We start from the raw sequence: 55,800 nt of genomic DNA, 5'->3' as shown, positions 1-55,800 counted from the left end.
GCGCCTGTTCCAGCTCGTCGTGCTGTTCCAGTGACTCCGCCACGATCACCCACGGCGCCGGGTCCCTCGGGGCCGCCGCGCGGACCCCGGCGATGATCGCGCGGGCCTCCGCCTCGTGCCCGTACTCCCAGAGGTTCGACGCCTTCAGGGCGCGGATCAGGAGCGGGGCGGCAGCGGGCCGCGGGGCGGTGGGCGACAGCAGGCGGTCGTAGAGCGTGGTCGCCTCGTCGCGGGCGCCGGCCAGTTCGAGGTGGGCCGCGGCCTGGATGAGGAGGTGCTCGGTGTCCTCCGGGTACATGCCGGCCGTGCGCTCCAGGCGCGCGGCTTCGGCGATGTGGTCGGTGTCGACGTGGTCGGCGGCAGCAGGCTTCTCGGGGCGCATACGGGACACGGTACTGCCGAGCGGGCCTCTTGCAGGAGGGCCCTGCGGGTTCGGCCTGCACGCGGGCAGGCGGGCGGGGGGGCGGGTTCTGGCCGCAGGCCCGCCCGGGGCGCGCCCCGCCCACCGCCCCACGACCACCCACCCCGATAGGCTCGGCTTCCGTGATCGTCAGACGTTCCCCCCGCCGCCCCCACCTCCTGTGGCTGCTCGTCCCCTTCGTGCTGTATCTGGGCGTGCTCCCGCTCGTCAATCGTGTGCGGCCGGTCGTGTTCGGGGTGCCGTTCCTCTTCTTCTGGCTGCTCGTGGCCACGCTGCTCACGCCCCTGTGCGTCTGGCTCGCCCACCGCGGTGACCGGCGGATCGAGGGTGGGCGGCCGGGGAGCCGGTCATGAGTGACGGAGCCGTCGCCACCACCATCTTCGCCGTCTTCATGGCCGGCGCCGTCGCCCTCGGGCTCGCCGCCGTCCGCGGGCGCGGCAAGCAGGGCGGGCTCGCCGAGTGGTCCGTGGGCGGGCGCAGCCTCGGGGCCGTGTTCATCTGGGTGCTGATGGCGGGGGAGGGGTACACCAGCTTCAGCTATCTGGGGGCCGCGGGCTGGGGGTACAACTACGGGGCGCCCGTGCTGTACGTCGTCGCGTACATGAGTTGCGGGTACGCCGTCGGCTACGTCGTCGGGCCCATGCTGTGGGCCTACGCCAGGCGGCACGGGCTCGTCAGCATCTCGGACATGGTCGCCCACCGGTACGGGCGGCCGTGGCTCGGCGCCGGTGTCGCGCTGCTGGTCACGGTCTTCCTGCTGCCCTACATCCAGCTGCAGATCACCGGCATGGGCGTCGTCGTCTCCACCATCTCCTACGGCGCCATCAGCCTGAACTGGGCCTACTTCATCGGCTTCGCCGTCACCACCGGTTTCGTGGTGGTGAGCGGGCTGCGCGGGAGCGCCTGGGTCTCCGTCCTCAAGGACGTACTCGTCATCGGGACCCTCGCCTTCCTCGTCGTCTACGTGCCCCTCCACTACTTCGACGGCTACGGGGACTTCCTCGACCGGGTGGTTCGGGAGAAGAGCGACTGGCTGACGCTGCCGGGGAGCGGCGGCAGCCGGTACGGGGAGGCGTGGTTCGCCACGACCTCGCTGCTCAACGCCCTGACGGTCGTCATCTTCCCCACCACCGTCGCCGGGTACCTGGGCGCCCGCAGCGCCGACGGGCTGCGGCGCAACGCCATCTGGCTGCCCGCCTACAACGTGCTCCTCTTCGTCCCCATGCTCCTCGGCATGGCCGCGCTCTTCGTCGTTCCGGGGCTCGTCGGCGCGGAGTCCAACCTCGCGCTGTTCAAGCTGGTCGTCGACTCGCTGCCCGCGTGGGGCGTCGGCGTCATCGGGGTCGCCGCCGCGCTCTCCTCCATCGTGCCGATGGCGGTGTTCATGCTGGTCATCGGGACGATGTGGGGGAGCAGCGTGCTGTCCCTGCTGCCCCGGTGGCGCGGGCCGCGGCGGCAGAAGCTGGCCTCGCAGGCCGTGGTCGTCGTCGCGGGCGCGCTCGCCCTCGTCCTCACCTACGCGGCGCCCAACACCCTCGTGCGGCTCTCCCTCATCTCCTACGAGGGCATGGCCCAGCTCGTCCCCATGCTGCTCATCGGCCTCGTCTGGCGGAAGCTGACCCTCGCGGGGGCGGTGAGCGGGCTCGTCGTGGGCGTCGGGATCGTCTGCGCGCTGGTCTTCAGCGACCACGATCCCGTGTTCGGTGTGAACGCCGGGATCGTCGCGCTCGCCGTGAACCTGGCCGTGGCCCTCGGGGTGTCGTACGCGGGACCCGCCGGGCGGCGTGACGAGCGGCCCGACGCCGAGGTCCTCGCGCGTGATCCGCTGGGGGCGGAGGGCGAGGACGGCGCGGATGGTGCGGACGGTGAGGGCGAGCGGGGCGTGCGGGCAGCCGCCGGGCCCTGACCTGACGGAGCCCGCCACCTGCCGCCCGCCGGTTCGTCGGCCCCGGTCGGCTCCTCGGCCCCCCGGTCGGTCCCTCGGCCCCCGGCCAGCTCCTTCAGGCCGGTGACGTCCATCCTGTATAACGGCAGTACGACACAACGGCAGTACGCATATAAGACTGCCGCACGGCCCAGCGGCCGTGCGGCGGAGACAGAGACGGAGAGGGGGGAAGTGACGATGCGCGAGCTGTTCCGCGGTGTGAGAGCCGCCCTGCGCCCCGCCCTGCTTCTCCTGTTCCTCCTCGTCGAGGTCGTCCTCGTCGACACCGGCAGCCTCACGGCCGCCGTCGCGCTCGCCGCGACCGCCGCCGCCGGCGCCGCGCTCGCGGTCTGCTCCGTGATCGCCGCGCGCTGCGCGCCCGCCGTGCCCCGCACCAGGGTGCGCACGGCCATCAGGGACCGGGAGCGGCGTACCGCGTTCCTGCCCCAGCGCGACCCCGACGCCAGGGGCCGCAGGCGCCCCCGAGCACCCGGCCGTCCCCTCCTGACGGCCGCGTAGGGGAACGCCACCTCCCGTAGAGCGCCAGCCCCTCGCGGGTCGTCATGCCGAGCTGATCACCACTCAGCCGATCGCCACTCAGCCGATCGCCACTCAGGCGATCGACACTCCCGGCACGACGAGATCCCCGGAGGGCTTCTCCATGTCCGACCTCTTCTCCTCTTTCATGTCCGTGTTCGCCGAGCTGGTCGAGCACATCGCCGACGCCGTCGAACCGCTCTTCCACGGCTCGGCGACCGCCGCCGCGATCGTGCTCTTCACCGCCTGCGTACGGCTCCTCGTACACCCGTTGTCGCGTGCGGCGGCCCGTGGCCAGAAGGCGCGCGCCAAGCTCTCGCCGCAGATCGCGGAGTTGCGCGAGAAGCACGCCAAGAACCCGGACCGGATGCAGAAGGCCATCCTCGAACTGCACGCGAAGGAGAAGGTCTCGCCGCTGTCCGGGTGCCTGCCGAGCCTCCTCCAGCTGCCGGCGTTCTTCCTGCTCTACCACCTCTTCTCCAGTTCGAGCATCGGCGGCGAGGCGAACGCGCTGCTCGGCCACACCCTCTTCGCCGCGCCGCTGGGCGACCGGTGGACCGACGCGCTGGGCGAGGGCGGGGTCCTCGGGGCGCAGGGGCTCGTGTACCTCGCCCTGTTCGCGGTCGTCGCGGCCGTGGCGACCTTCAACTACCGGCGAACCAAGCAGCAGATGGCGGCCACGCCGCAGGCCGGGGGGAACGGGGACCCGCAGGTGCCGGGCATGGGGGCCATGATGAAGGTGATGCCGCTGATGTCGTTCATGACACTGATCACCGTGGCCGTGGTGCCGCTGGCCGCCGCCCTGTACGTGGTGACGAGCACGACCTGGAGCGCGGTGGAGCGGGCGTTCCTGTACCGCGACGTTCCCGCGGGCGCGGCGGCCCTGGCCACGGGTGTCTGAGCGCTCCCGGGCCGCTGCGTGAGCCGCCGTCCGGACCGCCGCCCGAGCCGCCGTCCTGGTCGTGGCTACCGAGCCGCCGTCCGGACCGTGGCTACCGGGCCGTAAAGGTCCAGTACGTGAACGGGGTATTGCGGAGCGGACGCCGACCTTGGACGATCGACCAAACCTCCGATGGCCGCACCCCATCGGCCTGGCCACGTGATCACGTAGGTCACGCTCGACCAAGGGAGTCAGACGATGAAGCTGCTGCGAGTCGGCACGGCCGGAGCGGAGCGCCCCGCGCTGCTCGACGCCGAAGGAACCCTGCGGGACCTGTCGGGGGTCGTCGCCGACATCGACGGGGGCGTGCTCGCCGACACGGCGGCGCTGGACCGGATCAGGGCCGCCGCCGACGCCGGTGACCTGCCGGTTCTCGATGCGCAGGGGCTCCGGGTCGGGCCGCCGGTGGCGCGCGTGGGCAAGGTCGTGTGCATCGGCCTGAACTACCACGACCACGCCCGTGAGACCGGCGCCGAGCCGCCCGCCGAGCCCGTCGTCTTCTTCAAGGCGGCGGATACGGTGGTCGGCCCTGACGACACGGTGCTGGTGCCGCGCCGCTCGGAGAAGACCGACTGGGAGGTCGAACTGGCCGTGGTCATCGGACGTACGGCCCGCTATCTGGAGTCGCACGAGGCCGCGCTGGCCCACGTGGCGGGGTACGCGGTGGCGCACGACGTGTCGGAGCGGGAGTTCCAGATCGAGCGCGGCGGCACCTGGGACAAGGGCAAGAACTGCGAGACGTTCAATCCGCTGGGCCCCTGGCTGGTCACCGCCGACGAGGTCCCCGACCCGCAGGCGCTGTCGCTGAAACTCTGGGTCAACGGCGACCTGAAGCAGGACGGCACGACCGCCGACCAGATCTTCCCGGTGGCGGAGGTCGTGCGCTACGTCAGCCAGTTCATGACCCTGTATCCCGGTGACGTCATCAACACCGGCACGCCCGCGGGCGTCGCGATGGGCCGCCCCGAGCCGAAGCCGTACCTGCGGGCGGGCGACGTGGTGGAGCTGGAGATCGAGGGTCTTGGGCGGCAGCGGCAGGAGCTGAAGGACGCGTAGTCCCGCCGGGGCGGCGGGCGGCTCGCCGCCGCCCGCCGCGCTCACCGGCCGGATCCACCCGGCCCCGGCACCCGCCATCCGCCCCGGCGGCCCGGCTCACGCGGTGCGGAACCGCTCCAGCGCCTCGACTACCAGCGCGTGGTCCTCCACCTGCGGCAGCCCCGAGACCGCCACGACGCCGATCACGCCCGCGCCGTCCACCGCGACGGGGAACGCGCCGCCGTGGGCCGCGTACACGTCGGGGTCCAGGCGGGAGGAGGCCTCGAACGTCGTGCCCTTGGCGCGGAAGCGGGAGCCGACCAGGTACGACGAGCAGCCGTAGCGCTCGACGACGCGGCGCTTGCGGGCGAGCCACGCGTCGTTGTCCGGGGTCGAGCCGGGGAGCGCCGCGTGGAAGAGCTGCTGGCCGCCGCGGGTGATGTCGATCGCCACCGGGGCGGCGCGCTCGCGGGCCAGTTCCACCAGGAGCGAGCCGAGGGCCCACGCGTCGTCGTGCGTGAAGCGGGGGAGGACCAGGCGGGCCTCCTGGGCCTCCAGCTCACCGATCAGCGCGTCGTTCGAGGAGGGCGTGGTCACAGCGTCACCGTCACACCGTCGCGGGCCGAGCGGCGGGCCGCCTCCAGGACGTCGAGGGCGGCGGCGGCCTCGTGCGCGGTCACCGGGTTCTCGCCGGCGCCGCGCAGGGCGGCGGCGACCGCCGCGTAGTACGCGGGGTAGTCGCCGGGCAGCGTCGGCAGCGGGCGTCCGCCGCCGGTCGCCGGGGACTCGCCGGAGCCGACCGTGCCCCACATCGACTCGGGCTCGACGCCCCAGGGGGCTCCCGGGGCCGGGCGGCGGCCCTCGCGCAGGGCGGCCTCCTGCGGGTCGAGGCCGTACTTCACGTAGCCGGCCCGGGAGCCGAGGACGCGGAAGCGCGGGCCGAGCTGGGCCGTGGTGGCGCTCACGTACAGGTGGGAGCGGACGCCGCCGGCGTGCGTCACCGCGATGAACGTGTCGTCGTCCGCCTCGGCGCCGGGGCGGCGCACGTCCGCCTCGGCGTACACGCTCACCGCCGGGCCGAACAGCGTCAGGGCCTGGTCCACGACGTGGCTGCCCAGGTCGTAGAGGAGACCGCCGATCTCCTCCGGGTCGCCGGACTCGCGCCAGCCGCCCTTGGGGCGCGGGCGCCAGCGCTCGAAGCGGGACTCGAAGCGCCATACGTCGCCGAGGGCGGCGTCGGCGAGCAGTTCGCGCAGCGTACGGAAGTCGTTGTCCCAGCGGCGGTTCTGGAAGACGGACAGGAGCAGTCCGCGCTCGTCGGCGAGGGAGGCCAGCTCGCGTGCCTCGGCGGCCGTGCCCGCGAGCGGCTTGTCGACGACGACCGGCAGGCCGGCCTTGAGGGCGGCGGTGGCGAGCGCCACGTGCGTCTTGTTCGGCGACGCCACGACGATCAGGTCGAGCCGGTCCGCGCGGTCCCACAGCTCGTCGGGCGAGGCCGCGAGGCGCAGGTCGTCGCCGAACTCGGCGCGGGCCTGCGCCTGCCGGTCGGGGTTCGACGTCACGACCGTGTCGAGCGCGAGGCCCTCGGTGGCGGCGATCAGCGGGGCGTGGAAGACGGAGCCCGCGAGGCCGTACCCGATGAGGCCGACGCGGAGGGCGCCCTCGGGGCCCGGGCCGGGCGGTCCGCTCGCGGGGGTTTCGGAGCCTGTGCCGGTCATAGCACCTGTGCCAGTCATGTCCTCCACTTAAGCAACGGTGTTGCCAAAGTGCAAGCGCGCGGGACAATGGCCTCGTGACGTCGTACGGGAACGGAAACGGGCGCGGGAACGAGCGCGGAAAGGGGGACGGGAACGTGGGCGGGGTGAACCTGCCGGCGCTGCGTGGCCACAACGCCGCGCTCGTGCTCGACCTGCTGCGCTCGGCGGGGGAGGCGGGCATCAGCCGCCTCGAACTCGCCGAACGCACGGGGCTCACCCCGCAGGCGGTCAGCAAGATCACCGCGCGGCTGCGGGCCGAGGGGCTGGCCGCGGAGGCGGGGCGGCGCGCCTCGACGGGCGGCAAGCCGCGCACCGTGCTGCGCCTGGTGCCGGAGGCCGGCCACGCGGTCGGCCTGCACCTGGACCGCGACGCGCTGACGGCGGTCCTCGTCGACCTCACCGGGGCGGTGGTGGCCGAACGCCGTGCCCCGCTGGCCTTCGCCGAGGGCGCGGACGCCGTGGTCGACGCGGCGGCGGGGGCGGTGCGGGGGCTGCTGGGGGCCGGGCCGCGGGGCATGGTCCCGCCGGGGGTCGGGGTCGCGCTGCCCGGTCCGCTCGACCATGCCCGCGGGGTGCTGCGGCGGGTGACGGGGTTCCCGGCGTGGGACGGGTTCCCGCTGCGGGACGCGCTCGCGGCGCGGCTCGGGCTGCCGGTGGCCGTGGACAAGGACACCAACGCCGCCGCGCTCGGGATGGCCCTGGCGGGCGCGGCGGAATCGTTCGCGTATCTGCATCTGGGCACCGGGCTCGGCGCGGGACTCGTGCTCGGCGGCTCCCTGCACCGGGGGGCCCGTACCGGGGCGGGGGAGTTCGGCCACCAGGTGCTGCGGCTCGACGGGCCGCCCTGCGCGTGCGGGGACCGGGGCTGCGTCGAGGCGCTCTGCCTCGCGGCCGTCGCGGCGGGCGACCTCGCCGAGGCCGCGCGGGTGCTCGGCACGGCCGCGGGGAACCTGGTCGGGCTGCTCGACATCGACCGCGTCCTGCTCGGCGGACGCACGGTGTTCGCCGCGGGGGACCTCTTCGTACGGGGGGTGGGCGCCGTCGTGGCCGAGCGGGTCCGGCGCGGCGGCGGAGCGGAGGTCTCCGTCGCGCCGGCCCCCGGCGGCGAACGCGCGGTGGCGGAGGGCGCGGCCCAACTGATCCTCGCCCCTCTCTTCGGCCGAGCGCCGCAGCCGTTCGGCACACTCGGCGACTGAGGGGCGCGGCTCCGGAGCGGCTTCGGCGGCTACGCCTGGCTTCGGCTGCCAGGCCTGGCTCCGGCAGCCCTGCCTGGCTTCGGCGGCCCCCTGGCTCCGGCAGCTCCGCCTGGCTCCGGCGGGCAAGCCCGGCTCCGGCGGCACGCCCAGCTCCGGCGGTACGCCCGGCTTCGGCGGCCAAGCCTGACTCCCCCCAGCCCCGCCTGGCTTCGGCTGCCAAGCCCAGCTCCGGCGGCCCTGCCGGGCTCCGGCCACCCTGCCCGGGCCGCCTTGCCTTTGCAGCCCAGCCCTGGGAGTCGCCCCTCCCCGGGGTCACCCCACCCGGCCCCGCCACCCCGCGGTCACCCGCCCCCCATTCCTGCGGTCGGGCGGCGGCCGATCGGGGGCAAAGCGATGGGCGGGCGCGGCGCGGGGGGCCCGGCGGGGCATGTTCCGGGAGGGGGGCACCCCCGTCACCGCAAGGCCCCGGCCGTGTCCCGCCGGGTCGGCGGTGGCCCGTACGAACGTCGTCCGCGGTGCCGTTTTCCGTACATCCGACGGGATGCGCTCGGCGGTCCGTCCCGCAAAGGTCACACATGCGCCTGTGCACTTCCCCCGCCTCCGGCGTGGCCACCGCCGTCGCCCTCGCCCTCGCCCTCAGCCTCGCCGTCGCCGTCCTCGGCGCGCCCGCCCGAGCGGGGGAGAGCACGGTCGTGGCCCCGGCGCCCGCGCGCCCCGGCCCGCTCGCCGGGTACGAACCCAGCTGCGCCCCGGCCGACCGCGCGGACTTCCCCATCGACGCCCGCATCCCCGAGGGCCCCCGCACCTACCGGCCGGGCGGCGGCGAACAGGAGTGGTCGGTCGCCCTCACCAACGCCACCGGCGAGCCCTGCGACCGCGTCCACCCCCTCGTCGTCCTGGTCGGCGAGGAGCGTTCGCTGCGCCCCGAGCACATCCGGCTCGAATTCCACGACGGCTCCCGCTGGCACCCCGTGGCGTTCCACAGGACCGACCAGAGAGAGAACGTCGGCGTCTTCGACCACGGGTTCGGCGGCTTCACGGTCAAGTCCGGCGAGACCGTCACGGCCAAGGTGCGCATGGGCTTCACCGGCGACGCCCCCGCCGGGGGCGTCACGGCCACCGCCGCCCTCGTCCAGCGCAAGAAGAACGACGGCGACTGGGTCGGCGAGTCCAACCCGTACACCTTCGACATCGAGCCCGACGCCCCCGCGATCCTCTCCGCCGACCAGCTCGCGCAGACCGGCGAGCGGTTCCTGATCGCCCTCGGCGGCGCCGCCGGCATCCTCGTCCTGGGCGGCGCCGCCCTCATCGCGGGCGCCCGCCGCCACCGCGGCGGGACGGCCGGCGGAAACCGCTGACCCGCTGTTCACGTACGTCTGCGAACATCCCCGGGTGGATCAACTGAACCCCGCCCACCCGCTCGGCCACGCGCCGGGCGCGCCCATCCGCTCCGGCATCCCCGAGCACGGGCGCATCCCGAAGTACTACGCCGTCAAGGCCAGGATCTCCGCCCTCGTGGACGAGTTGGGCGAGGGCCAGGCGCTGCCCGCCGAGCGGGATCTGGCCCTGCGGTACGAGGTGGCGCGGGAGACCGTGCGCCAGGCGCTGCGCGAACTGCTCCTGGAAGGGCGGCTGCGCAGGCAGGGGCGCGGCACGGTCGCCGCCGGGCCCAAGCTGGAGCAGCCGCTGTCGCTCGCGAGCTACACCGAGGGCGTGCGGCGGCAGGGGCGGACGCCGGGCCGTGCCCTCATCTCGCTCGACCGCTTCCCGTGCCCGCCCGCGCTCGCCGCCGAGATCGGGGCCGCGCCCGGCGAACCGGCCTGGCACATGGAGCGCGTGCTGCTCGCGGACGAGGAACGGGTCGGCCTGGAGAGCACCTACGTCTCCGTGGCCCGCGTGCCCCGCCTCGACGCCGACTTCGCACCGGACTCGTCCTTCTACGACTACCTCCGCGACGGGCTCGGCATCGCCTTCGGCGACGCCGACGAACGGATCGAGACGGTCCTCGCCACGCCGCGCGAGGCCCTGCTCATCGGAACGCCCCCCGCGCTGCCCATGCTGCTCATCCACCGGCTCTCCCGCGACACGGCGGGCCGCCCCCTGGAGCGGGTCCGCACCCTGTACCGGGGCGACCGGTTCTCCTTCACCACACGGCTCGCCGAGGGCAGCGGTTAGCGCGCGGAGCCGCACCGGCACGGCTCACGTCACCTTAGAGATAACGGAAGCATAACGGGTCTAGTCCAAGCTTGATGACCCGTTAACCGTCCCGTTGCCGCGCGGTCCCGTCCGTGCCACCCGGCGGCAGGAGCGTTGCCGCCGTGAGAGTCATCGTCGTAGGAGCCGGCGTGGTGGGAACCATGCACGCCTGGCACGCAGTGGAACGCGGCCACGAGGTCGTACAGATCGAGCGCGAGAGCGAGGCCCGGGGGGCCTCCCTGCGCAACTTCGGACAGATATGGGTGAGCGGGCGCGCGGGCGGCGAGGAGCTCGACACCGCGCTGCGCGCCCGCGAGCTGTGGGAGGGCATCGGCGAGCGCGTGCCGGGCATCGGCTTCCGGGCCAACGGGTCGCTGACCCTCGTACGCGACGAGCGTGAACGCGCGGTCGCCGAGGCCGCGCTCGCCAGGCCCGACGCGGCGGCCCGCGGCTACAAGCTGCTCACCGCCGACGAGGCGCGCGCCCTCAACCCGGCCCTGCGCGGCGACTTCCTCGCCGCCCTGTGGTGCGAGCGGGACGCCGCCGTGGAGCCCCGCACCGCCCAGCTCCGGCTGCGGGAGGCGCTGCTGGCGTCGCCCGGCTACACGTTCCTGCCCGACCGCGAGGTCCGCGAGGTCGTCGGCGCGGGCGCGGTACGGGACGACCACGGGGAGGTGCACGGCGGTGACGTCGTCGTCCTCGCCACCGGCGCCTGGCTCGGCGGCCTCGTGCGCGAACTGGCGGGGCCCGACCTGCCCGTGCGCCGCGTCCGGCTGCAGATGATGCAGACCGAACCGCTCGGCGAGAAGCTCACGACGTCCGTGGCGGACGCGGACAGCTTCCGGTACTACCCGGCGTACGCCTCGCCCGCGCTCGACGTGCTCAACGCCGAGCAGGCGCAGACGCCGACCGCCGCCGCGCACAAGATGCAGCTCCTGATGGTGCAGCGCGCCGACGGCGGCCTGACCATCGGCGACACCCACGAGTACGAGCACCCCTTCGCCTTCGACACCCTCGAAGACCCCTACGACCACCTCACCAAGGTCGTCGAGGGCTTCCTCGGACGCCCGCTGCCGAAGATCAGGCGGCGCTGGGCCGGGGTGTACGCGCAGTGCGTCGACACCAGCCGTGTCGTCCACCGCCAGGAGGTGCGCGCGGGGGTGTGGCTGGTCACCGGGCCCGGCGGGCGCGGCATGACCTGCTCGCCGGCCATCGCCGAGCGGACCGCGGACGAGTTGGGCTGGTGAGGAAGGTGACCAGGGAGATGAGCGCACAGGCGCCCACGCAGGCGACCACGAACGTGACCGGGGTGACGCCGGACCAGCGGCGCGTCGGGCTCGTCGTGCTCGACATGGCCGGGACGACCGTCGCCGACGGGGGGCTCGTCGAGCAGGCCTTCTCCGCCGCCGCCGGAGAGCTCGGCGTCGAGCCGGGCTCCGCGGACCACGCCGAGATGCTGGACTACGTACGCGCCACGATGGGCGAGTCCAAGATCTCCGTGTTCCGGCACCTGTTCGGCGAGGAGGCGCTCGCACGGCGGGCCAACACCGCGTTCGAGAAGGCGTACGGAGAGCTGGTCGACGGCGGCCGGATCGCCCCGGTCCCCGGGGCGCGGGAAGCCGTCGAGGCGTTGCGGGCCGCCGGGCTGACGGTGGTCCTGACCACCGGCTTCGCCCGCGTCACGCAGGACGCCATCCTGGACGCGCTCGGCTGGCGCGACCTCGTCGAGCTGACCCTCTGCCCCGCCGACGCGGGCGGTCGCGGCCGGCCCTACCCGGACATGGTGCTCAGCGCCTTCCTGCGGACCGGGGCCGTCGCGGACGTGCGGGAGGTCGCCGTCGTGGGCGACACCGCGTACGACATGACGAGCGGCGTGCGGGCCGGGGCCGGTGTCGTCGCGGGCGTGCTGACCGGCGCCCACGGCGAGGCCGCGCTGCGGGAACACGGCGCCACCCACGTCCTGTCCTCGGTCGCCGGACTGCCCGCGCTGCTGGCGTCGCCCGCCGCACCCGGGTCCCCCGCCCCGCTCGCCCGGGAGCGGACATGAGCGGCAGCGGCATCCGCTTCGACCGGGTCTCCGTCGCCTACGACGGCAACACCGTCCTCCACGCGCTGGACCTGACCGTCGAACCCGGCGAGGTCATGGCCCTGCTCGGGCCCTCCGGGTCCGGCAAGACGACCGCGCTGCGGGCCGTCGCGGGGTTCGTGCGGCCCGCGTCGGGGCGGGTGTTCATCGGCGGGACCGACGTCACCGGGCTGCCGCCGCACCGGCGGGGCATCGGCATGGTCGTCCAGCAGTACGCGCTCTTCCCGCACCTGCGGGTCAAGGACAACGTGGCCTTCGGCCTGCGGGCCCAGAAGGCCGCCAAGGCCGAGATCCCCGGGCGGGTCGCCGAGGCCCTGGAGATGACGGGCATGGGCGCCTACGCGGAGCGGTACCCGCGCGAGCTGTCCGGCGGCCAGCAGCAGCGCGTCGCCATCGCGCGGGCCCTGGCCATCAGGCCCGGGGTGCTCCTCCTCGACGAGCCGCTGTCCGCGCTCGACGCACAGCTCCGCTCGGGCATGCTCGCCGAACTCGCCCGGCTGCACAGGGAACTGCCGGACGTCTCCATCCTGTACGTCACCCACGACCAGGTCGAGGCGCTGACCCTGGCGGACCGCATCGCCGTCATGGACCGGGCCAGGCTCCAGGACTGCGGCACCCCGCAGGAGCTCTACCGGACGCCCCGCACGGAGTTCACGGCCTCGTTCGTCGGCAACGCGAACCTCCTGCCGGTCACCGCGGGCGCGGGCGCCGCCTTGCTCGGCGGGGCCGAGCTGAAGGTCGACACGGGCGGCGTCGCGCCCGGCGCGACCGCCACGCTGTGCGTCCGCCCGCACCTCGTGGGCCTCGGCGACGGGCCCAACGCGCTCACCGGCCGGGTCAGCGAGGTCCAGTGGCGGGGCGCCACGCACCGGCTGTACGTCGACGTGGCCGGGGAGCGGATCAAGGCGGACGTCCGCGAACTGCGCACCCCGCCCGGCATCGGCGACCAGGTCACCGTGCACTTCGCCCCGGAGGACGCGGTCCTGCTCACCGCGGCCGTGTCCGAGGGCGCGGCCGCGTCCAGGAGGGCGGGGGTGGCCGCCGATGGCTAGCGCCACGCTCGCCGCGGCCCCCGCGCGGCTGCCCCGTGCCGTGCCCCGCTGGGTGTGGGCCCTGCCGCCCGTCGCCGTGCTCGGGCTCGTCTTCCTCTATCCGCTCGCCCTCGTCGTGCAGCAGTCCGTGCGGCCGGACACCGGGGGGACCTCCCTCAAGCCCTACGCGGACGTCTTCGCCTCCGAGGCCTTCCGGGAGGCCCTCGTCACCACCGTGTGGCTGGCGCTCGGGTCGACCGTCGGATGCCTGGTGCTCGGGTTCGCGCTCGCGCTGGTCATCGCCTTCGTGCCGTTCCCCGGCGCTAGGGCCGTCTCCCGGTTCATCGACGTCTTCCTCTCCTTCCCGTCCTTCCTCATCACCCTCGCCCTGCTCTTCGTCTACGGCGCCAAGGGCATGGCCAACGGCATCTGGACCGACGCGACGGGGGCCGCCGAGGGGCCCTTCCAGTTCCTGACGACGCCGTGGGGCGTGCTCCTCGCGGAGATCACGTACTTCACGCCGTTCGTGCTGCGCCCGCTGCTCGCCGCGTTCTCGCAGCTCGACACGGCCCAGCTCGAAGTGGCCTCCAGCCTCGGCGCGAAGCCCGCCAGGATCGTGCGCCGCGTCATCCTGCCCGAGGCGCTGCCCGCGCTCGCCGCCGGCGGCAGCCTCGTCCTCGTCATGTGCCTGAACGAGTTCGGCATCGTGCTCTTCACCGGCGCCAAGGGCGTCACCACCCTGCCGACGCTCGTCTACGGCAAGGCGATCCTGGAATCCGACTACCCGGCGGCCTGCGTCGTCGCCGTCGTCAACATCGCGATCTCCGTCGGCCTCTACGGCCTCTACCGGGTGGTGAGCCGCCGTGCTGGTGCATAGCCGCGGCGGCAGGTGGGCCGCCTGGGCCCTCTTCGCCGTCCTCTTCCTGCCCCTCTTCGCGCTGCCGCTCCTGGTGATCCTCGCGGCCTCCTTCTCCGCCCACTGGTCGGGAGCCTTCCCCTCCGGCCTCACCACCGGGCACTACGCGGCGGCCACCCGCGGGGAATCCCTCCAGGCCCTCACCACCAGCCTGGTCACCGCCGTCACCGCGAGCCTCCTCGCGCTCGCCGCCGGGACCTGGGCCGCGCTCGCCGCCGCCTCGCTGAAGCAGGGCCCCCGGTGGTCCCGGTTCGCCGGGAGGGTGCTCGACACGCTCTTCGTGCTGCCGGTCGCGGTGCCCTCGGTCGTCGTCGGGCTCGCGGTCCTCGTCGCGTTCAGCGAACCGCCGATGCTCCTCAACGGCACCCGGTGGATCGTCGTCCTCGCCCACGCCGTCCTCGTCACCGCCTTCGCCCACCAGTCGGTCTCGGCCGCCCTCGCGCGGCTCGACCCGGCGTACGAACAGGCCGCCGCCTCGCTCGGCGCCAGGCCCTCGTACGTCCTGTGGAAGGTGAAGCTGCCGCTGCTGCTGCCCTCCCTGAGCGCGGCCGCCGGGCTCTGCTTCGCGCTCTCCATGGGCGAGCTGAGCGCCACGATGATGCTCTACCCGCCCGACTGGACGCCGCTCCCGGTGCGGATCTACGCGGCCACCGACCGCGGCTCGACGTTCACCGGAGCCGCCGTCGCCGTCGTCCTGATGGCGGCGACCCTGCTGGTGCTCCTCGCCGTCTCCCGCGTCCGCACCCGCGCCTCCTACCGCTGACCCGCCCCTCATCCGCCCGCTCGCCCGCAAGGAGTACCCCACGTCATGTCCCGTGCCCCGCAGACCAGAACGCTCGCCGCCGTCACCGGCGCCCTCGTGCTCGCAGGATCGCTCACCGCGTGCGGCAGCGGTTCGGCCGCGTCCGACGACAAGGTCGTCACCGTCTACAGCGCCGACGGCCTCAGGGGCGAGAACGGCGACGGCTGGTACGACCAGGTCTTCAAGGACTTCGAGAAGAAGACCGGGATCAAGGTGAAATACGTCGAGGGCGGCTCGGGGGAGATGGTGCAGCGCGCCGTCCGCGAGAAGTCCAACACCCAGGCCGACGTCCTGATCACGCTGCCGCCCTTCATCCAGCAGGCCGACGACAAGGGCCTCCTCCAGTCCTACGAGCCCGAGGGCTCCGAGGAGGTCGACGGCTCCGCCAAGGGCGCCGGCGGCAAGTGGACCGCCGTCGTGAACAACTACTTCGGCTTCATCCACAACAAGAAGGAACTGCCGGGCGGCAAGGCCCCCAAGACCTGGGAGGACCTCACCGAGGACACGTACAAGAACAAGGTGCAGTACTCCACGCCCGGCGTCGCGGGCGACGGGACGGCCGTGCTCATCAAGGCCATGCACGACTTCGGCGGCACGAAGCCGGCGATGGCGTACCTGAAGAAGCTCCAGAGCAACAACGTCGGCCCGTCCGCCTCCACGGGCAAGCTCGCGCCGAAGGTCGACAAGGGCGAACTGCTCGCCGCCAACGGCGATGTCCAGATGAACTACGCGCAGTCCAAGGACATGCCCAACCTCCGCATCTGGTTCCCCGCCAAGGAGGGCGGCAAGCCGACGACGTTCGCGCTGCCGTACGCGGCGGGCCTGGTCACCAAGGCCCCCCACAACGCGAACGCGAAGAAGTTCCTGGACCACCTCCTCAGCCGTGAGGCGCAGGCCCAGGTCAGCTCGGTCGGCGGCGGCTTCGCGGCCCGCAAGGACGTCAAGGCCACCGACGCCGACGCGATCGCCCTCGACCGGATCATCGAGGGCGTCGAGGTCTTCGAGCCGGACTGGACGGACATCTCCGAGAACCTCACCTCGTACGTGGAGGACTGGAAGTCGGCGACGGGAAGCTGACCGGGCGGGAGCCCGCCGGAGTCCGAACGAGATCGGCGGGGTCAAGATCACCGCTTCCTGTTTAGGCTGGGGGCGTCGGCACAGCGCTGTCCCGGCGCCCCTCAGACCTCGCAGACCGCAGGAGTGCACCCCATGGCAGAGCGCAAGCCCATCGAATCGTGGCTCACGGACATGGACGGCGTGCTGATCCACGAGGGCGTCCCGATCCCGGGTGCCGACGCCTTCATCAAGAAGCTGCGTGAGTCCGGCAGGCCCTTCCTCGTGCTCACCAACAACTCCATCTACACCGCGCGCGACCTCCAGGCCCGGCTGAACCGCATGGGCCTCGACGTGCCCGTGGAGAACATCTGGACCTCCGCGCTCGCCACCGCGAAGTTCCTGGAGGACCAGCGCCCCGGCGGCACCGCCTACGTCATCGGCGAGGCGGGCCTGACCACCGCGCTGCACGACATCGGGTACGTCCTGACCGACCACGACCCCGACTACGTGGTCCTCGGCGAGACCCGCACCTACTCCTTCGAGGCCATGACCAAGGCCGTGCGCCTCATCAACGGCGGGGCCCGCTTCATCTGCACCAACCCCGACGAGACCGGGCCCTCCACCGAGGGGCCGCTGCCCGCCACGGGCGCCGTCGCCGCGCTGATCACCAAGGCGACCGGCAAGAAGCCGTACTTCGCCGGCAAGCCGAACCCCCTGATGATGCGCACCGGGCTCAACGCCATCGGCGCGCACTCCGAGACCAGCGCCATGATCGGCGACCGCATGGACACCGACGTCCTGGCCGGGCTCGAGGCCGGGATGGAGACGTTCCTCGTCCTCACCGGACTGACGTCCCGCGACGGCATCGACCAGTACCCCTTCCGGCCCTCCACCGTCGTGGACTCCATCGCCGACCTCGTCGACCGGATCTAGGAACGCGGCCGGGCACGACCCGTTTGCCACACACCGGTGGGCGGTGGCGCGCACCGCGCGTGAACCTCGGAGCAGGAGGTTCACGATGTGCATAGGTCCCATAGCTCTGCGCGCCGCCCCCGCGGCCGTGGCCCTGGCCATGGTGCTGCCGGGCGGCGCGGCCCGGGCCCACGACCAGGACTCCGTACGGGCCGAGGTGGCCCCGGCGAGCGCCGCGCCCGGCGCCACCGTGGAGGTGAGCGTCTCGGGGTGCGAGGGCACGACGGGGTCGGCGGGGTCCGGGGCCTTCGAGGAGGACGCCGCGCTCACCGGGCCCGGCGACGGCTCCCGGACGCTGACCGGCGGCGCCAGGATCAGACAGGGCCTGACGGGCACGTTCGAACTGACCGTCATCTGCGACGGCCACCCGCACCAGGGCGTGGGCAAGGTCGGCGTGGCGGACCACGACCCGGCGCCAAAGGCCCCGGCCAAGGCCGGGGGCGGCGGCGCCGGCAGGATCACGGCGCACACCTCCGACGACGCGGACGACGCCTCGGAGGCGGGGCCCGGCGCCCGGCACGCCGTGGTCGGCCTGGTCCTCGCCGGTGCGGCGGCCGTCGCCGTGGCCTTCCGCAGCGTCCGACGGCGCCGCCCCGAGTGACGGGCGGACGTGACCATGTCCGGTGACGCACCCCCAGCCGGGCGCGGGCGCCTCCTCACCGGGGTCGCCTGGGCGGTGCTCCTCGCGGGCCTCGGCTTGGGCGGCAGCGGCCTCTCCGCGCTGGGCGGCGGCCTCGTCGCACCCGCCACGGGCGACGTGGCGGCGGTCGGCCGCCCCCTCGGCGTCGAACTGCCGCGCGGCCACGCGCCGCTGGCCCCGGCCCGGCCGCACCGCGTCGACGTGCCGGCCCTCGGCATCGAGGCCCCGGTGAGCGCCCGCGGCCTCGACCCCGACGGCGCCATCGACCCGCCGCCCTTCGAGGAGGCCGACACCGTCGGCTGGTACGGCGGCGGCACCCGCCCCGGCACCCCCGGCGTGGCCCTCTTCGTCGGCCACGTCGACACGAGGACCAGGCCCGCGGTCTTCTACGACCTCAGCGCGGTGCGCCCGGGACAGAAGATCAGGGTGGCCCGCGACGACGGCACGACCGCGGAGTTCACGGTCGACGACGTCGAGGTCGTCACCCGCGAACGCTTCGACGCGGCGCGGGCCTACGGCCCCCGCGAGGAGGACCGCGCGGAGCTGCGCCTGATCACCTGCGGCGGCGCCTTCGACAGGGCCGCCCACACGTACACGGCCAACGTGATCGTCTCGGCGTACCTGACGGGGGTGCGCCGCTAGGCCGTCCTCGCCGGGGGCGGCGGCCCGCTCGCACCCTCCGTCACTCCGGTATCACCGCAGGTGGCACCCGTTGCCGGCGTCCTCGGTAACAGCTCTTCCACAGGGCCTCACGCCGGACGGACGGGCCTCGTGGGCAGGGGAGGCGTATGTCAGGATTGAGTCACCGACAGTGCACCCAAGGGGGAGTGGATGTACCGCAAAGGCACCGGCCGCGGACGCGTTTTCGCGGCCAGGGGGGTGAGGACGGGAGCGGCGCTGGTGGGGGCCGCGCTGCTTCTTTCCGCGTGCTCCTCCTCCGACGACGACCCGGGCAGCGCCTCGGGCGCGCCGGTCGAACAGCAGCCCAAGGGCAAGGACCCGTACTGGGTCAACCCGGAGGGGAACGCGGCCAAGCAGGTCGCCGCCTACGAGAAGGACGGCAAGAAGGAAGACGCCGCGCTGATAAGGAAGATCGCCGAGCAGCCCGTCGCCGAGTGGATCGTCCCGGAGAACGCGGAGGAGCAGGCCCGCGGCTTCACCGAGGCCGCGGCCGAGGCCGATCGTGACGCCCTGCTCGTCCTCTACAACATCCCGCACCGCGACTGCGGCCAGTACTCCGGTGGCGGCGCGGCCGACGGCAACGCCTACCGGGCCTTCATCGACCAGGTGGCCAAGGGCATCGGCGACCGCAGGGCCACCGTCATCCTGGAGCCGGACGCCGTGCTCCACATGGTCGACAACTGCACGCCGGAGCAGTTCCACGAGGAGCGCTACGACCTCCTCAAGGGCGCCATCGGCAAGCTCAAGTCCCTGAAGAACACCAAGGTGTACCTGGACGCGGGCAACGCGGGCTGGAAGAACCCGGACTCGCTCTGGGAGCCCCTGAAGTGGTCGGGCGTCGAGCAGGCCGACGGCTTCTCGGTGAACGTCTCCAACTTCCAGACGACCGGGGCGAGCGCCGAGTTCGGCAAGAAGCTGTCGGCGAAGATCGGCGGGAAGCCGTTCGTCATCGACACGGCGCGCAACGGCAACGGCCCCTACACCAAGGGCAAGGACCCCTGGTGCAACCCGCCGGGCCGCGCGCTGGGTGAGGTGCCCACGACGAAGACCTCCGACCCGCTCATCGACGCGTACCTGTGGGTCAAGCGGCCCGGTGAGTCCGACGGCACGTGCAGGGGCGGGCCGAAGGCAGGCGAGTGGTGGCCCGAGTACGCACTGGGCCTGGCCAAGGCCGCCGACTAGGGGCGCGGGGAACCGCGCGAGCGACCACGCAAGAGCCGCAGACGCCTCTGCCGGAGATCCACGCGGAGGCGTCTGCGGCTTTTCGCGGGCCGAGCGCGCGCCCCCCCGGGGGGCGTTGTCTACGGCACGTGGACCCACTGGGCCTTGCTCGGCGTGCCCTGGTCGTCCGTGACGAAGAGCATGTACCAGCCGGTCTCCACCAGGCTGCGGTTCTTCGGGACGGTGACCGTGACCTTGCCGGGCGACTTCTTCAGGTCGAGCGCGATCGACGTCTGGTCGATGTCCGTGACGTGCGTGGAGGCGCTCGGCTTGATGAGCCGCGCCGACTTGATGGCGGAGGAGTGCTTCGTCGGGAAGGTCCCGCTGCCGCCCCGCTCGATGTTCCTCGGGCCCTTGCCCAGCGTGGGCCGCGAGCCGTGGTACAGGTACGGCGGCGTGTAGATCTCGATGCGCTGCTCGAACACGCCGGGCTTCGTGTTGGCCTTGTCGGCGTAGAGCGAGTCGGAGCCGAAGAACATCACGCGCCCGTCGGGCAGCAGGATCGACCCCGAGTGGTAGTTGCGGCCCACCTCCGGGTCGGCGACCCGCCGCATCTCGCCGGTCCCGGCGTCGTAGATGCGGGCCTGGTGGATGTTGGAGTCGCTGCGCCCGCGGTAGTCCTCGGAACCGCCGGAGATCAGCACGGTGTCGTCCGGCAGCGTCGATATCTGCGGGTAGCGCGTGCCCTTCTCCAACTCGGGGCCGTCCACGAACCTGGGGTCGTCCGCCTTCAGGTCGACGATCCGGGTCTTGTCGCTCGACTCCTTGGACTCGCCGACACCGCCGCCGCCGACCACCATGTACTTCTGGTCCTGGGCGGGCGGCAGCTCCACCGTGCCCGAGGTCTCCATCAACTCGGGGTCGCTCAGGCCCGGGATGCCCTTCCACTTGTTGGTCTCCAGGTCCCAGATGCCGGGCTTGCGGCCGACGTCGTCGGGGCCGTAGCCCGCGTTCGACCCGGAGTAGAAGAGCTTGCCGTCGGTCATCTGGAAGATCGCCGGGTAGGTCGGGAACTGCCGGATGCCCTTGGTGTACCTCCACTTCTTGGTCTTCGGGTCGTACACCTCGTTCTTGCCGGGGACGAGCTGGCCGATCTCGTCCAGGCCGGAGGTGGAGAGGACCTTGCCGTCGCTGAGCGTGGTCAGCGTGGGGTACCAGCGCGCCTCGTTCATCGGGTCGACCTTGATGTACCGCTCGGCCACCGGGTCGAACTCGAAGGTGTCCTTGATCCCCTGGAAGTCCTTCTTGTCCAGGGCGAGCTTCTGCGCCATGCCGTAGACGTTGCGGGTGTCGGAGCCCTTCAGGCCCTGGACGCGGTAGTTGTCCTGGGTGCCCGTCTCGTACTTGGCGCCGCTCTTGGCCGCCTCGACGTAGACCCGGCCGAGGCCGGGCTCGGTCCGCAGGAACCTGCCGGTCTGCTTGTCGAAGACCTTCTTCGCCTTCTCGACGAGGATGTTGTCCGCGGAGACGAAGGTCTTGCCGTTCTTCTTGCCGGTGAACTTCGTCCCCGCAGGGATCGTCTTCGGCTCGTCCGGGTCCTCGTTGTGGACGATCATCAGACCGCCGGCCTTGGTGATGTCGCCCTTCAGCTTCTCGTAGCGCTGCGTGCCGCCCGCGATGAGCAGGTTGCCGTTGCCGAGCTGGGTGTGGCCGGTGCAGAACAGGTCGGTGGGCGTCGGGATCTTCTTGACAGTCCCCTTGACCGGGTCCCAGAGCCGGGTGTCGAACTTCTTCGCGTCGAAGTTCTTCTGGTTGTTGCCCGACCCCGCGACGAGCAGCACCTTGCCGGTGTGCAGCAGGGCCGCGTGGATCGTGTTCTGCCGGTACTCCTCGGGGAAGTCCACGATCTCCCAGTGGCCGTTGTCCGCCTTGTACTCCGGCTGGTTGATCTTGTAGTCGTGGTACTTCTCCGAGCCCACGCGCCACAGCCACGGGCCGTTCATGCCTGCCAGCGCGACGACGACCGCCGCGCCTATCGCGATGCGGCGGGCACGGCGGCGGCTGGAACGGTCTGTCATTTCTTACGTCCCCCAAGGGAAATCTGCATGGTCTGGTCGTGCGATGCCCAGGTCGGCTTCTGCTGGGGCGCGTGCGGGGCGGCGTGCCGTCCGCCCGCGGGGGCCGGCTGCTGGGCCTGGGGCAGGGGCGCCGTGGCGTCGCGCGGCAGAGCGGCGGCCGGACCCGACCCGGACGGCGGCCCCGCAGGGCCCGCTCCGGCGCCGGCCTTGCGCTTCTTCTTCTCCTGCCGCATGCCCCAGCGCCACGCGAAGATCGGCGCCGCCGTGATCAGGAGGGCGAACGTGGCCCAGGTGATCATCGCGGGGTGCGCGTGCCCGTACACGAAGGAGGCGGCCATCGAGGCGCCGAAGACCAGAATGAAGAACAGGTGGATGCGGAAGGTCCCGGACAGCGTGTCCGGGCTCGCCGAATCGCCCTTGGGGGTCACCACGAACTTGCTCTTGCGGCGCAGGGCCGCGTCGAGGAGTGAGCGCGCGTAGATCGGCGCCGAGAGGGCCGACATCACCATGCCCGCCACACCGCCGGAGCCCTCGGGCTCGTGCGGGGAGACGTTGTGCCGCCGGTTCCAGATGTAGAGGCCGATCTGCAGCGCCGAGGCGTTGCCGTACAGCATCAGCCAGATGGTCGGGTCGATGTTCACGCCGGACGCGCCGAGGCCCAGGAACAGCGCGCAGCTCAGCGCGGCCAGGATCCAGTTCATGGCGGACATCGGGTAGAAGATGACCATCATCGTGTAGTTGAAGAGGCGGCCGGGCGGCAGCGAGAACGGCGCCTTCCAGAACTGCTTGAGGATCGTCTCGTACGTCCCCCGCGACCAGCGCAGCTGCTGGGTGAAGAAGTCCGTCCAGGCGTTGGGGCCCTCACCGACCGCGAGGACGTCGGGGGTGTAGACCGACTTCCACTTCTTGCCGGTCGCCGGGTTGGTGGCGCGGTGGATCTCGAAGCCCGTCGCCATGTCCTCGGTGATCGAGTCGTACAGGCCGCCGATCTGCTTCAGGGCCTTGATGCGCACCGCGTTGGAGGTGCCGACGAACATCGGGGCGCCGTAGGCGTTGCCCGCCCGCTGGATCAGCGCGTGGAAGAGGAACTGCTGCGACTCGGCGGCCTTGGTGACGAAGTTGTCGTAGTTGCCGTACACCTGGGGGCCGATGACGAAGCCGACGTTCTCGTCGCGGAAGAACCCGAGCATCCGCTCCAGGTAGTTCGGCATCGGGATGTGGTCGGTGTCGACGGAGGCGAAGTAGTCGTAGTCGTCGCCGTGCGCGTCGAGCCAGGCGTTGTAGTTGCCGTGCTTGGTCTTGGCACGGTGCGGGCCCTTCGTCATGTTCCACTTCGCCACGCCCTTGCGGGAGAAGTGGTGCACGCCGAGCCGCCGGCAGACCTCCTTGACCTCCGGGTCGTCACCCTCGTCGAGGAGCCAGACGTGCATCGTGCCGCGGTGCCGGATCTTGACCGCGGCCTCAAGGGTCTTCGTCACCATCCCGATCGGCTCCTTGCCGGGCACGAAGGAGGTGAGGAAGGCGACTCGGGTGCCGGTCTCGGGCACCACGGGTATCGGGTCGCGGGCGACGAGCGTCGCGTGCGCGTTGGAGAGGACGTTCATGCAGCGGAAGAACTCGATCAGGCCGATCGATATGAGCATGACGACGTCGAGCACCGGCAGCCAGTCGTTGGCCACGTAGTCGCGCTTCGTCCAGTGCTCGGGCTGCAGCAGCCAGCCCAGCAGGACCAGCGAGAGCAGCGGGGCCGCGCCCAGCATCAGCGCGGCCCGTATCTTGTGCGGCTCCTGCGAGAGCAGCGAGCGGTACTTCACCTTGTACGGCTTGCTCGGGTCGGGACGGGTCAGCGGCCCGGCGAGCCGGCTGTAGTGCTCGTAGTCGTACCGCGGCAGGGTTCTCTTGATTCTCCGGAACCCGCCCGTCCGCTGTGAGACGGTCCTGAGCTGGGTCGTTTCTGACGGGTCGTTCTGCCGCGCGCCCGTCGGCGTCGACGTCATGAGTCATCCCCCCGCACGCGGTCCCCCGCGCGTTCGTTGGTCCTTCCGCCGACGCGGGTCCCCTCCGACCCCCATCGACGCATCAGTGGCAGGCCACCGTCCCCTTAGACATGGAACGACAACCTTCCGGTTGCATGATGCCCCCCTAGGCATCGCGACACGAACGGGACCCCCATCCCTGCCTTGTCGCGCGGACCGGCGAGCCCCCGAGCGCCCCGAATCGTCCGCCTCATGAAAGCCAGTGGCTCTCGAACAGGGTTCTACGCCCCAAGGCATGATCGCAAGAGCGATACAAGGGGTTTACCGGTCATACGAGCGATGTGAGTGCTCTGCTGGGACAGGTGTGCCCAGGCGGGTGCGGATGTTGCCGAAGTGCTCCCTTATGGCCTGTTCCGCCCGCAGGGCGTCCCCCGAGCGGACGGCCTCCAGGATCTCCCGGTGCTGCCGGCAGGTGACCTTCGGGTCCTGCGGCACGTCCACCAGATCCGTGCGGACCTTGTGGAAGGCGTCCCAGAACGCCTCCAGGACCTCACCGAGCAGCAGGTTTCCCAGCCCGCGGTAGAGCGTGGCGTGAAAAGCGCGGTCGGTCTCGGCGCGCACGCCGCCCTCCGCGCCGGCGGCCTCGGCCTCCATGCGCGCCACCAGGGCGTCGAGTTCGGCGAGGTCGGCCTCCGGGACCCGGCCCGCGAGGCGCGCGATCAGGCCGGTCTCGACGGCTTCGCGCAGCTCCAGGAGCTGGAGCAGGCTGTCCTCGCCGCGGTAGTGGCCCGCGACCGTGCGGAAGGCGAGGCCTTCGATCATCGGGGCGACCGACATGGGGCCGACATAGGTGCCGAAGCCATGGCGGATCTCCACGATGCCCATCGCCTGGAGCGCCTTGAGCGCCTCCCGTACGGAGTTCCTGCTGACCCCGAGGCGCTCCATCAGCTCCGGCTCGGTGGGCAGCGAGGCCCCGGAGGGCAGCCTGGAATCGATGATGAGCTTCTTGATCCGCTCCTGGATGTCGCGCGCCATGGCGCAACCGTAGCGGTAGGCGTACGGGGGGCGGCTCGTCCGCGGCGGTGGATCGGCTCGCCGCGCCTACGACGAAGGCCCTCCGTGTGAACGGAGGGCCTTCGCTGTCTGTGCGCCGCCAGGGACTCGAACCCCGGACCCGCTGATTAAGAGTCAGCTGCTCTAACCAACTGAGCTAGCGGCGCCTGCTGACCTGGAGAACTCTACCGGATGCGCGGGGGTGCCCCGAACCATGGACGCGGCCGGGGGCGCCGGGCGGTCCCTTCCGTCATTCGGGCCGTCGACATGCGACATTTGTCCTGAGTTGCGACACTGGCGCACGTGCGGATGCGCGAGCAGTCTTCGTCGAGGTCCAGCGCTGATCAATCGCGGGCGGCTCCGGAATCCGGGTGGGCCGTGGCCGGTGGGGTGGATGAGATCGAGGCACGTATGAGGCGGAGGCACGGATGAGCGCGACGGCGGCTTCACAGTCCCAGTCCCCGGCGGTCGAGGCCCCCGAGGGCCTGGTCCCGGACCCCGCCGCGGAGGGACGGCCCCCGCGAGCCGCACACGCGACGGTCCCGCCCGCCGCACCGGCCCTGCCTGCCGATCACGTCCCGTCTGTCACCCAGGCCCTGCCTACCGCTCACGTCCCGTCTGTCGCCCAGGCACAGCCTGCCGATCACGTCCCGGCTGCCGCGCACGTCCCGTCTGTCGCCCAGGCACAGCCTGCCGATCACGTCCCGGCTGCCGCGCACGTCCCGCCTGTCACGCAGAACCTGCCTGTCACCCAGGTCACCCACGCCCCGCACCCCCCGAGACCGCAAGGCGTGCGGGTGATCCACAGTGAGGCGACCACCGAGATCCCGCTGCACCTTCTCTTCCGGGACGCCGCGGAGGCCGCCGGCGCGGCGGGCGCCTCCCCGCCGGCCGCCGTGGGACGGCGCGGGCGGAGAGACGGTGAGCACCCCCGGACCGCGCGGCACCCCGGGGCCGCCCCCGCGGCGCCGATCGCGCGGACCGTGCCCGAGGTCGACGTGGCGGTCGTCGAGCGGCGGGGCCGCGTGCTGCCCGGCCTCGCCGGAGTGCTCGGCGGTTGCGCCGGCGTCGCCGGGTGCGGGCTCTCGCTGTGGTGGGCCGGGGTCCTGCCCGACCCCGTGCTGCGTGTGACGGGGCTGCCCGGGGGCGCGGGCGCCGGACTCGGGGCCAGGCAGTGGGCCTCGCTCGCGGGCTCCGGGGCGCTCGGCCTCTTCGGCTTCGGCGGCCTGGCGCGGGGGAGGGCCGGCGGCGCCTGGGTGCTCAGCCTCTTCGGCCGCTACCGCGGCACCGTCCGCCGCACCGGCCTCCTCTGGGTGAACCCCCTGCTGCTCCGCCGCCGCGTGGACGTGCGTCTGCGGCACTGGCGGAGTGAGCCGATGCCGGTGGTGGACCGCTGCGGGGTCGCGCTGCGCGTCGTCGTCCTCGTGGTGTGGCGGGTCAGGGACCCCGCGCGGGCGACGCTCTCGGTCGCGGACCACGAGCAGTACCTGCGGGAGTGCGTGGAGGCCACCACCGCCCGGGTCCTCTCACGGCTGCCCGCCGACGCCTTCCAGGAGGACGGCCAGACCCTGCGGGACGCCGACGCGGTCGGCTCCACGCTGACCCGGGCGCTCGCGGCCGACACCGACGCGGTCGGCGTGCAGATCTTCTCGGCGCAGCCGACCCGTATCGAGTACGCGCCCGAGGTGGCGGACGCGATGCGGCGCCGCAGGGTCGCCGCGCTCGACGCCCGGCACCGCGACTCCGTGCTGACCTCGGTGGTCGACTCGGTCGAGGACACCGTGACGCGGCTCGCCACCCGCGGTCTCGTGCTCGACGAAGGCGAACGCAAGGCCCTGGTCAAGGACCTGACGGTGGCGTTCTGCACGGGCCGCGGAGAGCAGAAGTAGGCGCCCGCCCCGACCGCCGCTTCCGGTGGCGCCGCGCCGCTGCCTGGCGCCGCCCCTCGGCGACGCCGCCCCGGCCGCCCCGTCCGCGCTGATGCGGACGGGGCGTTTCCGTGGGACGGATCAGACCTGTCATTGGTATGGACATGTTCAACTACCGGCCATAATCTGAACTTGGTCTAGACCGCAGCGCGCGCACGTCCCACGGAACGTCCCCCGGAACTCCCCACGTTCGGTCAGGAGCGGCACATGCGTAACAAGAAGATGTACGCGGCGTTGGTGGGCCTCGGCACGGTGGGCGCGTTCGCGCTCTCCGCCGGCGGCGCCAGCAGCCACGGCTACACGGACCTGCCGGCCAGCCGGCAGATCAACTGCGCCAAGGGCGTGGTCAAGAACTGCGGGAACATCCAGTGGGAACCGCAGAGCGTCGAGGGACTCAAGGGCTTCCCGGCCGCGGGTCCCGCCGACGGCAAGATCTGCTCGGCGGGCGTGGGCGGCTTCAGCCAGCTCGACTCGCCCAAGGCGCCGAACGGCAGCGCCTGGCCGACCACCCAGGTCAGCGGCGGGCAGAACTACACCTTCCGCTGGCAGTTCACCGCGCGCCACCGCACCACGGACTTCAAGTACTTCATCACCAAGCAGGGCTGGGACGAGAGCAAGCCGGTGACCAGGGCGGCCCTGGACACCACGCCGTTCCTCACCGTCCCGTACAACAGCCAGCAGCCGCCCGCGACCCTCTCGCACAGCGGCAACATCCCCGGCGGGCGCAGCGGTCACCACGTGATCGTCGCGGTCTGGACGGTCGCGGACACGGCCAACGCGTTCTACGCCTGCTCCGACGTCCGCTTCTAGGCGCCCCCTGCGCCGGACAGCTCGCGCGGGCGCCGCGCACGTCGTGCCTTCCCCTCGCACGCGGCGTGTGCGACGCCCGCGCGTACCGACGCGGGACGCCCCCCGGCAGGGCCGCCTACCGTAGGGCCATGCCAAGAGACCACGTCTGGGGGCGGCTTCGACCGCGCGGATATCTGGTGAGCGGCGCCCCGTGGCGCGGCGCCGGGTACCTGGCGGGCGGGGCCCTCCTCGGCGCCGCCGTGCTGCTCGTCGGGGTCGCCCTCACGGCCGTCGGCGCCGCACTCACCCTTGTGCTCGTCGGCATCCCCCTGCTCGGCGCGCTCGCCTTCTGCGGGGTGCCCCTCGCCGCCCTGGAGCGCCGCCGGCTCCGGATGGTCGACCCCGCCCCGGCCCCCAGCCCGCACCGCACCCCCGACACCCCCGGCATCAACGCCTGGTTCCGGCTCCGCGTCACGGAGCAGGCCACCTGGCGAGAGCTCGCCTACGCCGTGCTGCTCGCCCTCGTCCTGTGGCCGCTGGACCTCGCCGTCCTGGCCTGCGCGGTCGCCCTCCCCGCGCTGCTGCTCATCGCCCCCGCCCACCTGGCGGCCGCCGGCGGCCCCGCCCACGGCGTCCGCCCCGCGAAGCTGTGGCTCGTGGAGTCCTACCCGGCGGCCTGCGGCACCGCCCTGCTCGGCCTCGTCGCCCTGCTGGCGCTCGCCTACCCGCTGGGCGCGTACGCCGCGGCGCGGGCCGCGTTCGCCCGGCTCCTGCTGGCCCCCCGCGACACGGAACTCGCCGCCAGCCTCGCCGAGGTCACCCGCTCACGGGCCCGGCTGGTCGACGCCTTCGAGGCGGAGCGACGCCGCATCGAGCGTGACCTGCACGACGGGGCCCAGCAACGCCTCGTCGCGCTGACCATGGGCCTAGGGCTCGCGCGGCTCGACGCCGAACCCGGCACCCCGCTCGCCGAACGGCTCGCCACCGCCCACGACGAGGCGGGCCGGGTCCTGACCGAGCTGCGCGAGCTGATCCGCGGCATCCACCCGCAGGTCCTCACCGACTACGGCCTCGCCACCGCCATCGAGGACGCGGCGGACCGCTCCCCGGTGCCCGTGGACACGGCCGGGACCGAGCTGCCCCGGCTGCCCGAAGCCGTCGAGTCCGCCGGGTACTTCGCGGTCCGCGAGGCGCTGGCCAACGTCGGCAAGCACAGCGGCGCGGACAGCGCCCGTGTCACCGCCGTCCACACCGGCGAAGTCCTCCGCATCGACGTGCGCGACGACGGCCGCGGCGGCGCCGACCCCGCGCACGGCACGGGCCTCACCGGACTCGCCGACCGCCTCGCCGTACTCGATGGCACACTGACGGTCACCAGCCCGCCCGGCGGCCCGACCGTCCTGTCCGTGGAGATCCCGTGCCGAGCCGAAGCCTGAGAGTCGTACTCGCCGAGGACAGCGTGCTGTTGCGGGAAGGACTCATCGGCGTGCTCGGCCGCTTCGGGCACGAGACGGTGGCGGCGGTCGGCGACGCGGAGGCGCTGCGGGACGCCGTGTCGGCGTACGACCCGGACATCGTGGTGACCGACGTGCGGATGCCGCCCGGGTTCCAGGACGAGGGACTGCGCGCGGCGGTCGCGCTCAGGACGGAGCGGCCGGCGCTGCCGGTGCTCGTGCTGAGCCAGTACGTGCAGCGGACGTACGCGGCGGAGCTCCTGGACACGGGGGACGGCACGGGCGTCGGCTATCTGCTCAAGGACCGCGTCGGCCAGGTCGAGCAGTTCGTCGAGGGACTGACGCGGGTGGCCGACGGCGGGACGGTCGTCGACCCGGAGGTCGTACGGCAGTTGCTGCGGCGCCGACGCGACCCGCTGGCCCAGCTCACCCCGCGCGAGCGCGAGGTGCTCGGCCTGGTCGCCGAGGGCAAGTCGAACGCGGCGATAGCCGCCGGGCTCGTCGTCTCCGAGGCCGCCGTGGGCAAGCACATCGGCAACATCCTCGCCAAGCTCGACCTGCCGCAGGGGGACGGCACCCACCGCAGGGTGCTCGCGGTCCTGGCGTATCTGCGCGGGTGAGAGCGCCCGCGCCGGGCCGCCGGGTGAGGGAACGGCGCCGAACGGACACGCGCCCCCTGGCCGTTCGCGTGAGCGATTACGCTCCTGCCCCATGAGCACGTCCGACCAGACCGAACTTCCGTACGACGACGAGGACGCGCCGGAGGACGCCGCGCCGCCCGGCCCCACCCCCGCCGCCCGCGCCCGGCGCGCCCGTATCGCCGCGGCCTCGCTGCTCATGGCCGCGGCGGCGGCCGTCCTCGCGCTGCGCCTGGCGAGCCGGTCGTCGGTCCTGGTCGTCGGGGTCTACGGACTGCTGCTCATCCTCTGCGGCGTGGTGATCGAACTGAGCCGCCGCGGCCGGACCAGGCTCGGCTCCTGGCTGCTGGCCGCGGGGCTCGTGGCGGCGCTGCTCATGGACGGGGTCGTCCTGGCATAGCCGCCTCCGCCGGCGCCGACTCCCGCACGCCGTGCCGCTCGTGCAGCCGCCGTAGCGGACCCGGCGCCCACCAGGCGCGGCGGCCGAGCAGGGCCATCGTCGCCGGCACGAGGAGCATCCGGACCACGGTGGCGTCGATGAGGACGGCCAGGGTCAGCCCGAGCCCGATCTGCAGGATCGGTGAGAAGCCGCCCGTCATGAACCCGGCGAAGACGAGGGCGAGCAGCAGCGCCGCGCAGCTCACCACGCGCCCGGAGCGGCGCAGCCCCTCGACGACGGCGGTGCGGTGGTCCCCGGTCTCCGTCCAGCTCTCCCGCATCCGGGAGAGGATGAACAGCTCGTAGTCCATGGCGAGCCCGAAGGCGATGGCGATGATCAGCGGCGGCGCCGTCAGACTCAGCGATCCCAGCCCCTCGCCGCCGAGCAGCGAGGCCCCGTGCCCGTGCTGGAACACCCAGGTGACGACGCCGAGCGCGGCGGCGAGGCTGAGCAGGGTGGTGGCGAGGGTGCGCAGCGGGATCAGCACCGAGCCGGTGAAGGCGAAGAGGAGGGCGAACAGGCCCACGACGACGGTCAGCACGGCCCAGGGGGCGCGCTCGGCGAGCATGGCGCGGAAGTCGACGAGGCGGGCGGCGTTCCCGGTGACCCGGACGGGTTCGCCGCCCCGCAGATCGCGGACGCGCTCGACGAGCCGGGTGGCGGTGGGGCCGTCGGAGGGGCCCCTCGGGGTGAGTTCGAGGAGGACCGTGCCGTCGGAGAGCCGCTGCCGCTCGGTCGCCGCGACACCCGGCAGGGCCCGTATCCGGCGCTCGCAGTCGGCCTCGGCGCCCGGCCTGATCAGGACCTCCACGGGGCTGGTGTCGACCGCGGCCGGATAGTGCGCGCGCACGGTGTCGTAGAGCTGCCGGGCCTCGGTGCCGTGCGGCAGCTGCCGGGCGTCACCGATGCTGATCCGCATCCCGAGAGCGGGCACGGCGAGGGCGGCCAGCGCGGTGACGACGAGCGCGAGGACGGCGAGGGGACGGGCCACGGAGAACCGCGCGAGCCGCGCGAAGAAGGCGCCTCCGCGTGCGGCGCGCGCGGTCGGCGCGGGGGCGGCGATCTTCCCGCCGAACCGCGCGAGCAGCGCGGGAAGCAGCGTCAGCGCCGCCAGCATGTCCACGACCACCACGGCCCCCGCGGCCAGGCCCATGCTGCGCAGGAACGGGCTGGGGAACCAGATCAGACCCGACAGGCTGATGGCCACCGTCAGGCCGGAGAAGAGGACCGTGCGGCCGGCGCGGGCCACCGTGGCGTGGACGGCCTCCGCCACGGCCGCGCCGCGCGAGCGCTCCTCGCGGAAGCGGACCACCATGAGCAGCGCGTAGTCCACGGCGAGCCCGAGCCCCAGCATGGTGACGATCTGCACGGCGTACACCGAGATGTCCGTGAGCAGGCTGAAGCCGAACAGGATGAGGAACGCCCCGGCGACCCCGCTGACCGTGACGAGCAGAGGGAGCCCCGCCGCGCGCAGCCCCCCGAAGATCAGCAGCAGCGCCAGCAGGACCGCGGGCAGGGTGATCAGCTCCGCCCTGGCCACGTCCTCCTGGGCCCGCGTCCCCAGCTGCTCGCCCAGCAGCGGTCCGCCGCTCACCGCGACGTCGGCGCCGTCGAGGTCCCGGATGACGTCCGCCGCGTCGCCGACCGCGTCCTCCTCCGCGTCGTCGTCCAGGCCGCCCTTGAGCGTCACCGGGATCAGCAGCGCCCGGGAGTCGTCGGCGACCAGGCCGCGCGTGGCGTAGGGGTCGGGGACCTCGGCGACGCCGGGCAGGGCGCGCACCCCGGTGACGGCGGCGGCCACCTCGGCGCGCAGCCCCGGCCGGTCGACCGGGCCGCCGCCGGAGACGACCGCGGTGAAGGACGCGCCGGCCGGGTCGAGTGCGTCGAGGAGGTCGTCCGTGACCACGGACTCACTTCCCGGAACGTCCTCCACGGTCGACGTCAGGTCCCCGAAGACCCGGGCGCCGAGGCCGAGGCCGAGGACGAGCAGGCCGACCCAGAGGGCGATGACGGTCAGCGGGCGGCGGGTCGCCGTCCGGGCGAGGGTGGCGAGCATGAGGGCTCCTTGACGGCTGCGGGAAGGCGTGTGGGCACGCGTCCCAGAGTCGTGCCGGAGCGCCGGCCGCGGATCGCCGCCCGGAGCGGTCCTGCGGCCTCCCTCCCCCGGGGGACGCCCTCACCCGCCGGAGGGAGCCGGGCCGGCCCGCGGTCCGCCTCCGCGCGGGCTCAGCTCTCCCCGTTCTCCCCGGCGACCACGAGACCCGTCTCGTACGCGCAGATCACCGCCTGCACCCGGTCCCGCAGCGCCAGCTTCGACAGGACGTTGCTGACATGGGTCTTCACCGTGTGCTCGCTCACCACGAAGGCCGCCGCGATCTCCGCGTTGGTCAGGCCGCGGGCCAGCAGCCGCAGCGTCTCCTCCTCGCGGGCCGTGAGCGCGGCGAGCCGTTCGGCGGGCGGCGCGCCGTCCGTGGCCCGCGCGGTGCGGCGGCGGCCCACGATGTCCGCGACCAGGCGCCGCGTCACCGCGGGCGCGAGCAGCGAGTCACCGGCGGCGACGACCCGCACGGCGTGCACCAGGTCGTCCCTGCGGACGTCCTTGAGCAGGAAGCCGCTGGCCCCCGCGTACAGCGCCTCGTACACGTACTCGTCGAGGTCGAAGGTCGTCAGCATGATCACCCGGCAGCCGGAGGAGCCGCAGACCCGGCGGGCCGCCTCGATGCCGTCCATCCCGGGCATGCGGATGTCGAGCAGGAGCACGTCGGGGGCGTGCAGGCGCACCGCGGCGACCGCCTCCGCACCGTCACCGGCCTCCGCGATCACCTCGATGTCCGGCTGGGCCGCCAGGATCATCGAGAAGCCGCTGCGCACCAGTTCCTGGTCGTCGGCGACCACCACCCGGATACTCATCCCCCCAGGATGCCGTGGGCAGCCGCGCCGCGACACGGAATCCGCCGTCGGGGCCGGGTCCGGTCTCCGCACGCCCGCCGCAGGCGCCCGCCCGCTCGTGCACGCCGATGAGCCCGTGCCCGCCCCGGCCGTCGCCCGACGGGTCGCCGCCGCGGCCGTCGTCGGTGACGGTGAGCCGCAACTCCGCGTCGTGCCACGCCAGTTCCACGCGCACCCGGCTCGCCCGCGCGTGCTTCACCGCGTTCGTCAGCGCCTCCTGCACGATGCGGTACGCCGCGACCTCGGCGTCCGGCGACAGGGGGCGCGGCGGCCCGTGCGTCGTCAGGCGGACCTCGGGGCCGGCGCGCCCGACCCGGGCCACCAGCTCGGGCAGCGCGTCGAGCGTGGGCTGCGGGCCGCGGTCGCCCGGGGCCCGCTCCTCCTTGAGCACGCCCAGGATGCGGCGCAGCTGCACCATGGCGTCGCGGCCCGCGGCGGCGATCGCGTCGAAGGCGGCCTCGGCGCGCGGCGGATCGCTGCGCACCACCACGGGCCCGGCCTCCGCCTGCACCACCATGAGGCTCACCGCGTGGGCGAGGATGTCGTGCATGTCCCGGGCGATGGTGGCGCGTTCGAGGGCCACGGCCCGCGCGGTCTCGCTCGCCCGCTCCCGCTCCAGACGCCGGGCCCGGTCCTCCACGGCGGCGGTGTACGCGCGCTGGACGCGGCCGAGGGACCCCAGGACGTACGCGCTGACGAGGATCAGCAGGTGGAAGGGGTACTCATAGGGTTCCGCGCGCTCGTGGAACGCCATGGTGACCGTCGTGCCGATCAGCCACCCCGTGAGCATCAGGCGCCGCTGCCAGGGCCGGCCGAGCGCGGCCATGGTGTACAGCACGACGAGCCCGCCGTAGGTGACGTCGGGCGGGGGCCGGTGGTGGAGGGCCATGGCGGGCGTGAAGAAGGTGCTGACGCACGCGACGAGGAAGGGCGCGCGGCGCCGCCACACCAGCGGCACGGCCGTCCCCGCGCCGAGCAGGAAGCCCTGCGCGGACAGGGCGTCCCCGCCCTCCTCGGGGAAGAGGAACTGCAGGGACACGGCGAACAGCACGGCGGCCGCGAGCGCCGAGTCGACCACGTAGGGGTGGGCGGCGCGAAGCCGGGCGGCGGGCCAACGGGAGAGCGCGGGCATACGGCGGCTCCTCGGAGCGGGAAGCCGTGCCAGTATCACCGCGCCCGCACGGCGGCGTCCTCACCGGTGCGAGGGATATGCGGGGCCTACGACTCCAGGTACCGCAGCACCGCGAGGACCCGGCGGCTGTAGCCGGTCGTGCGGGAGAGGCCCAGCTTGTCGAAGATCGCGTTGAGGTTCTTCTCGACCGCGCTCAGCGAGATGTGCAGCTTCTCCGCGATGGCCGCGTTGGTGTGCCCCTCGGCGAGCGCTTCGAGGACGGTGCGTTCGCGCGGGGTCAGCCGGGTCAGCGGGTCGCTGTGCGTGGTGCGGATGAGCAACTGCCGTACGACCTCGGGGTCGATGGCGGCGCCGCCCGCGTGGACCCGTTCGAGCGCGTCCAGGAACTCCTCGACCTGCGCGACCCGGTCCTTGAGGAGGTAGCCGACCCGCTCGGCGCTGGAGGTGAGCAGTTGGGCCGCGTAGTTGCGCTCGACGTACTGGGAGAGGACGAGCACGCCCACCTCGGGCCGCTCCTCGCGGATGCGGACGGCGGCGCGCAGCCCGCCGTCGGTGTGGTCGGGCGGCATGCGGATGTCGGTGACGACGACGTCGGGGACGTCCCGCTCCACCGCGTGCAGCAGGGCGTCCGCGTCGCCCACGGCGGCGAGGACCTCGTGGCCCTCCTCGGCGAGCAGCCGCACCAGGCCCTCCCGCAGCAGGGTCGAGTCCTCGGCCAGGATTACGCGCACGGCAGCTCCGCGGTGATGGTGGTGGGTCCCCCGAGGGGGCTGTCGACGTCCAGGGCGCCGTCGAGCGCGGCGACCCGGCTGCGCAGCCCGGTCAGACCACTGCCCCCGGCGTCGGCGCCCCCGCGGCCGGTGTCGCGGACGCGGACGGTCAGGACGGCGCCCCGCTGCCGCACGCGGACGGAGACCTCCTCGGCCGACGAGTGCTTGGCGGCGTTGGTCACCGCCTCCGACACGACGAAGTACGCGGCGGTCTCGACGGCGGACGGCAGCGGGCCCGGCACGTCGTACTCCATGCGGACCGGGAGCGCGCACCGCTCCGACACCCCGCCGAGCGCCTCGTGCAGACCGAGGCTGTCCAGGGCCGTGGGGTAGACCCGCCAGGCCACCTCGCGCAGCTCGGTCAGGACTTCCTGGGCCTCCTTGTGGGCCTGCGCCAGGAGCGCGTCGGCCCGCTCGGGGGTGCGCCCGCGGCGGGCCCTGCCGAGCAGCATGGCGAGGGCGACGAGCCGCTGCTGGACGCCGTCGTGCAGATCGCGCTCGACCCGGCGCCGCTCCACGTCGACCGCCCGGACCACGGCGGCCCTGCTGGTGGCCAGCTCGTCGATACGCCGCTGGAGCAGCTCGCGCTCGGAGGGGCCGAAGCAGTCGCGGGCGAGGCGGGCGTCCTGGTCGGTGAGGGCGCGCAGCCCCTGGACGGCGAGGAAGAGCAGGGTGCCGCCGAGGACGAACTGGCTGAGCAGGTCCACCCAGCTCATCGAGGTGCGGACGACCGACACCGCGAAGATCCCCGCGAGGATCGCGCCGAAGTCGACCATGGCGACGACGACACCGCAGAGCAGCCCGGAGTACGTGCGGACGGCGAGGTAGCGCAGGATCTGCTGGTCGGAGGCGCGGTGCACGGGGAACGTGTCGTGGAAGAACACGGAGCGGCGCCCGCGCTCCAGGGCGGTGAGCCTGCGGGCGCCCGACGCGAGGAGCGCGTGGGCGCGGGGGCGGGTGCGCGGCCAGAGCAGGAAGGGGCCGGCGGCGGTCCCGGCGACGGCGAAGTAGACCAGTCCGAGCAGGGCCGTGAGGCAGCCGATGAGCACACCGAGGACCCTGAGCAAGAACGGGGCGGCCACGGGTTCCCTCACGTCGTCCGACACTAGCGGCACCTACCCGGCGCGGCGGTGCCGGGGAGCGTCGCCCGCCCGCTTCCGCGAGCGCACGCGTACGGCGATGTAGGCGGCGAGGGCGAGGACGACCAGGACGAGCACGGCCTTGGAGAGCAGCCCGACATAGGTCTCGACCACGTCCCACTGGTCGCCCAGCCAGTACCCGGCCATGACGAGCACCGAGTTCCAGATCAGGCTGCCCGCGGTGGTCAGGGCGAGGAAGACCGGCAGCCGCATGCGCTCCACCCCGGCGGGCACGGAGATCAGGCTGCGGAAGATCGGCACCATCCGGCCGAGGAAGACGGCCTTGGTGCCGTGCCGCGCGAACCACGCCTCGGTGCGCTCCAGGTCCTCCCGCTTGACCAGCGGCAGCTTCCCCCACAGGGCGTGCATGCGCTCGCGCCCGAACAGCACGCCGATCCCGTACAGGGCCGCCGCGCCGACGACCGAGCCGAGCGTCGTCCAGAAGAGGGCGGAGAACAGGCTGATCACCCCCTGCCCCGCGGCGAAGCCGGTCAGCGGCAGGATCACCTCGCTGGGCAGCGGCGGGAAGAGGTTCTCCAGGGCGATGGCGAGCCCGGCGCCGGGGCCGCCCATGACGTCCACCAGGTCGGAGGCCCAGCCCGCGATGCCGCCGGCGGGTTCCTGGGGGAGGGCGAGAGTCGTGAGGTCCATGGATTCCACGCTAGAAACCGCAGGTCATCAGCGGTATGGGGGTTGCCGTTGAGTGAGGGTGCGGAAAACCGCACCCTCCGCGGCCGGAAGGGCGCGCCTACGCGAAAGGGCGTCCCCGGAAGACCGGGAACGCCCTTTCGGCATTCGCAAGTGCGCCGCCAGGGACTCGAACCCCGGACCCGCTGATTAAGAGTCAGCTGCTCTAACCAACTGAGCTAGCGGCGCCTGCTGACTCATCAATAGTACCTGGTCCGAGGGGGTGCTCCGGACACCCGCCCGCGCGGCTAGAGCGCGAGCGAGAGCAGCAGCGGCGCCGCCCCGCGGTTCAGGGTGTCCGCGGCGTCGCGCAGCCGGTGGGCCTGCTCGACCGGCAGGGACAGGGCGAGGCAGCCGGCCGTGGAGCCCGCCGTGATCGGGACGGCGGCGCAGACGGTGCCGACCGCGTACTCCTGGAGGTCGAGGACGGGGACCGTGGCGGGCTGGGCGGCCAGGCGGTTGAGCAGGGCCCGTTCGTTCGTGATCGTCCGGGAGGTGAGGCGGGCCATCCGGTGGCGGGCGAGGTGGTCGCGGCGGCCGTCCACGTCGAGCTGGGTGAGCAGGCTCTTGCCGATGGCGCTGGCGTGGGCGGAGGAGCGGAAGTCCACCCATTCGTTGACCGCGGGGGTGCGTGGGCCCGCCGCGAAGTCGGTGACCTCGACCTCGCCGTCCACGTAGCGGCTGAGGTAGACGGCGGCGCCGATGGAGTCGCGCAGGCCGTCCAGGACGCTCTGGAGCTTCGCGCGCAGCGCCTGCTCGTGGTGGCCGGCCGCGGCCAGGCGGTTGAGGGTCTCCCCGGTCACATAGGCGCCGACCGGGCTGTCGGTGAGCTGCTCGACATACCCCTCCCGGCGCAGCATGCGAAGCAGGGGCGCGAGGCGGGTGGCGGGAAGACGGGTCTCGCGGGCGAGTTCCACGGTGGTCACGCCGGTGTCGTGCCGGGCGACTATGTCGAGCACGCGCAGGGCGCTCTGGACGGAGTCGTACGGCGCGGTCGCCTGGTGCTTCAACGCCACGGCTTCCCCCAGCGTGGAACGGATCCGGACAGTCGAGCTGCTCCCACGATAGTCGGCAAGGCCGCCGGGGGGAGCGCCCGTTGCCGAGATTCGTGGCGCGCTCCGGCTCCGTCAGCAGGAACGCGCCACGCCGGCATGTGCCGCGGTCATGCCCCGGTCCCGGGGCGGCGGCCGATGCCTCTCAGGGGCGTGTGCCGGTCACAGCACCGCGCCGAGGAACTCGCGGGTGCGCTCGTGCTCGGGCTCGGTGAAGATCTTCTCCGGCGTTCCGGACTCGATCACGTGGCCGGAGTCGAACATCAGCACTTGGTCCGAGATGTCCCGTGCGAAGTTCATCTCGTGGGTCACGCAGAGCATCGTGATGTCCGTGGTGTGCGCGATGTCGCGGAGCACGTCCAGGACGCCCGCCACCAGCTCGGGGTCGAGCGCGGACGTCACCTCGTCCAGGAGCAGCACCTGCGGGCGCATCGCCAGGGCGCGCGCGATGGCCACCCGCTGCTGCTGGCCGCCGGAGAGCTGCGTCGGGTAGGCGTCGCAGCGGTCGCCGAGGCCGACCAGGTCGAGCAGCTCGCGGGCGCGCTGCTCGGCCTCGTCCTTGGAGAGCCCGAGGACGGTGACCGGCGCCTCCATGAGGTTGCGCAGGACCTTCATGTTCGGGAAGAGGTTGAACTGCTGGAAGACCATCCCGATGTTCTTGCGGACCTCGCGCACGTGCTTCTCGCCCGCGGGGACGAGTCTGCCGTTCTTCTCCTCGTGGGTCAGGTACTGGCCGCCCACCCTGATCGTGCCCTCGTCCGGCCTCACCAGCGTCATGAGCAGGCGCAGGATCGTGGTCTTGCCGGAACCGGACGGGCCGATCAGCGTCACGTGCTTGCCGGAGGCGACGGAGAAGTCGAGCTGGTCGAGGACGGTGTTGGAGCCGTACCGCTTGACGACCTTGTCGAAGCGGATCAGCTCGCTGCCGTCGACGGCCGGGTTGGGGATTTCCTGGGAAGTGCTGTTGTCAGCGGACAAGACGACGCTCCAAAGCTCGCAGAAGAAGAGAGGCCGGGTAGGCGATGACGATGAAGGCGACGCCGACGACGCTGATCGCCTCGTAGGTGAAGGTCGCCTGGCTGTAGCCCTGGGCCTGGCCCAGCATGTCGAGCGCGCCGATGGCGGCCATCTGCGGTGACTCCTTCAGCATGACGATCACGTAGTTGCCGAGCGCGGGGATCACCCGGCGCACGGCCTGCGGCAGGATCACCGACGTCCAGGTCCGGCGCTTGGAGAGGCTGAGCGCGGTCGCCGCCTCCCACTGGCCGGCCGGCACGCCCTCGATGCCCGCCCGGTACACCTCCGAGGTGTACGTCGAGTAGTGCAGCCCGAGGCCGACGACGCCCGTGGTGAGCGGGGACATCGACGGGCCCCACTCCGGCACCACGTAGAACAGGAAGAACAGCTGCACCAGCAGCGGGGTGTTCCTGATGAACTCGGTCACCACCGTGACCGGCCACCGGATCCACTTCTTCTCCGAGCGCTGGGCGATCGCCCAGACCAGACCCAGCGAGAAGGCGATCAGGGTGCCGAACAGCAGCGCCTTGAGCGTGAGCTCCACGCCGTCCCAGAAGAGCGGCATGAAGTCGTCGACATGCGACCAGTTCCAGTTCACTTGGCACCCCCCGTGCCGGTCACGGCGTCGATCGACGACCGGGAGCGCATCCCGCCGAACAGGCTCGTCTTCTCCGGCGTCTGCCCGACGCGCTTCTTGGCGTGCCGCTCCAGGAGCCGCATGCCGCGCGTGAGGAGGAACGCGAGCACGAAGTACAGGCCGAGCAGCAGGGTGTAGATCGGCGCGCTCTCGTTCGTGACGAGCCGCAGCAGGTCACCCGCGAAGGTCATGTCGGCCACCGCGATGAGCGACACCAGGGACGTGCCCTTGAGCAGCTCGATCAGCAGGTTGTTGAACGGCGGAAGCATCTCCGGCCAGGCCTGCGGCAGCTCGATGCGGCGCAGCCGCTGCGCCGGGGTGAAGTTCAGGGCGATGCCCGCCTCGCGCTGCGCCGCCGGCACCGCGGCGAGCGCGCCGCGGACGATCTCCGACGCGTACGCCCCGTAGGTGATGCCGAGGGCCAGCACGCCCGCGAACATCGGCTGGAAACTGATGTGGAAGACCGGCGGCACGGTGAACGCGATCCAGAACATGAAGACCAGCGACGACGTGCTGCGGAAGATCTCGAAGTAGGCCCCGGCGAGGAACCGCACGATCCAGACGCGGGACGTGCGCAGCACGCCGATCGGGAAGGCGATCACGAAGGCGAGGGCCGCACTGAAGAAGGTCACCTGAATGGTGACCCAGATCCCGGGAAGGAACCAGTTCTGGAAGAACTCCGACGACATCATGAGGAGGCGCCCTTCGCAGGCGGACACAGCTTCTCGAGGGTCAGATCCGTCATCTCGTCCTCGGTGAAGCCGAACGGCTTGACGATGCGCAGGAGCTCACCGCTCTCCTTGAGCTTGTGCAGCTCCTTGTTGAAGGCGTCGCGCAGGTTCTTCTCGGAGAGCCGGAAGGCGAAGCCGCCCGCGCCGTAGGCGGGCTTGCCGTCGACCTCCGGCTGGAAGGGCTCCGTCGCCTCGGCGCGCGCGCTGCCCTTGACCACGGTGCGCACGGTGACGTTGGTGCCGGCGAAGGCGTCCACCCGGCCCTGCGCCACGGCGTCGAGCCCGGCCACCTGGTCGGGCAGGACCAGCACGTCCTTCACGCCGGCGGCCTTGGCGTAGTCGATCTCCGCGTAGGCGGTGCCGCTCGCCAGTTTCAGGCCCTTCTCCGCGATGTCCTCGTACGTCTTGATGCCGTGCGGGTTCCCCTTCTCGACGATGAAGGAGTCGAGCATCAGGTAGTCGGGGTCGGAGAAGAGGACCTGCTCGCAGCGCGTCGGGTTGATGTACATGCCCGCCGAGACCACGTCGAACTGCCGTGCCTGTGTGAGGCCGGGGATCAGGGCGCCGAACTTGGTGGGCACCGCCTTGACCTTGGGCACGCCGAGGCGCGGGAAGATGACCTTGGCGATCTCCGGCGCCTCACCGGTGACCTCGCCGTTCTCGTCGATGTAGCCGAACGGGACCTCGCCCGCGACCCCGATCCTGACCGTGCCGCCGTCGCGCAGCCGGTCCAGCAGATCGCCCCCCTCAACCTTCCCTTCCTCTGGCACCCGGCTGCACGCCGAGACGCCGAACGCGGCGAGCGCCGCCCCTCCCGCTCCGCTGAGCAGGGCGCGGCGGCGGACCGCTCTGCCTATCGATCCCTCGTTGTTCCCAAGTGGTGGAGCCATGGGCGCGCGGCTACCCGACCCGACGCGGAATATGCCGCTCAATTTCGGCCCATGATGCAATCGTTGTGGTCTTGACTCCAGAGAGGAGCATGGGACACATGGCAGAGCGATTCATCGAAGTCTCCCTCGCGAAGCGGGGAGTTCACTGCACGGCGAAGCTGCTCGACGACCGGGCTCCGGTGACCTGCGCGGCGGTGTGGGAAGCGCTTCCGCTCGGTTCGGACGTCTATCACGCGAAATACGCGCGCAACGAGATCTACGCCCTTTTCCCGGCATTCGCGGACCGCGAACCGCCCCTGGAAAACCCCACAGTCACCCCCATTCCGGGAGATCTCTGTTATTTCTCCTTTTCGGGTACGGAATTGGGGACGCAGGCGTACGGATACGAACCGGAGGCCGACGTCCGGGCCGGCGCCACCGTCGTCGACCTCGCCCTCTTCTACGAACGGAACAACCTGCTCCTGAACGGCGACGTCGGCTGGGTCCCCGGCATCGTCTGGGGCCGGATCGTCGAGGGCCTCGACCGCATGGCGGAGGCCTGCAACGACCTGTGGCGGGCGGGTGCGCAGGGGGAGACGCTGACCTTCCGGCGTCTCTAGCGGGGGCTCGGGGCCGGCGGCGCGATCCCCCCGGCCCCCGCCGAGTACAAGGCCTGCGCGGCACGCAGCACCAGCGCGTCGGCGTGCCGCGCGGCCACGATCTGGACCCCCACGGGCAGGCCGTCCGCGTCGGTCCCGCAGGGCACGGTCGCCGCGGGCTGCTGCGTGAGGTTGAAGGGGTACGTGAACGGGGTCCACCCCGTCCAGCGCCGGTACCCCGCCCCGCGCGGCGCCTCCATGCCCGCGGCGAAGGCGGTGATCGGCAGCGTCGGCGTGACCAGCAGGTCGTACGTCGCGTGGAACAGGCCCATGCGCCGCCCGAGGTCCATGCGGACGTCGACCGCCGCGAGGTAGTCGAGGGCGCTGTACCGCGCCCCCTGCCCGCAGACCTCCCGCAGCCCCGGGTCGAGCAGCTCGCGCCGCGCCGGGGGCATGTGCTGCACGACCCGGGCCGCGCCGCTGAACCACAGGGTCTCGAAGGCGGCCACCGGCTCAGGGAAGTCGGGGTCCGCCTCCTCCACGTACGCCCCCTGCGCCGCGAGCGACTCCACCGCGCGGCGTACGGCCGCCGCCACCGCGGGCCGCACGGCGACCTGACCGCCGAGCGAGGGGGAGTAGGCGACGCGCAGCCCGCGCACGCCCGCGTCCAGGCCCGCGCGGAAGCTCTCGTGCGCCGGGCCGAGCTGCGACCAGTCGCGGGCGTCGGGCGCCGCGATGACGTCCATCATCAGCGCCGCGTCCGCCGCGTCCCTGGTCATCGGCCCCACGTGGGCCAGCGTGCCGAACGGGCTCGCCGGGTACAGCGGCACCCGGCCGTAGGTCGGCTTGAGCGCGAAGATGCCGCAGAACGCCGCCGGGATGCGCACCGAGCCGCCGCCGTCCGTGCCGAGCGACAGCGGGCCCGCGCCGGCCGCCACCGCCACCGCGCTGCCCCCGCTGGAGCCGCCGGAGGTGCGGGAGGTGTCGTACGGATTGCGGGTGACGCCGCTCAACGGGCTGTCCGTGACGCCCTTCCAGCCGAACTCGGGGGTCGTCGTGCGGCCCACGAACACCGCGCCGTGCTCCCGCAGCCGCGCCACCGAGGGGGCGTCCTCGTCCCAGGACCGGTCCGCGCCGATGGTCTTCGAGCCGCGCAGGGTCGGCCCGCCGCGCATCAGCAGGAGGTCCTTCACCGACACCGGCACGCCGTCCACCAGGCCCAGCGGCTCCCCGCGCCGCCACCGCGACGCGCTCAGCTCCGCCTGCGCGAGGGCCTGCTCCGCCTCGATCCGCACGAAGGCGTTCAGGGACGGCTGTGTCTCCTCGGCCCGCCGCAGCGCGGCACGGACCGCGTCGACCGGGCTGAATTCACCCTTCCGGTAGCCGTCGACGAGTTGTACGGCGGTGAGCTCCGTGAGCTGGGTCATGCGCGCTCCTCAGCGATGAGTCGGGCGGTGCCGGGCGGCCGGGGGCGTCGCGTTCAGTGCCCCGGGACGTACCCGCGTTCCTTGTCGACCACGTTCCGCAGCGGCCTTCCCGCCGCCCAGTCCTCGTACAGCTCCATGAACTGGGCGCCCAGCTCATCGCGCCAGCCGACCGTGTCCCCGCTCATGTGCGGGGAGACGATCAGCCCGGGTGTGGTCCACAGGGGGCTGTCGGCGGGCAGCGGCTCGTGCTCGAAGACGTCCAGGGCCGCGCCCGCGATCCACCGCTTCGACAGGGCGGCCACCAGGTCGGCCTCGACGACGAGCGGGCCGCGCCCGATGTTGACGAAGCGGGCCGACGGCTGCATGAGGCCGAAGCGCCGCGCGTCGAACATGCCGCGCGTCTCGTCGGTGAGCGGGGCCGCGCAGACCACCCAGTCGGCGCGGGTGAGCAGCCGGTCGAGCTCGGCGGCCCCGTGCACGCCGGGGCGCGCGGCGCGGCCCACCAGCGCGACGGTGATCCCGAGCGCCTTCAGCGTCCCGGCGACGGCCCGGCCGATGGGCCCCGAGCCCACCACGCACGCGCGCGTGCCCGCGACCCGGCCGCTCTCGCGGTGGCGCCAGGAGCGCTCCCGCTGGAGTCCGAGAGTGCGCGGCAGGTCCTTGGCCATGGCGAGGACGAGCGCGGCGACGTACTCCGCGATCGGCTGGTCGAAGACGCCGCGGGCGTTCGTCACCACCGTGTCCGACGCGGCGAGTTCAGGACACATGAGGTGGTCGACGCCGGCGCTCGCGGTATGCACCCAGCGCGGCCTCGGGCCCTCGCCCGGCCAGGCGCGGCGCACCGCGTCCGAGGCGAAGTCCCACACCAACAGGGCGTCCGCGAGCGGCAGTCGGGCCGCCAGGGTGGTCTCGTCCGCGTGCAGCACGCGGGCCCGTCCCGTGAGGGCGCCGAGGCGGGGCGGCGGGGTGGGAGGCGTGGCGCCGAGGACCAGGAGGGTCGTCTCCGGCCGGGAGGAGGATGACGGTTCGGACATCGAGGGGAAACCGTTTCGCAAAGGGGCGCCGCTTCCCTGGAGAGGTACGGCTCAGCCGTCTGAGATGTGCGGATTGACCACGCTGGCACCCGAACCTACCTTCGTCAACAGAGGCACTGGCGCAACGGCACTCCGGGAACCGAGTACTCTCCGTGCCCGCGCCCGCACCCTCCGTCCGTGCGGCCGGCCGTGCGGAGTTCCCCGTCCCGACGTCCCGGCGCGTCGCCGGCTCCCCGCTCCTCCCGGCCCTCGGCCGGTCCCTGACACCACGTGAGAACTTGGGGCCTGCTCATGGACGTCTCTTTCCTCGGTGGCCCGCACCCACAGCGCGGTGTGGGCGTCGTAGCCCCTTTCGACTTCGTCCTCGACCGCGAACTCTGGCGCTGGGTCCCGGACGAGGTCTCCCTCCATCTGACCCGGACCCCGTACGTGCCGGTCGAGGTCAGCCTCGACCTGGCACGCCTGGTGAGCGAGCACGAGACGCTCGCTGACGCGGTCCGCGCGCTGAGCGCGGCGGAACCCGAGGTGCTCGCGTACGCCTGCACGTCGGGCAGTTTCGTCGGCGGCATCGCGGGCGAGCGCGCGATGTGCGCGGCCATGACCTGCGAGGGCGCGGTCGCCTCCGTGACCACGTCGGGCGCGCTCATCGAGGCGCTCGGCGAGCTGGGCGCGCGGCGCGTCGCCCTGGTCACGCCCTACACCTGGTCGGTGACCGAGGTCCTCGAGGAGTACCTGGCCGAGTCCGGCGTCTCGGTCACGGCCCGCGCCTACCTCGGTCTGACCCGGCACATCTGGAAGGTCTCCTACCGGGACGTGGCCGAGATGGCGCGTCAGGCGGTGCGGGACAACGCCGACGCCCTCTTCATCAGCTGCACGAACCTCCCCACGTACGACGTCATCCCGCAGCTGGAGGCGGAGCTGCGGGTGCCGGTGATCTCGGCGAACCAGGTGACGATGTGGTCCGCCCTGCGCCGGCTGGGTACGCGTGCGGTAGGTCCCTACCAGGCGCTCATCGACCCGGGGGCGCGGCCGGGCGCGAGGCCGCTGGCCCCGCCGCCGCGGGGCCTGCCCGAAGTTCCACCCGCAGAAGGAGGAGGCTGGACGTGACGGCACTCGGATTTCTCTACCCGGGGCACTCGGCCGAGGACGACTACCCGCGCATGGAGCAGACGCTCGGCAGCGACGTCCGGCTGCAGGTCGTCCACACGGACATCGGCGAGGACGCCCACCGCGTCGACGCGCTCCTGGAGATGGGCTCGGCCGCGCGGCTCGCCGCGGGCGTGGAGGAGCTGCGGCTCACCGGCGCGGAGGCGGTGGTCTGGGCGTGCACCAGCGGCAGCTTCGTCTTCGGCTGGGACGGCGCCCACGAGCAGGTGCGGGACCTGGCGCTCGCGGCGGGCCTGCCGGCCTCGTCGACGTCGTTCGCCTTCGCCCACGCCGTGCGGGAGCTGGGCGCGGCCCGCGTCGCGGTCGCGGCCACGTACCCGGAGGACGTGGCCGCGCACTTCTCGGCGTTCCTGGAGTCCGCGGGCACGGAGGTCGTCTCGGTGCGGGGCAGCGGCGTCATCACCGCCGCGGAGGTCGGCGCCTGGGGCCGCGAGGAGGTCATGGCGCTGGCCCGCGCGGGCGACCACCCGGACGCCGCGGCGGTGCTGCTGCCGGACACCGCGCTGCACACGGCGGCCCACGTCCGCGAGCTGGAGGCGGCCCTCGGCAAGCCGGTGCTGACCGCGAACCAGGTCACGGTCTGGGAGGCCCTGCGGCTCGCCGGGCGACGGGTCAACGCCCCGGCGCTCGGCGCCCTGTTCACGAAGGAGCCGCCGGTGCAGGCCTGACCGGTCACGGGCTGAGGATCAGCCGCACCACGGTCAGCGTGTGGACCGAGGCGGAGACGTAGTAGAGGACGATGGCGCCCCTGACCGTGGCCTCCCTGCGGTCGGGGTCGTCCCGTACGGGCGTGGAGCCGTAGCCGTACGGGTCGCGGCCCAGGGTCCGCACGAGCGCGGCGCGGAACGCCTCGGCGTCGCCCATCTTGGTGAGGGTGTCGTCGGCGGGCGGCGCGTAGGTGACGCGGTGGACGCGGCGGTGGCGAGGGCTCAACGGGACCCCCGCCCCTCGGGCCCCTCGGCGCCCCGCCCCTCCGTGCCCGCGGCGCTTTCGGCGGCGTCCCGCTCCTCCGGGCCCTCGGCGCCGCGCCGCTCCGCCTCGTCGGAGGCCAGCCGGGCGAGGCGCGCCTCGGCGTCGGGGTCGGGCACCGCCTCCAGCATCCAGTGCCGCATCACGGCGTGGATCTCGTCGACACCCGCCGCGTTGATGGCCCGGTCGAACTCCGCGCGCCGCCCCTCGGGCAGGGCGGCGCGGATGTCCGGGATGGTGTTGGGCACCTCGACCTCTACTCCGTCGACCAGGGTCTTCAGCGGATCAGCCATGGCGGTCACGGTAGCGAGGAGACGCGCCGCGCGGGAGGGGAATAAACGGAGTGAGCCTCCTGTTGGCCCACCCGTACCCCGAACACCCGAGCTCGCACGCAGTGCAGGAGGCCCCCAGTGACAGTGGACCCGACCGACGAAGGCATCCGCGGCGAGCGGCACGGCACCGCGCCCGTCCCCCTGTCCGTCCTGGACCTCGTCACCGTCGGCGCGGGCCGCACCGCCACCGACGCGCTCCGCACCAGCGTCGAGATCGCCAAGCTGACCGAGGCCCGCGGCTACCACCGCTACTGGGTCGCCGAGCACCACTCCATGCCCGGCGTCGCCTCCTCGTCCCCCGCGGTGATCCTCGCCCACCTCGCCGCCCACACCGACCGCATCCGGCTCGGCTCCGGCGGCGTCATGCTGCCCAACCACGCCCCGCTCGTCATCGCCGAGCAGTTCGGCACCCTGGAGGCCATGGCCCCGGGCCGCGTCGACCTCGGGCTCGGCCGCGCCCCCGGCACCGACGGCGCCACGGCCGCCGCCCTGCGCCGCTCGGAGCGGCTGAACGAAGGCGCCGACGAGTTCCCGCAGCAGCTCGCCGAGCTGACGCGCTTCCTCGACGACGACTTCCCCGACGGCCACCCCTACCGCCGCATCCACGCGGTGCCGGGCCCCGTCCAGGCGACCTCGCCCGGCGGCGTCCAGTCCCCGCACCGGCCGCCGCTGTGGCTGCTCGGCTCCTCCGGGTTCAGCGCCCGCCTCGCCGGCGTCCTCGGCCTGCCGTTCGCCTTCGCGCACCACTTCTCCGCGCAGAACACGATCCCGGCGCTCGACCTCTACCGCGAGTCGTTCAAGCCCTCCGCGGTCCTCGACGCCCCGTACGCCCTCATCGGCGTCTCCGCGCTCGCGACCGACGACGAGAACGAGGCCCGCCGCCAGGTCCTCGCCGCCGCCCTGAACATGGTCCGCCTGCGCACGGGCCGCCCCGGCCTCGTCCCCACCCCGGAGGAGGCGGAGGCGTACGCGTTCAGCGAGATGGAGCGCGACTTCGTGGAGAGCTGGAACGCCAACGTCATCCACGGCACCGCCGACCAGGTCCGCACCGGCCTCGACGACCTCGCCAAGCGCACCGGCGCCGACGAGCTGATGATCACGGGCAACGCCCACAGCGGCGAGGCCCGACTGCGCTCGTACGACCTCATCGCGGACGCGTACGGCCTGCCGAAGGCCTGACCCCGGGCTCTTTTGGGCTCTCAGGGCCGGGGTTCACCTCGCCGAGCAGCACGGAGATACGATCCGCCGCGACCGGCCGGGAGTAGAGCCAGCCCTGGCCGGTGTCGCAGCCGATGCGCCGCAGCCGCGTCGCCTGCGCCGCCGTCTCCACGCACTCGGCGGTCACCGTCAGGCCCAGGCGGTGGGCCAACTGCACCATCGCCTCGACGATGACCGCGTCGGCGGGGTTGCCCTGCGTCTCCCCCTCCTCGTACTGGAAGCCCCGTACGAAGGAGCCGTCCAGCTTGAGGGCGGAGACGGGCAGCCTGCTCAGGTACGCCAGGTTCGAGTAGCCCGTGCCGAAGTCGTCGATGGCGATGCGCACGCCCATCTCGCTGAGCGCCTTCAGGGCCTGGAGCGGACGGCCCGTCGAGCCCATGACGGCGGACTCGGTCAGCTCCAGTTGCAGCAGCCGCGGCGGGAGCCCGGTCTCGGCGAGGATGCCGGCGACGTCCGCGACGAGGTCGGAGTCCCACACCTGACGCACCGCCACGTTGACGCTGACGAAGACCGGCTCGCGCTCGGGATGGGCGAGCTGCCAGCGGCGCGCCTGACGGCAGGCCGTGCGCAGCACCCAGCACCCGAGCTGCACGATCGACCCGTCCTCCTCGGCGAGGCTGATGAACCGATTCGGCGTCAGAAGACCGAACTGCGGGTGCTGCCACCGCACCAGCGCCTCGACTCCGCGCACGTCCTCGTCGTCGAAGCCCACCAGCGGCTGGTAGTCCAGGACGAACTCGCCCCGGTCGACGGCGGGCCTGAGTGAGCTGGAGAGCGTCTGGCGGGTCATCCGGTGGGCGTTGCGCTCGGGGTCGAAGAGCGTCCAGCGGTCCTTGCCGTCCGTCTTCGCCCAGTACAGCGTGGTGTCGGCGGCCTGCATCAGCCCCGTGGCGGTGGTGCCGGAGGCCCGCCGCTCCACCACGCCGATGGACGCCGAGACGGAGAGCCGCTGCCCCGACAGGTCGAACGGCTCCCGCAGCGCCTCCAGCGTCGCCTCGGCGAGGCCCGCGAGCTCCTCGGTGCCCGTGGACTCCTCCACGAGCAGCGCGAACTCGTCCCCGCCGAGCCGCGCCACCAGCGGCGGCGCGGTCCTGCCGTGACCGGCCAGGTCGGCGCAGCGCGTGAGCCGCTCCGCGACGGCGGCGAGCAGCCGGTCGCCGATCCGGTGGCCGAGGGTGTCGTTGACCGCCTTGAACCCGTCGAGGTCCAGGTAGCACAGGCCCACCCGGCCGGTGCTCGAATCGTCGTACGCGCCCGCTTCGAGCGCGGCGGCGAGGCGTTCGAAGAACAGGTTGCGGTTGGGCAGCCGGGTCACCGGGTCGTGCATCTGCACATGGCGCAGCCTGGCCTGGAGCTCGCGGCGCGCGCTGATGTCGGCGGCGGCGAGCAGCACGGTCCCGCCGCCGCCCCGGTCGGCGGACCCCGGCATCGGCGAGACCGTGATCCGCGCCCAGAGGGAGTGCCCGTCGGGGTGTTTCAGACGCCGGGTGCAGCGCAGGTCGGCCTGCCGGCCGCGCAGCACCTCGCGGTACGTGTGCCAGGTGCGGGCGTCGGACGCGAGGTCGACCAGGTCGGCGGCGACGCGCCCGGCCAGCTCGTCGGGGGGTGCGCCGACGAGGGCGGCGAAGGCCTGGTTGGCGTCGACCACGAGCCCCTCGCCGTCGACCACGGCGAGGGGGAGAGGGGCGTGCGCGAAGGCGCCGCGGTAGTCGGCGCGCTCCGGTTCGCCACGTTCCGTCACGGCGTGGGCGCACCCGGCGGACGGTGTGGCGGTCATGGGGGCGGGCCCTTCGGACGTTCCGTTCACCGCTTGCTCCCGCAGTGCAGTCGTTCTCGAACAGGTCTCGTCGGGCGTCATTCGGTCGACGGGGCCCATGTGGGGGACGGGCCCGCGCAGGAAAGTGTGCCGATCATAGAGGCCGACCGGAGACGCCAGCCAGCGGTTCCGCCGCCCCGAGCGCGTTCCGCTCTCCGTGACAGATCGTTTCTGCTCGGTCGTGGCCCGGATTCTCCGTCGGCCGATCACTTGTGACGTTCTGTGAGCGCTCGGGGTGTCGCCCTCTGTCCGACGGTCACCCGGAAGGGCCAGGCAAACAGGGCGTTGAGCATAAAAACGCCACAAGGTGGGTGGGGTGTCCCGCATTCCGCACCCGGAGGTCGACGTGCCGCGTCAGCTCCCCTCTTGGGGACTCACTCGTGGAGGGGGAAATCCCCGGTTGCGCAGCACCACCGCGATCCTCACCTCGCTGACCGCCCTGGCCGCCACCTCACTGGTCGCGGGGCCCGCGATCGCCGAGCCCGTCGCGGGCCCCTGCGCCCTGCGCCGCACCGCCGCCCACCACTCCGAGGGGCTCGACACCTGGAACAGCGGCTATCCGCGCCCGGCCAGGACCCTGGACGCGGTCATGGTCTTCCTCTCCTTCCCCGACTCGCCGCCGCTGACGACGCCGCGGGAGCTGACCGCCGACCACTTCCCCGCCACCAGCCAGTTCTTCGAACAGGCCTCGTACGGCAAGTTCAGGCTGCGCCCGCATCCGGGGCGCGAGTGGGTGGAGATGCCGCGGACCTCCACGGAGTACGCCATACGGCGTGACTGGGACGCCCAGCGCAGGGCCGTCTATCTGCGCGACGCGCTGGCCGCCGCCGATCCGCACGTGGACTTCTCCCGCTTCGACGTCGTCTACTTCGTCGCCGACCCGGACGCGCCCGGCGTCGACTCCGACGCCACGAAGGTCGTGAACTTCGACCGGCCGATGCGGGCCGACGGCGTCGACATCCGGCGCATCGTCACCGTCTTCGAACGCCACCCGCCGGACCGGAACGTCCTGGCCCACGAGACCGGCCACGTCTTCGACCTGCCCGACCTCTACCACCGCCCGACCGACGGCGAGGGCGACTGGGACACCCATGTGGGGGACTGGGACGTCATGGGCAGCCAGTTCGGCCTGGCGCCGGACCTCTTCGGCTGGCACAAGTGGAAGCTGGGCTGGCTCGAACCCCACCAGGTGCACTGCGTCACCTCGGGCGTCGAGCGGCTGACCCTGGAGCCCCTGTCGGCCGACCCGGTGCGCGACGCCCTCGGCGGCACCCGGCTCGCGGTGATCCGCACCGGCCGGGGCTCGGCCCTGGCCCTTGAGGCCCGCAGCCGGACGGGCAACGACCACGCGACGTGCACGGAGGGCGTGCTCGTGTACGAGGTGCGGAACGAGACGGCCTCCGGCAGCGGCCCCGTCAAGGTCGTCGACGCCCACCCCGAGACGAAGTCCTGCTGGGGCGACTCGGTCTACCCCCAGCTCGCGGACGCCCCGGTGCGCACGGGGGAGAGCTTCTCGGTGCCCGGGGAGGACGTGCGCGTGGAGGTGGAGGCGCGGACGGCCGCGGGCGCCTGGACGGTGAAGGTGTCGGCGGGGAGTGAGGCGGGGGAGTGAGGCGACGGCCGCCGGGAGGCGGGCGGGTCGGCCCGGTCCCGGGCATGCGAGAAGCCCCCCGCTTGCGCGAGGGGCTTCCCACTGTCTGTGCGCCGCCAGGGACTCGAACCCCGGACCCGCTGATTAAGAGTCAGCTGCTCTAACCAACTGAGCTAGCGGCGCCTGCTGACGTCGTAGACCTTAGCATCATGGTCGCCGCCGGGAAAAATCGATATGCGCGCCGCCGGAGGCGTCGCCCGGACCGCGCCGACATGGACCGCCGTGCCCGCTCCGCGAGCCGCGCGCACGCAGGCCCAGAGCAGCACCTCGGGGCCCGGCAGCCACGGGTGACGGGTGCCGGGGGCCACCAGCCAGCGGGTTTCCGGGTGGTCGGGCGCGGCGTCGGCGGGGGCCGTGAGCGGGGGCACGGTGATCGCGTCGCCCGTGCCGTGGCAGAGCACGGAAGGGACGCGGGCGCCCCACTCCTCCCAGCCGAGGAGCGAGGGCAGGCGCTGGGCGGTGCGGGGCGCGGCGAACAGCAGCGTCCGGCCGCGGTGCACGGCCACCGGCCCCGAGCCCGGCCCCTCGTCCCATAAGCGGTCCAGCATGCGCCGGCCGAAGACGGCGGGGACGCTGACGACGTCGAAGGCGGAGCCGCACGGCAGGACGGCGGGGGCGTCGGGCCTGGCCCGCCAGTGGGCGAGCGCGCTGCGCGGATACGTCTCGGCGGAGGCCAGCCAGGCGGCGCCCTCCGCGGTGACGTCACAGGCCGCGTCGTGGGCGGGGCCGAGGGGGGAGGGGGCGGTGTGCGTGGGTGAGGGGGTGCGGGCGCTCATGCCGGTACGTCTACTCCTGGTGAGCGTCCCGTTTCACAGAGTTGCCGGAACCGGGGACAGCGGCGGACGCGGTGCGGTACCTTGCCCTCGCGACATATGCCGGACATATGTTCGCTACGGGGCGCGGCGCTGCGGGGCGCCGCACGGCGCTGCGGGCCGGGCGCGGGGCGCGCCGCGGGGCCGTAGGGGCTGTGGCTAGGCCTGCTTCTCGGCGTCCCCGCGCAGCAGGTCGCGGCCGAACTCCACCATCTTCTTGGCGTAGTCCTCCGTCCACTGCGCCCGCTCCGCGATCAGCGCGGTCGTCATCCGGTCGAAGCGGCGGGGATCGGCGAGCTGGGCCGCCGCCATGGCCTGGAACTCCACGGACCGGTCCGTCGCGGCGCGGAACGCGTGGGTCAGCTCCGTCGCGCGGTCGAGCAGCCGCCGGGGGTCCTCGATCGACTCCAGGTCGAAGAAGTGCTCGGTGTCGGCCACCGCCTCCGCGGGCTCGAAGAGCAGGGGCGCGGGGCGCATGCGCTGTTCGGTCCGGGGCCGCTCGGGCTCCGCCATGGTGGATCCTCCTCGTACGGTGCGCGCCGTCCGTGCGGCGTTCAGGCCATCTCCCATTGTCCCCTGCCGCACAAGTGGGCCACGGGGCCCGCCCCGCCGCGCCTCACCCGGCCCACGCGCCTCACCCGGACCACCGCACGCGGTGCTCCGCGAGCCGCGCGAGCACCGCGTGGTTCGCCTCCCAGCCGTCAGGGAACTTCACCGTGACGCCGAGCTGGACCGGTTCCGTCGAGGGGTGGTCGTCCAGGAGGGTGTCCACGCCCGCGCGGCAGACCACGATGCAGGCATGGCGGTGGCGGGAGGTCAGGACGCACAGGCGGCCCGTCTCCAGGTGGAACGCCGTGGCGTCGGGGCGGCCGGAGAGCGGATGCAGGACGACCGTCACGTCGTACTCCCGGCCCTGGAGCCGGTTCGCCGTGTCGACCGTGACGTCCCGGACGCCGAGGTCCGCGAGGGCCGCCCGGACCGCCGCCGCCTGGTCGCGGTGGGCCGTGCCGACGGCGATGCGGTCGGCCGTGAGCGGGGCGGGCCCCGGGCCGCGCTCCGACGTGGCCGCGCCGCCCCGGTCGAGGAGCCGCCGCACCACTCGGGCCAGCGCGCCGACGGCCTCGGGGTCCGTGCGCGGGGTGTTCCGCGCGGGCAGTTCGAGCAGGCCCCAGCCCGCCTCGGCCGCCTCGTCGATCACCCGGTCCGCGGCCGAACCGTCCGACGCCACCGCGAAGCGCAGCGCGCGGTCGCCGTGGTCCGTGCCGCTGCGGAAGGGCGTGTACGGATAGAACGCGCCCGAGACCAGCGGCGCCGCCGACGCGGGCAGCCGCCAGGAGACCGGGAGGCGGTGCTGCGGCAGCTCGGGGTTGTGGGCGAGCAGCGTCGTCACGGCGGACGCCGAAGGGTCGTACGCCAGGCCGGCCCACTGCTCGGCGCCCACGATCGAGAACGGGTCGAGCTGCCCCGGGTCGCCCACGAACAGCGCCCTCTCGAAGAGCCCCGCCACGGCGAGCAGCGCGTCCGACCGCATCTGGTACGCCTCGTCGACGATCGCGTGCCCCCACGGCGCGTCGAGCTGGTCGACCTTGACGTGCGCCCACTTCGCGGCCGTGGAGATGACGACGTCGAGCCCCGCGAGATCACCGGCCTTGGTCGACTTGCGGACGTTCGGCAGGTCGTCGAGCGCCTTGTCGTACGGGTCGGGGTCGCTGCTGTGCAGACGGCCCACCGGCAGCTTCGGGTCCTTCTCGGCGAGCCGCAGGACGAGGTCGTCCACCTGCGCGTTCGTCTGGGCGATCACCATCAGCGGGCGGCCGGCGGCGGCCAGTTCCCGGGCCGCGCGGACCACCAGCGTCGACTTTCCCGCGCCCGGCGGCGAGTCGACCACGACACCGCGGTGCGTGCCGTGCAGCGTGTCGTGGAGGATCGCCTCCGTGGCGCGCGCGGCCTCGGCGCCGGGATCGAAGGCGCCGCCCGCGGGCGGGGCGAGCTGCATCACTGGGTCTCCTCCGCGTGCGTCACAGGGTCTTCTCCGCGTGGGTCACGTCCGTCGCCGCGCACGTCATGGGCCGCGTACGTCACAGGGTGTCCTCCGCGGTCACCGGATCGGGGCGCTCCGCGGTCTCCGCCGGCGGGCCGCCGTGGGTCCACGGGGTCTCCTCGGGGTCCGGCAGCTTGGGGCCGCCGCGCTGCTCGTGCTCGAAGAGCGTCCAGCAGATCCGGTCGCCCTTCTCGGGCACCGAGCCGGGGTCGGGCTCCTTGCCGCGGCCCATCTTGTCGGTCAGACGCAGCACGACGACGCCCTCACCCTCGTACGCCACGAACTCGGCGGTCTGCGGCTTGCCGCCCAGCGCGCGGTACACCTTCGTGCGCTCGCCGAGGTGCGGGCGGTCGTCGGTGCGCACGGTGACCAGCGGGCGCGGCCGTGGGCTCTTGGCCTCGCTGTACGCCATGACGACCTCCGTCACCTCGCCCGCGAAGGCCTCGCCCGCGAGCCGGCGGCCCGCCATCACCAGGGGGTCGTCGAGCGCCTCCTGGGCTTCGAGGCGGGACTGCTCGCGCTCGCGCGTGGCCAGTTTGTTCGCCGCGGTGACCGCGTCGTCGACGCGCGGCTGCGGCGGCTCGCCCGCGACGACCCGGTCCCGGTGGCCCGTGAACGACCAGCGGTCGCGCGTCCACCGGTCGGCGTCGTGCGCCGCCACGGGGAGCGTGCACAGGGCGTCGAGGCCGCGCCACACGGCGTCCCAGGTGGGGCGGGTCCTGCTGTCGATCAGGGCGTGGATCTCCTGCTCCGCCGCCGTGAGCGCGGCGAGCCCGACGTCCGCCGCGACGCCGTCCTCGGCGGCGGCCAGGGCGCTGCGGGCGCGGTCATAGCGCTCCATGGCCGGGGCGAGCAGGGTGTTGTCGAACGCCGGGTCCGTGGCCGGGCCCGCGGGCGGGCACAGCAGCTGGCCGGCCTCGTCCCGCGCCAGCTCCGCGCGGAAGGCGGCCTCGGCGCCCGACGTGCCCTCCGGGGCCTCGATCCAGGCGAGCAGGGCGCCCAGGTGCTGGTCCTCCAGGCTGGACTGGCCGGTGGCCCAGTGCCGGGAGAGCAGCTCGGTCATGGCGAGCAGCAGCGACGAGCCGGGGACGCGGGCCCGCTCCCCGAAGTGCGTCAGCCAGCGGCCGAGGAGGGGGACGCGGGGCGGCGCCGGATAGGGCGCGTCGGGGTCCTGCTCGGCGGTGCGGCGAAAGCGCATGGAGCGGCCGAGCAGCCGCACGAACTCGATGCCCGCCCGGCTCGGGACGATGAGCTGCGGGGCGTCCGCGCAGAGCTCGACCTCGACCTTGACGCGCTTGCTGGTCTCGGGGTCCGTCTCGCTGCGCTCGGCCGCCTCGACGTCCCCGGCGAACGAGTCGACGTACGGCAGGACGATCTCGGCGAGCTCCGACAGGAACGCGAAGCGCAGGTCGCGGTCGCGCGGCTGGGGCACGACGAGGAGCCGCGGCGAGGTCCGCTCGGTGCCCACGAGGGCGCCGAGCGGCGCGCCCGCCTCGCCGGCGGTGGTGAGCGGCACGAGGACGAGGGGGCGCTGGGACAGATGCCGGTGACGCGCGGTGGCCCGCGGCTGCGCCCGCCCCGTGGAAACCGCTTCGAGCCGGGCCAGACCGTCGATCAGTGACATGCCGCCGCCTCTCCGGCCAGGGCCTCGGCGCGTGGTCCGGGCGTTCGGCAGGGCGCGGTGGCCGCCGGGCTGCCCGGGGCACATGCCGCGTCGGGGGCCGTTCGGGGCTGGGCGTACCCGTGGGTCAGTGACATGCCGCCGCCTCTCCGGCCAGGGCCTCGGCCCGCAGTTCCGCCGCTCTGCGCAGGGTCGCCACCGCCGGGTCGTCCGGGTCGCCCGTGGCGCCGGAGGCCGCCGACAGGACGTCGTCGATGGAGGTCAGGCCGCCGAGCTCGCCCCGGATGGAGCGGCCGAGCGCCGTCACCTCGCCCTGCTCACGGGCCCGCGCCCGGCAGTGGAAGGCCAGCTCGCACGCGGACAGGCACTCGGGGGCATACGCCGCGGGGACCGCCTCGACCGCCGCGGTCAGCTCGGCGGCGGG

The 55,800-nt window shown here is 73.2% G+C and carries 54 protein-coding genes, 3 tRNA genes and 1 pseudogene (2 of these 58 cut by a window edge); 28 read left to right on the top strand and 30 right to left on the bottom strand.

Features of this window, described 5'->3' with window-relative positions; genetic code table 11:
* Positions 1–382, bottom strand: partial view of a hypothetical protein gene (locus tag DCW30_RS06340; protein ID WP_076685983.1) — the 5' end (the start) only. The gene continues 653 nt to the left of window position 1, outside the view; the window shows 382 of its 1,035 coding nt (coding positions 1–382); the start codon lies at positions 380–382; its stop codon lies off the left edge, out of view.
* A gap of 164 nt (positions 383–546) precedes the next feature.
* Between DCW30_RS06340 and DCW30_RS06335 the strand changes: the two genes are divergently transcribed.
* The 5 genes from DCW30_RS06335 (at position 547) to DCW30_RS06315 (ending at position 4,878) form a co-directional block, all read left to right on the top strand.
* Complete coding sequence (locus DCW30_RS06335) at positions 547–774, top strand: DUF3311 domain-containing protein (protein WP_076689274.1); 228 nt, start codon at positions 547–549, stop codon at positions 772–774.
* Entirely contained in the window at positions 771–2,327 is a 1,557-nt protein-coding gene (locus tag DCW30_RS06330; protein ID WP_076685985.1) for a sodium:solute symporter family protein, read from the top strand. Before DCW30_RS06335 ends, DCW30_RS06330 begins: the two co-directional genes overlap by 4 nt.
* A 216-nt stretch (positions 2,328–2,543) precedes the next feature.
* Entirely contained in the window at positions 2,544–2,864 is a 321-nt protein-coding gene (locus DCW30_RS06325) for a DUF6412 domain-containing protein (protein ID WP_062770617.1), read from the top strand.
* Between the two features lie 142 nt (positions 2,865–3,006).
* Positions 3,007–3,783 carry a YidC/Oxa1 family membrane protein insertase gene (locus tag DCW30_RS06320; RefSeq protein ID WP_076685987.1) on the top strand — a complete coding sequence of 259 codons (777 nt, stop codon included), beginning with the start codon at positions 3,007–3,009 and terminating at the stop codon, positions 3,781–3,783.
* 237 nt (positions 3,784–4,020) lie between these two features.
* Positions 4,021–4,878 carry a fumarylacetoacetate hydrolase family protein gene (locus DCW30_RS06315; RefSeq protein ID WP_076685988.1) on the top strand — a complete coding sequence of 286 codons (858 nt, stop codon included), beginning with the start codon at positions 4,021–4,023 and terminating at the stop codon, positions 4,876–4,878.
* A gap of 96 nt (positions 4,879–4,974) precedes the next feature.
* Here DCW30_RS06315 and DCW30_RS06310 read toward each other — a convergent pair whose 3' ends face one another.
* Both DCW30_RS06310 and DCW30_RS06305 read right to left on the bottom strand, forming a co-directional pair.
* On the bottom strand, positions 4,975–5,454 hold the full coding sequence (locus DCW30_RS06310) for a heme-degrading domain-containing protein (RefSeq protein ID WP_198502695.1): 480 nt from the start codon (positions 5,452–5,454) through the stop codon (positions 4,975–4,977).
* Positions 5,451–6,575 (bottom strand): Gfo/Idh/MocA family protein, encoded by a 1,125-nt coding sequence (locus DCW30_RS06305; protein ID WP_418347239.1) that lies wholly within the window; start codon positions 6,573–6,575, stop codon positions 5,451–5,453. The genes DCW30_RS06310 and DCW30_RS06305 overlap by 4 nt, the downstream gene beginning before the upstream one ends.
* Before the next feature lie 74 nt (positions 6,576–6,649).
* Between DCW30_RS06305 and DCW30_RS06300 the strand changes: the two genes are divergently transcribed.
* From DCW30_RS06300 to DCW30_RS06240, 13 genes are all read left to right on the top strand, one after another.
* Positions 6,650–7,810 (top strand): ROK family transcriptional regulator, encoded by a 1,161-nt coding sequence (locus DCW30_RS06300; RefSeq protein WP_079250117.1) that lies wholly within the window; start codon positions 6,650–6,652, stop codon positions 7,808–7,810.
* A 575-nt stretch (positions 7,811–8,385) separates the two neighbouring features.
* The gene (locus DCW30_RS06295; RefSeq protein WP_076685992.1) at positions 8,386–9,168 is read left to right on the top strand and encodes a hypothetical protein; all 783 of its coding nucleotides are present in this window, start codon (positions 8,386–8,388) and stop codon (positions 9,166–9,168) included.
* Positions 9,169–9,202: 34 nt separating this feature from the next.
* A complete protein-coding gene (locus DCW30_RS06290; protein WP_232626691.1) occupies positions 9,203–9,985 on the top strand; it encodes a GntR family transcriptional regulator in 783 nt (260 codons plus the stop codon).
* A 143-nt stretch (positions 9,986–10,128) separates the two neighbouring features.
* Positions 10,129–11,253 (top strand): TIGR03364 family FAD-dependent oxidoreductase, encoded by a 1,125-nt coding sequence (locus DCW30_RS06285; protein ID WP_076685994.1) that lies wholly within the window; start codon positions 10,129–10,131, stop codon positions 11,251–11,253.
* 17 nt (positions 11,254–11,270) lie between these two features.
* Positions 11,271–12,053, top strand: coding sequence for a phosphonatase-like hydrolase (locus DCW30_RS06280; protein WP_076685995.1), 783 nt, complete (start codon positions 11,271–11,273; stop codon positions 12,051–12,053).
* The gene (locus DCW30_RS06275) at positions 12,050–13,144 is read left to right on the top strand and encodes an ABC transporter ATP-binding protein (RefSeq protein WP_076685997.1); all 1,095 of its coding nucleotides are present in this window, start codon (positions 12,050–12,052) and stop codon (positions 13,142–13,144) included. The genes DCW30_RS06280 and DCW30_RS06275 overlap by 4 nt, the downstream gene beginning before the upstream one ends.
* Positions 13,137–14,000: a 2-aminoethylphosphonate ABC transporter permease subunit gene (locus DCW30_RS06270; RefSeq protein WP_076685999.1), complete on the top strand. Its 864-nt coding sequence runs from the start codon at positions 13,137–13,139 to the stop codon at positions 13,998–14,000. Before DCW30_RS06275 ends, DCW30_RS06270 begins: the two co-directional genes overlap by 8 nt.
* The gene (locus DCW30_RS06265) at positions 13,987–14,802 is read left to right on the top strand and encodes an ABC transporter permease (RefSeq protein ID WP_076686002.1); all 816 of its coding nucleotides are present in this window, start codon (positions 13,987–13,989) and stop codon (positions 14,800–14,802) included. Before DCW30_RS06270 ends, DCW30_RS06265 begins: the two co-directional genes overlap by 14 nt.
* 45 nt (positions 14,803–14,847) lie before the next feature.
* Positions 14,848–15,918 (top strand): 2-aminoethylphosphonate ABC transporter substrate-binding protein, encoded by a 1,071-nt coding sequence (locus tag DCW30_RS06260; RefSeq protein ID WP_076686004.1) that lies wholly within the window; start codon positions 14,848–14,850, stop codon positions 15,916–15,918.
* Positions 15,919–16,050: 132 nt separating this feature from the next.
* Positions 16,051–16,830, top strand: coding sequence for an HAD-IIA family hydrolase (locus tag DCW30_RS06255; protein ID WP_062779153.1), 780 nt, complete (start codon positions 16,051–16,053; stop codon positions 16,828–16,830).
* A gap of 85 nt (positions 16,831–16,915) precedes the next feature.
* Positions 16,916–17,470: a hypothetical protein gene (locus DCW30_RS06250; RefSeq protein ID WP_076686006.1), complete on the top strand. Its 555-nt coding sequence runs from the start codon at positions 16,916–16,918 to the stop codon at positions 17,468–17,470.
* Positions 17,471–17,485: 15 nt separating this feature from the next.
* The gene (locus tag DCW30_RS06245) at positions 17,486–18,151 is read left to right on the top strand and encodes a class F sortase (protein ID WP_076686007.1); all 666 of its coding nucleotides are present in this window, start codon (positions 17,486–17,488) and stop codon (positions 18,149–18,151) included.
* Between the two features lie 189 nt (positions 18,152–18,340).
* Positions 18,341–19,372, top strand: a complete 1,032-nt coding sequence (locus tag DCW30_RS06240; protein WP_076686009.1) for a glycoside hydrolase family 6 protein — start codon at positions 18,341–18,343, stop codon at positions 19,370–19,372.
* A 119-nt stretch (positions 19,373–19,491) separates the two neighbouring features.
* Here the strand turns inward: DCW30_RS06240 and glxA are convergent, their stop codons facing one another.
* The 4 genes from glxA to DCW30_RS06220 form a co-directional block, all read right to left on the bottom strand.
* On the bottom strand, positions 19,492–21,429 hold the full coding sequence (glxA, locus tag DCW30_RS06235) for a radical copper oxidase GlxA (RefSeq protein ID WP_076686011.1): 1,938 nt from the start codon (positions 21,427–21,429) through the stop codon (positions 19,492–19,494).
* Entirely contained in the window at positions 21,426–23,426 is a 2,001-nt protein-coding gene (locus DCW30_RS06230) for a glycosyltransferase family 2 protein (RefSeq protein WP_076686013.1), read from the bottom strand. The genes glxA and DCW30_RS06230 overlap by 4 nt, the downstream gene beginning before the upstream one ends.
* A 300-nt stretch (positions 23,427–23,726) precedes the next feature.
* Positions 23,727–24,440 carry a FadR/GntR family transcriptional regulator gene (locus DCW30_RS06225; RefSeq protein WP_076686015.1) on the bottom strand — a complete coding sequence of 238 codons (714 nt, stop codon included), beginning with the start codon at positions 24,438–24,440 and terminating at the stop codon, positions 23,727–23,729.
* A gap of 111 nt (positions 24,441–24,551) precedes the next feature.
* Positions 24,552–24,625: transfer RNA gene (locus DCW30_RS06220), tRNA-Lys, on the bottom strand.
* 624 nt (positions 24,626–25,249) lie between these two features.
* On the opposite strand from DCW30_RS06220, the gene DCW30_RS06215 reads away from it, so the two are divergent.
* From DCW30_RS06215 to DCW30_RS06195, 5 genes are all read left to right on the top strand, one after another.
* The gene (locus DCW30_RS06215; RefSeq protein ID WP_422125968.1) at positions 25,250–26,347 is read left to right on the top strand and encodes an SPFH domain-containing protein; all 1,098 of its coding nucleotides are present in this window, start codon (positions 25,250–25,252) and stop codon (positions 26,345–26,347) included.
* 246 nt (positions 26,348–26,593) lie between these two features.
* Positions 26,594–27,196: a lytic polysaccharide monooxygenase auxiliary activity family 9 protein gene (locus tag DCW30_RS06210; protein WP_062779128.1), complete on the top strand. Its 603-nt coding sequence runs from the start codon at positions 26,594–26,596 to the stop codon at positions 27,194–27,196.
* A 128-nt stretch (positions 27,197–27,324) separates the two neighbouring features.
* A complete protein-coding gene (locus tag DCW30_RS06205) occupies positions 27,325–28,611 on the top strand; it encodes a sensor histidine kinase (RefSeq protein WP_079250120.1) in 1,287 nt (428 codons plus the stop codon).
* The gene (locus tag DCW30_RS06200) at positions 28,593–29,249 is read left to right on the top strand and encodes a LuxR C-terminal-related transcriptional regulator (protein ID WP_076686016.1); all 657 of its coding nucleotides are present in this window, start codon (positions 28,593–28,595) and stop codon (positions 29,247–29,249) included. Before DCW30_RS06205 ends, DCW30_RS06200 begins: the two co-directional genes overlap by 19 nt.
* Before the next feature lie 91 nt (positions 29,250–29,340).
* Positions 29,341–29,667 carry a hypothetical protein gene (locus DCW30_RS06195; RefSeq protein WP_076686018.1) on the top strand — a complete coding sequence of 109 codons (327 nt, stop codon included), beginning with the start codon at positions 29,341–29,343 and terminating at the stop codon, positions 29,665–29,667.
* On the opposite strand, the gene DCW30_RS06190 is transcribed toward DCW30_RS06195, so the two are convergent.
* From DCW30_RS06190 to ehuB, 12 genes are all read right to left on the bottom strand, one after another.
* Positions 29,642–31,762 (bottom strand): MMPL family transporter, encoded by a 2,121-nt coding sequence (locus DCW30_RS06190; protein ID WP_076686019.1) that lies wholly within the window; start codon positions 31,760–31,762, stop codon positions 29,642–29,644. The two genes, DCW30_RS06195 and DCW30_RS06190, sit on opposite strands and share 26 nt — an antisense overlap.
* A gap of 170 nt (positions 31,763–31,932) precedes the next feature.
* Positions 31,933–32,616, bottom strand: coding sequence for a response regulator (locus DCW30_RS06185; RefSeq protein WP_062779115.1), 684 nt, complete (start codon positions 32,614–32,616; stop codon positions 31,933–31,935).
* The gene (locus DCW30_RS06180; RefSeq protein WP_076686021.1) at positions 32,510–33,787 is read right to left on the bottom strand and encodes a sensor histidine kinase; all 1,278 of its coding nucleotides are present in this window, start codon (positions 33,785–33,787) and stop codon (positions 32,510–32,512) included. Before DCW30_RS06180 ends, DCW30_RS06185 begins: the two co-directional genes overlap by 107 nt.
* An 86-nt stretch (positions 33,788–33,873) precedes the next feature.
* The gene (locus tag DCW30_RS06175) at positions 33,874–34,518 is read right to left on the bottom strand and encodes a response regulator transcription factor (RefSeq protein WP_076686022.1); all 645 of its coding nucleotides are present in this window, start codon (positions 34,516–34,518) and stop codon (positions 33,874–33,876) included.
* The gene (locus tag DCW30_RS06170) at positions 34,509–35,651 is read right to left on the bottom strand and encodes a sensor histidine kinase (RefSeq protein ID WP_232626689.1); all 1,143 of its coding nucleotides are present in this window, start codon (positions 35,649–35,651) and stop codon (positions 34,509–34,511) included. The genes DCW30_RS06175 and DCW30_RS06170 overlap by 10 nt, the downstream gene beginning before the upstream one ends.
* Before the next feature lie 21 nt (positions 35,652–35,672).
* Entirely contained in the window at positions 35,673–36,347 is a 675-nt protein-coding gene (locus tag DCW30_RS06165; protein ID WP_062779104.1) for a DedA family protein, read from the bottom strand.
* Positions 36,348–36,498: 151 nt separating this feature from the next.
* A tRNA-Lys gene (locus DCW30_RS06160) sits at positions 36,499–36,572 on the bottom strand.
* A gap of 59 nt (positions 36,573–36,631) precedes the next feature.
* A complete protein-coding gene (locus tag DCW30_RS06155; protein ID WP_076686024.1) occupies positions 36,632–37,399 on the bottom strand; it encodes an IclR family transcriptional regulator in 768 nt (255 codons plus the stop codon).
* Between the two features lie 198 nt (positions 37,400–37,597).
* On the bottom strand, positions 37,598–38,413 hold the full coding sequence (gene ehuA, locus DCW30_RS06150; protein WP_062779097.1) for an ectoine/hydroxyectoine ABC transporter ATP-binding protein EhuA: 816 nt from the start codon (positions 38,411–38,413) through the stop codon (positions 37,598–37,600).
* On the bottom strand, positions 38,403–39,050 hold the full coding sequence (ehuD, locus tag DCW30_RS06145) for an ectoine/hydroxyectoine ABC transporter permease subunit EhuD (RefSeq protein ID WP_062779094.1): 648 nt from the start codon (positions 39,048–39,050) through the stop codon (positions 38,403–38,405). Before ehuD ends, ehuA begins: the two co-directional genes overlap by 11 nt.
* Positions 39,047–39,781, bottom strand: coding sequence for an ectoine/hydroxyectoine ABC transporter permease subunit EhuC (gene ehuC / locus DCW30_RS06140; RefSeq protein WP_076689285.1), 735 nt, complete (start codon positions 39,779–39,781; stop codon positions 39,047–39,049). The genes ehuD and ehuC overlap by 4 nt, the downstream gene beginning before the upstream one ends.
* Positions 39,778–40,710 (bottom strand): ectoine/hydroxyectoine ABC transporter substrate-binding protein EhuB, encoded by a 933-nt coding sequence (ehuB, locus tag DCW30_RS06135; RefSeq protein ID WP_076686026.1) that lies wholly within the window; start codon positions 40,708–40,710, stop codon positions 39,778–39,780. The genes ehuC and ehuB overlap by 4 nt, the downstream gene beginning before the upstream one ends.
* A 98-nt stretch (positions 40,711–40,808) precedes the next feature.
* Here ehuB and DCW30_RS06130 point away from each other — a divergent pair, with 98 nt between their 5' ends.
* Entirely contained in the window at positions 40,809–41,309 is a 501-nt protein-coding gene (locus tag DCW30_RS06130; RefSeq protein ID WP_205576611.1) for a DUF3830 family protein, read from the top strand.
* Here the strand turns inward: DCW30_RS06130 and DCW30_RS06125 are convergent.
* Positions 41,306–42,715 carry an amidase gene (locus DCW30_RS06125; RefSeq protein ID WP_076686029.1) on the bottom strand — a complete coding sequence of 470 codons (1,410 nt, stop codon included), beginning with the start codon at positions 42,713–42,715 and terminating at the stop codon, positions 41,306–41,308. The two genes, DCW30_RS06130 and DCW30_RS06125, sit on opposite strands and share 4 nt — an antisense overlap.
* A gap of 53 nt (positions 42,716–42,768) precedes the next feature.
* Positions 42,769–43,749, bottom strand: a complete 981-nt coding sequence (locus DCW30_RS06120; RefSeq protein WP_076686031.1) for a D-2-hydroxyacid dehydrogenase — start codon at positions 43,747–43,749, stop codon at positions 42,769–42,771.
* Between the two features lie 291 nt (positions 43,750–44,040).
* Here DCW30_RS06120 and DCW30_RS06115 point away from each other — a divergent pair, with 291 nt between their 5' ends.
* On the top strand, positions 44,041–44,856 hold the full coding sequence (locus DCW30_RS06115) for a maleate cis-trans isomerase family protein (protein ID WP_076686033.1): 816 nt from the start codon (positions 44,041–44,043) through the stop codon (positions 44,854–44,856).
* Positions 44,853–45,584 (top strand): maleate cis-trans isomerase family protein, encoded by a 732-nt coding sequence (locus DCW30_RS06110; protein ID WP_076686035.1) that lies wholly within the window; start codon positions 44,853–44,855, stop codon positions 45,582–45,584. Before DCW30_RS06115 ends, DCW30_RS06110 begins: the two co-directional genes overlap by 4 nt.
* 4 nt (positions 45,585–45,588) lie before the next feature.
* Here DCW30_RS06110 and DCW30_RS06105 read toward each other — a convergent pair whose 3' ends face one another.
* Positions 45,589–45,780, bottom strand: a complete 192-nt coding sequence (locus DCW30_RS06105) for a hypothetical protein (RefSeq protein ID WP_062779189.1) — start codon at positions 45,778–45,780, stop codon at positions 45,589–45,591.
* 161 nt (positions 45,781–45,941) lie between these two features.
* Positions 45,942–46,178, bottom strand: a pseudogene (locus DCW30_RS06100) (hypothetical protein); the annotation flags it as partial.
* Between the two features lie 123 nt (positions 46,179–46,301).
* Here DCW30_RS06100 and DCW30_RS06095 point away from each other — a divergent pair.
* Entirely contained in the window at positions 46,302–47,396 is a 1,095-nt protein-coding gene (locus DCW30_RS06095; RefSeq protein WP_076686037.1) for an LLM class flavin-dependent oxidoreductase, read from the top strand.
* Here DCW30_RS06095 and DCW30_RS06090 read toward each other — a convergent pair.
* On the bottom strand, positions 47,362–49,212 hold the full coding sequence (locus DCW30_RS06090; protein WP_103557474.1) for a putative bifunctional diguanylate cyclase/phosphodiesterase: 1,851 nt from the start codon (positions 49,210–49,212) through the stop codon (positions 47,362–47,364). The genes DCW30_RS06095 and DCW30_RS06090 overlap by 35 nt on opposite strands.
* Before the next feature lie 355 nt (positions 49,213–49,567).
* On the opposite strand from DCW30_RS06090, the gene DCW30_RS06085 reads away from it, so the two are divergent.
* A complete protein-coding gene (locus tag DCW30_RS06085; protein WP_076686039.1) occupies positions 49,568–50,863 on the top strand; it encodes a M6 family metalloprotease domain-containing protein in 1,296 nt (431 codons plus the stop codon).
* Between the two features lie 88 nt (positions 50,864–50,951).
* Here DCW30_RS06085 and DCW30_RS06080 read toward each other — a convergent pair.
* The 6 genes from DCW30_RS06080 to DCW30_RS06055 form a co-directional block, all read right to left on the bottom strand.
* Positions 50,952–51,025 (bottom strand) — tRNA-Lys (locus tag DCW30_RS06080).
* A complete protein-coding gene (locus DCW30_RS06075) occupies positions 51,016–51,678 on the bottom strand; it encodes a bifunctional DNA primase/polymerase (RefSeq protein WP_076686040.1) in 663 nt (220 codons plus the stop codon). Before DCW30_RS06075 ends, DCW30_RS06080 begins: the two co-directional genes overlap by 10 nt.
* Before the next feature lie 195 nt (positions 51,679–51,873).
* Positions 51,874–52,227, bottom strand: coding sequence for a hypothetical protein (locus DCW30_RS06070; protein ID WP_076686043.1), 354 nt, complete (start codon positions 52,225–52,227; stop codon positions 51,874–51,876).
* Between the two features lie 121 nt (positions 52,228–52,348).
* Positions 52,349–53,710: an AAA domain-containing protein gene (locus DCW30_RS06065; RefSeq protein ID WP_076686045.1), complete on the bottom strand. Its 1,362-nt coding sequence runs from the start codon at positions 53,708–53,710 to the stop codon at positions 52,349–52,351.
* Between the two features lie 82 nt (positions 53,711–53,792).
* Entirely contained in the window at positions 53,793–55,379 is a 1,587-nt protein-coding gene (locus DCW30_RS06060) for a hypothetical protein (protein WP_076686048.1), read from the bottom strand.
* 124 nt (positions 55,380–55,503) lie between these two features.
* Positions 55,504–55,800, bottom strand: partial view of a hypothetical protein gene (locus tag DCW30_RS06055; RefSeq protein ID WP_076686050.1) — the 3' portion only. The gene runs 834 nt beyond the window's last position; the window shows 297 of its 1,131 coding nt (coding positions 835–1,131); its start codon lies off the right edge, out of view; the stop codon is at positions 55,504–55,506.

Origin of the sequence: Streptomyces alfalfae (assembly GCF_004127445.1) — a bacterium.
In the GTDB taxonomy this organism is placed as follows: Bacteria; Actinomycetota; Actinomycetes; order Streptomycetales; family Streptomycetaceae; genus Streptomyces; species Streptomyces alfalfae.
The sequence above is the reverse complement of the archived record's forward strand: the minus strand, read 5'-3'. Positions and strand labels throughout refer to the sequence as shown.

Bases quoted from the DNA above. Each gene is read 5' to 3' on its own strand.
- DCW30_RS06180 (WP_076686021.1), bottom strand. From the start codon at position 33,787: ATGCCCGCGCTCTCCCGTTGGCCCGCCGCCCGGCTTCGCGCCGCCCAC.
- DCW30_RS06225 (WP_076686015.1), bottom strand. From the start codon at position 24,440: ATGGCGCGCGACATCCAGGAGCGGATCAAGAAGCTCATCATCGATTCC.
- DCW30_RS06305 (WP_418347239.1), bottom strand. From the start codon at position 6,575: ATGACCGGCACAGGCTCCGAAACCCCCGCGAGCGGACCGCCCGGCCCG.
- glxA (WP_076686011.1), bottom strand. From the start codon at position 21,429: ATGACAGACCGTTCCAGCCGCCGCCGTGCCCGCCGCATCGCGATAGGC.
- DCW30_RS06195 (WP_076686018.1), top strand. From the start codon at position 29,341: ATGAGCACGTCCGACCAGACCGAACTTCCGTACGACGACGAGGACGCG.
- DCW30_RS06190 (WP_076686019.1), bottom strand. From the start codon at position 31,762: ATGCTCGCCACCCTCGCCCGGACGGCGACCCGCCGCCCGCTGACCGTC.
- DCW30_RS06330 (WP_076685985.1), top strand. From the start codon at position 771: ATGAGTGACGGAGCCGTCGCCACCACCATCTTCGCCGTCTTCATGGCC.
- DCW30_RS06105 (WP_062779189.1), bottom strand. From the start codon at position 45,780: ATGGGCGACGCCGAGGCGTTCCGCGCCGCGCTCGTGCGGACCCTGGGC.
- DCW30_RS06270 (WP_076685999.1), top strand. From the start codon at position 13,137: ATGGCTAGCGCCACGCTCGCCGCGGCCCCCGCGCGGCTGCCCCGTGCC.
- DCW30_RS06260 (WP_076686004.1), top strand. From the start codon at position 14,848: ATGTCCCGTGCCCCGCAGACCAGAACGCTCGCCGCCGTCACCGGCGCC.
- ehuC (WP_076689285.1), bottom strand. From the start codon at position 39,781: ATGATGTCGTCGGAGTTCTTCCAGAACTGGTTCCTTCCCGGGATCTGG.
- DCW30_RS06295 (WP_076685992.1), top strand. From the start codon at position 8,386: ATGCGCCTGTGCACTTCCCCCGCCTCCGGCGTGGCCACCGCCGTCGCC.
- DCW30_RS06060 (WP_076686048.1), bottom strand. From the start codon at position 55,379: ATGTCACTGATCGACGGTCTGGCCCGGCTCGAAGCGGTTTCCACGGGG.
- DCW30_RS06125 (WP_076686029.1), bottom strand. From the start codon at position 42,715: ATGACCCAGCTCACGGAGCTCACCGCCGTACAACTCGTCGACGGCTAC.
- DCW30_RS06230 (WP_076686013.1), bottom strand. From the start codon at position 23,426: ATGACGTCGACGCCGACGGGCGCGCGGCAGAACGACCCGTCAGAAACG.
- DCW30_RS06120 (WP_076686031.1), bottom strand. From the start codon at position 43,749: ATGTCCGAACCGTCATCCTCCTCCCGGCCGGAGACGACCCTCCTGGTC.
- DCW30_RS06185 (WP_062779115.1), bottom strand. From the start codon at position 32,616: ATGAGTATCCGGGTGGTGGTCGCCGACGACCAGGAACTGGTGCGCAGC.
- DCW30_RS06090 (WP_103557474.1), bottom strand. From the start codon at position 49,212: ATGACCGCCACACCGTCCGCCGGGTGCGCCCACGCCGTGACGGAACGT.
- DCW30_RS06250 (WP_076686006.1), top strand. From the start codon at position 16,916: ATGTGCATAGGTCCCATAGCTCTGCGCGCCGCCCCCGCGGCCGTGGCC.
- DCW30_RS06165 (WP_062779104.1), bottom strand. From the start codon at position 36,347: ATGGACCTCACGACTCTCGCCCTCCCCCAGGAACCCGCCGGCGGCATC.
- DCW30_RS06275 (WP_076685997.1), top strand. From the start codon at position 12,050: ATGAGCGGCAGCGGCATCCGCTTCGACCGGGTCTCCGTCGCCTACGAC.
- DCW30_RS06315 (WP_076685988.1), top strand. From the start codon at position 4,021: ATGAAGCTGCTGCGAGTCGGCACGGCCGGAGCGGAGCGCCCCGCGCTG.
- DCW30_RS06245 (WP_076686007.1), top strand. From the start codon at position 17,486: ATGTCCGGTGACGCACCCCCAGCCGGGCGCGGGCGCCTCCTCACCGGG.
- DCW30_RS06255 (WP_062779153.1), top strand. From the start codon at position 16,051: ATGGCAGAGCGCAAGCCCATCGAATCGTGGCTCACGGACATGGACGGC.
- ehuB (WP_076686026.1), bottom strand. From the start codon at position 40,710: ATGGCTCCACCACTTGGGAACAACGAGGGATCGATAGGCAGAGCGGTC.
- DCW30_RS06240 (WP_076686009.1), top strand. From the start codon at position 18,341: ATGTACCGCAAAGGCACCGGCCGCGGACGCGTTTTCGCGGCCAGGGGG.
- DCW30_RS06210 (WP_062779128.1), top strand. From the start codon at position 26,594: ATGCGTAACAAGAAGATGTACGCGGCGTTGGTGGGCCTCGGCACGGTG.
- DCW30_RS06320 (WP_076685987.1), top strand. From the start codon at position 3,007: ATGTCCGACCTCTTCTCCTCTTTCATGTCCGTGTTCGCCGAGCTGGTC.
- DCW30_RS06115 (WP_076686033.1), top strand. From the start codon at position 44,041: ATGGACGTCTCTTTCCTCGGTGGCCCGCACCCACAGCGCGGTGTGGGC.
- DCW30_RS06280 (WP_076685995.1), top strand. From the start codon at position 11,271: ATGAGCGCACAGGCGCCCACGCAGGCGACCACGAACGTGACCGGGGTG.
- DCW30_RS06075 (WP_076686040.1), bottom strand. From the start codon at position 51,678: ATGAGCGCCCGCACCCCCTCACCCACGCACACCGCCCCCTCCCCCCTC.
- DCW30_RS06205 (WP_079250120.1), top strand. From the start codon at position 27,325: ATGCCAAGAGACCACGTCTGGGGGCGGCTTCGACCGCGCGGATATCTG.
- DCW30_RS06130 (WP_205576611.1), top strand. From the start codon at position 40,809: ATGGCAGAGCGATTCATCGAAGTCTCCCTCGCGAAGCGGGGAGTTCAC.
- DCW30_RS06065 (WP_076686045.1), bottom strand. From the start codon at position 53,710: ATGCAGCTCGCCCCGCCCGCGGGCGGCGCCTTCGATCCCGGCGCCGAG.
- DCW30_RS06070 (WP_076686043.1), bottom strand. From the start codon at position 52,227: ATGGCGGAGCCCGAGCGGCCCCGGACCGAACAGCGCATGCGCCCCGCG.
- DCW30_RS06325 (WP_062770617.1), top strand. From the start codon at position 2,544: ATGCGCGAGCTGTTCCGCGGTGTGAGAGCCGCCCTGCGCCCCGCCCTG.